Genomic DNA, 57,671 nt, shown 5'->3' with positions numbered 1-57,671 from the left:
TCGTGACCTTGAAAAGAACTACTACGGGCGTGTCGGTTTATTCAGAAATCAAATCGGTGACACTATTTTGAAGGAAAGTGACTTGATCATTGCTGTCGGTTACGATCCTATTGAATATGAAGCTCGTAATTGGAATGTTGGCCGCACTGGCGAAATCATCAACCTGGATAGTATTGCTCCAGAAATTACTAATGATTACCAACCAGACCTAATTGTCCAAGCTGATATTGCTAAGACTTTGGACGAAATCAGTGAACAATTGCCTGATGATATTGATTTAGGTGAAAAAATGCATCAACATTTAGCTAATCAACAAGAGAAATTTACTAAGAAAGATGCCATCCCTGAAAATCACTCTGATAAAAATGGTATTCACCCACTTGCTATTATTCATGCTCTGCAAAACCAAGTTAACGATGACACAACCGTAACAGTTGATGTTGGTAGTTTGTACATTTGGATGGCACGTCATTTCAGAAGCTACAAGCCAAGACACCTACTATTCAGTAATGGTATGCAAACATTAGGAGTCGCCCTTCCTTGGGCAATTGCTGCAGCCTTGGAGCGCCCTGAACAACCTATCGTTTCCGTTGCTGGAGATGGCGGATTCCTCTTTTCAGGACAAGAACTTGAAACAGCCGTCCGTTTACATCTCAACATCGTACAACTAGTTTGGGACGACGGATATTACGATATGGTCCGTTTCCAAGAAATTGCCAAATACGGTCATGACTCTGGTGTCAAATTAGGATCAGTTGATTTCGTCAAATACGCTGAAAGTTTCGGTGCTACTGGTATGCGAGTCGAAAGAACTGAAGATCTCGAACCAATGTTAGCCAAAGCTTTCGCTACTAAGGGTCCAGTTGTTTTACACATCCCTGTAGACTACTCTGACAACATCAAACTAGCTTCCAAGTTGGTTGACGACGTCTTGAATTAAAAATGCGAGGTACTATTATGTCAAAATCACATACACTTTATCAACACGGTACATTAGCCTTATTAGTTCCCGGCTTATTAGATGGTACGATTACGATGAAAGAACTACTCGAACACGGTGACACTGGTATCGGTACTGGAGAAGGACTTGATGGCGAGTTGATTATTTTGGACGGTGTTCCTTATCAAGTTGATCACAACGGCAATGTCAATGTTGTCAATGATGATTTCACTTTGCCATTTGCTAACAGCCACTTCGCCGAATACAAACGTTTGACTGATATTGAAGAATTATCACAAACCGAATTAGACAAAAAAATCGGTGCCATGACGAGTGCAAACACCTTTTATTCTATTAAGGTTCACGGTACTTTCACTAATATCAAAACTCGTGCCGTTAAGAAATCTCACAAACCTTACGCTACTTTGGGTAAAACAGCCGAGGATCAGAGTATTTTCCTACGTGAATCAGTTAAAGGAACACTCTTGAGTTACTACTCCCCTCAAATTTTTGACGGTGCAGCAGTTGGCGGCTTCCATCATCATTTCTTATCCGATGCACATGACTTTGGTGGTCACGTATTAGGATTCGGTGGCGCTACTGGTAGAGTTGAGATTCAACAGTTTGATACGTTAGAACAACATTTACCAATTCATAATAAGGATTATATGAACTATGATTTCTCTGATTGGGATATCTTAGGAGAAATTCATAACGCTGAATGATATTAAAAAGGCGGTCTCATAATTGAGATCGTCTTTTTGTTTTACATACTTTTTAATGTAGGATACGTAATTTGTTGGATATTGTAAGTCCTTATTTCTTTATCCAATTGCTTTACTTTCTTCCCATCGAATAAAACAATATCCACTGTTTCATCATCAACTGTACTTTTATAACGGATCCCATCTATATGTTGATCTTTGGTACCCATATATTTAATAAAATCACTAATAAATTCTGTTGGTATGTATTCCAACTCTAATCTATCTTTTCGACTTAATTTTCTCATGACTTCATCTATCTTATTAAGTATTTCAAAATTCATTAAATATATTTCTTTATTATCTAATGAAAATATACTTAAATTAGTAATTTTGGATAAATCAACAACATAGGCCGGTTCAGTCATTTCAAAGGTGGCGATTGTACATACATCATTTAAAGAAGCCTTTATTTCTGCAATTGCTACAGTCTCTTTTTCTGCCAAATAAAGATATCCTATTCCAGAAGCATTCAATCTGCCAGCAGAAGCCTTTCCTTTAGGTGCTGACCACATATTTCTTGGCAAAATAGGTTCTCCAGAATCACTAATTCTAGCTCGAAAAAATCTTTTTCCAGTTTCAAGAGTAGTAATGACTTCATTGAAAAATAATTTGAATATCTTTTCATTAGGCAATTCAGAGTGAAATCTACTGTTATATTTAATATCTTCTTCAAAATCAGCCCAACTTTTTCCTTTGAAAATACCGCTTTGTTTTTGTGTCTCATCATCCAGCAAATATTTGGGAATTACTGGTAAATCAAACAATGCTTTATCCACAGAATATTGTTTTTTTAACATATCTTTTAACAACCGAGAGATTTGGGGCTTCTCGATATTAAAAATATTAGTATTATCTGCCAACTGATCAGCCAATTTTTGACTATAATCCGAATACTGCTCCAGTTCAGGAGATAACACTACGTAAAGAGTCAATAATTCATTAAAATCAGCAACTATATTCTTGTCATAATCAGCAATAGACTTAGCTTTCTCATTATCAAATACGAATACATCCTTAGATTTACAAAAATCACATTCACCTATTTCATTTATAGATCTAATTCTGTCTTTTATATCTTGGTCTAAGAAACACTTTTCGCAACATTTGCCCATTTATCCAAATATCTCCCCAAAATTTCAAAATGATGTTTAATCGACAATTTCTTAATATAACCTAAACCGGAATACTTATCTTCATTAAATAATCTTTTAAATTCTTTCAACCCTGATGAATTGTTTCTATTGTCTTTAAAAACAAACTCATTAGAGTTAACGAATTCAACCAATTTTTCTAATGCTTCATGTGCCTTTTTGGCAGGATCATTGATATTTTCATTAGAATCCGAAACAAAATGATGTATCCGTAAATTAAAATCTTTATCAAAATAAACTAAATGAATTGCCACAGCTTTTGCTGCAAACCCAGATAATCTAAAGTCGCTACCAATTATAGAATAATCGCTAAAGCCAAAGTATCCATCCTCTTCATAAAATTTATGCTCTACGGAAAAAATTTCATCTTCTTTATCTAAATAATCAACATTTCGTTCTTGCTTATTAAACTGATCATGATATTCCACTAAATAATCGGCCGAGTTTTTGAACAGTCTCAAAGCTGTTCTGTTATTTGGTTCAACAACTACATAAGTGTCTTTTTCGATCTTGTTAGAATCATTAAATTCAGACTTTTCATCAACAATTATCATTCTATTAGCATTTAAAAATTTTGAAAAGTCACATTGCGCATTATTTTGTACAATCAGAGCCGAAATAAAATTACTTTTTTTCTTTAGACTAGTAACTTCCTTAGTATCAAATGATTCATATGGGACCTGTTCTGAATTTTGTATTACGGCTATTTTTCTATTTTGCTCACTAAATTGCATCAATAAATTTTTAAATGTCGATGAAGGACTAGTAGGTTCAATGATAGGTAAAATATTTTCACTTAAAACTTTTTCATTAAGTAATTCTTTTAGAGCTAATAGCTCGTTTTGCTTTCCTCTTAATATTGGCAAATACATAACAATCTCCCTAGAATTTAATATTTACTATTCAAGAAATTTTCCAATTGTACAAAATCTTTTTCGTTATACTTTGAAAAATATACCAATGATTTTATTTCATTTGGAACCATCTTAAAGTATCTCAAATTATCTTTATTTATGTTTGTCCGCTTCTTTAACTGATTCAAGACACATTTTTGCGCGTGAGTCGTTTCTAACTCATTAAAAATATTAAAACATTCGTCGTAATATTTTGACTGTGGAACGTTAGGTAATTTCCCAAAATTTTGTTGAATAATTTCTTCAAACTCGTACTTCCTTAACACATCAAACATCGATTTCTTGTTTAAATTATCTTTATATTCAACAGCTTTCCTTTCAACATGCAACGATCCACGTTTGTTTAAAACAATTAAGCCTGTTGGAGTATCTTTCAACTTTATTTTCAATTGATCCACATGGCTTTGTTCGGTTACTACATTACAATATGAGAAAACTCGATAATAAGAATCAAGCTGTTCATTAAGACGAGTCAGATTATCCAGGCCGGTTTTAATTTCATAAACTTGACCAACACCATTTATAACTACCAAATCCAAAATATTGTTATCAATTGGTAATTCTCTAATGGCTGTAGATGTATTTAGACTATGTCTTCCCAAAAGGATTTTATTTATTATCGTATTTTTAAAAAAGAATTCATTTCGATGGTTTCTAGACATGTATTTATACAATTCTTGTAAAATTTCTGAATTAGTTTTATTGTCAGAATCAACTGATGTTGCCTTGACAGCTTCTTTATACACTTTGATGTTTTTATCGTCTATTAATTTCTTTAATGAATTTACTGTAAAAATCTTATTCATTAATATTCCTGCAGTCATTAGCATCCCTTCACTCATCCAATCTTAATGAAAGTATAACATGAATAACTCATCAATCATTCCGCAAATCTAATCGACACAAAAACACTACCTAAAATCAAAACCGATCCAATAACAAAACCAATCGTAATACCCTCACCTAGCAATAACCAACCTAACAAAGTTCCAACAATTGGCTGCAACAAATAAAACAAGCCCGAAACACTGGTACTGACCATCGTTAGACCTTTATTCCACATTACAAAAGCTGCTGCAGTTGAGATTGCTCCCACGTAAAACAAGCAGAGCACAACTTTGGGATTGAAGAAATTGATTGAAGTGAAGTCGGCTACATCGTTAATAACGAACGGTGTCAGACACAACAAAGCTATTGTTGCTGAAATAATAGTAATTTGAAGTGCCGAATAATTAGGGAGCTTTTGGATCATGACCGACATCAACGACCAAGTCAAAGCCGATAAGATTAAGAAAAATACTCCAGTTAAAATGTGTTTACCACTCAAATGGATGCCAACAATCATAATTACACCTAGCGTCGCCATAATCAGTGACATGATCTTGACTTTAGTTAACTTTTCTTTTAATAGTAACCAAGCAAAAATCACCATGAATGTTGGTGTTGAAGAAGTCACGACTGCACCTGTTTGAGCGCTGGAAAACCAAGTTCCAGTCTCTTGTGCCACTAGAGAAACTGCATAGCCAGTCAGTCCGATAGGAATGAACCACTTCAAGTCCTTTACATGAAAATTCCACTTTTCTTTTTTGATGATTGAAAAACCAATCAAAAAGACTATTGCCACGGCATAGCGTAACCAAACTAATTGCAACGGATGAACTTGACTAACGATGACTTTGACCGCGACGAAAGTTCCACCCCAAATACAGGCTGCTACACTAAGTAGAGTTGAACCAACTAACTTATTATTCATAATGCTATTTTCCTTTTTTCACTGGATTTCTCTCACGAATCTCAGTGGGAATTTCTCTAAATATCCTCAAGGAAACCTTTACTAGAATCAGATTATAGCATTTTATTTTGGCAATAGTTCATTTTCAATATTACAGTTATAAGACATTTTGTAAGTTTAATTATTTATTTGATTTTTAAGTATTATTACTTCCCGCTTTTGTTTTAGTGCGTGTTCAATAGTGATATTCGTACCGCTATTTTCATTGGTCTCTAAGACGATAACTTTATCACTCAACCCACTCTGCCACTGGTCTCTTTCAGCTAAGCGAAATGGAGCAACTTTAGTCATTGGTGGATAAGTTGTTAATAATAATCCGCCACTTTCGATGATTTTCTGAGCTAACTCACTATTTTCTGGCGGATAAATTTTTTGAGCTAAGCCATGTGCCAAAACAGCAATCGTTTGACCATGATTTTGTATACAAGTTTTGTGAGCAACCGTGTCACATCCCAATGCCAAACCAGCTACGATAACATGATCTCTTGATACTAAATATTTGGTCAGTCTCTGACCTCGTTTGACAGTAGTTGATTCCGGTTCTCTAGTACCAATTACAGCCGTCAGTTTCGGTTGATTCAAAAGATTTTGATTACCTTTGGCGTAAATTATAGGAGGAAAATTACTCAAATTTAATAAGCGTTGTGGATAATCTATATCTTGGTAATTAATGATAGTTATTCCCAACTCTTGAGCTAAATTCCACTGTTCTTGAGCTTTTTTGGCATATTCATTCCACGATTGCTCAGAAATTTGCTTTGGAAAAGTTTTCCCCTTGTTATTAAGTACTATCATTGGATCGATTCCGGTTGCCAAAAAGTTCAACACTGTAATCGGCCCAACGTAAGATATTTGCAATAAAATTAAAATTAGCTTTGTTAGTGGTGGCATGAGTTTGTCCTTTCTTGATGCTTCTAAAAATAAATTACGCACTAAAAAAGACAAACCCAAATGGATTTGCCTAATATTTTATATTCAATTATTAAATGCTGTTCCCGGCACTGGCAAGTCGTGCTTCCTCATCAGAAGAACCATCGAACTTAACCGATATCCAGACACTAGCTAAAATCATTGCTGAACCGATAACGAAACCGACTGAAATTTGTTCACCGAGCAATAACCAACCTAAGAATGAACCAACGATTGGTTGAATCAAGTAGAACAAACCAGATGAACCGGCACTAACGATTTGTAATCCACGATTCCACATAACATAAGCCACAGCTGTTGAAACCGCACCGATGTAAAGTAGACTTAAGATTACTTTTGGATCAACAAAGTTAATACTTGTAAGTGATTGTAGGTCACTCAAAATAAATGGTGTCAGAGCAACTACCGCTACTACAGTTGACATAATAGTAATTTGTAAAGAACTGTACGTCTTTACTTTCTTGACCAAGACAGACATCAAGGCCCAAGCGATTGAGTCGAGAACTAGGAGCAAAACTCCTAAGATAACATTTGTTCCGGACATCTTTAATCCGACAATCATGACTACCCCTAGGATAGCGATGATAACGGAGAAAATCTTAACTTTGTCTAATTTTTCTTTCAGTATCAACCAACCGAAGATGATCATAAATGCTGGAATAGTTGATGTGATAACTGAACCGGTTTGGGCATTAGACAACCCGGTACCCATTTCCTGGGCAACTAGAGAAATCGTATTTCCGATTATCCCAATCCAAAAAATTAATTTTAAATCAGGCCAATTGATATGCCATTTCTCTCTTTTCATGACTGAATAACCAATCAAGAATACTAAGGCGATTAAGTACTCCAACCAAACTAGTTGAATTGGATGCACCTCATCGACAATAATTTTTACAACTACGAACATTGCTCCCCAAATAATTGAAGCAATGGTTAAAAAGACGGATCCGAGAATCCTTTTGGACTTCATGAGTAATATTTCCCTTCGCTTTGATTTCATTTGAATTCATTGCTACGCTATTCTCTCGAATAACCGAAATATTACTGCTGTCAATTAACGATAAATATTCACCTTCCTTATGGTTAACGACATCAGTATAACAATGAGAAATAATAAAACAACCGCTCTGACAGAGTAAACGTTTTCAATGTATGATTTACTCAAAAAGTCCATTATTATTTATGTAATAACAAAAATATTAGAAAGGAGTTATTAAATGACAACTATTTATGATCTAGCTAAAAAAACTGGTATTTCAAAATCGACTATCTCTCGCGTTGTCAGTGGCAATGGCTACGTCAGCGAAGAAAAAAGAAAAATTATTTTGAACGCCATGCACGAATTAAATTACATCCCTAATCAAGTTGCCAAAAACTTACGACAGAAACACACAAAGACGATTGGATTTTTAGTCAGTGATTACTTCCCCCTAGTCGGAGATTTTATCAATTCTTTTACCAAAATTGCAGCTAAGTATGGTTATAACGTTAACGTCTACTTCACCCAAAATGCTAAAAACGAATTGAAAACTTTAAGTCTTTTAACAACTAGAGCTTTAGATGCAGTCTTCATTTTGACGAGAATCAATTCTTGGGACACGATTAGTTCATACGCTGACTTCGGACCAATTTCAACATGGCAACGAGTCGAACATGATCATATTTATTCCAATTACATCGACCACTATCCTATCTATACCGCTGTTTTAAAACATTTAGATGATCTAGGATATAAAAACGTGGGACATGTTTTATCCAGCTTACGTAACGCCAATACGCGAGCTCGAGTCAAAGCTATCGACGACTTCAAATTAAAGCATCCTGATAGCAATCAAGACTATCAAATTTTTTATCATGGACAACACGGTGCTGGTATCGATGCCGCTAACAAGTGGTTGCACGCCAAAAAGCGTCCCGAAGCAATGGTTTTCTTCGCTGATTTTGTAGCTGCTGAATTCATAACGACGTTACGAAAGCACAATATTCGTGTTCCTGAAGATTGTTTAGTCGTTGGTAGTGACAATAGTGAAATTGCCAAATTAATGAACATGCCCACAATCGATTTGTGCTTTAGAAACCAGGCACACAACGCTTTTATTTATCTTTACAATGAATTAAACGACCAACAATTGTCCTTCGAAAAACAAACTCCTAAATTAATCGATGCTGACTAGAAAAAAGTGCTTGCTATGGGATTAATCCCACAATGTATGCTCTAATTGTAGAAAAATTCATAACAATTGGAGGAAGAAAACATGTCACGTAACGCACTCAAAATGGTCACTATCGGTGGAGGTTCTAGCTACACTCCCGAATTAATCGAGGGTTATATCAAACGTCAAGATCAATTACCTATCAAAGAAATTTGGTTAGTTGATATTCCTGAAGGCGAAAAGAAACTCAATATCGTGGGTAACATGGCTAAAAGAATGGTCAAAGCTGCTGGACTTGATTGGGAGGTTCATCTAACTTTGAACCGTCGGGAAGCTTTGAAAGATGCTGATTTTGTTTCGACCCAATTTAGAGTGGGACTACTAGAAGCCCGTGTCAAAGACGAAAGAATTCCTGGTAGCTACGGTCTATTAGGTCAAGAGACTAACGGTGCCGGTGGAATCTTCAAAGCCTTTCGAACTGTTCCAGTAATTTTAGATATCGTTAAAGATATGAAAGAACTTTGTCCTAACGCTTGGTTGATCAACTTCACCAACCCTAGTGGAATGATCACTGAAGCCATCCAACAATATGGCAAGTGGGACAAAGTCATCGGTCTTTGTAACGTTCCCGTAATGGCTATGATGAATGAGCCAGCTACAATTGGTAAGGAATTAAAAGACTTAACTTACAAATTTGCCGGAATTGATCACTTCCATTGGCACAGAGTCTGGGACAACTCCGGTAAAGAAGTAACGATGGATATTATCAACAAAATGTATGACGGTTCGGAAACTGGTCTACCTAAGAATATCTTCGATGTAAAATTTTTCCGTGAACAACTCAATCAAATGAAGATGATTCCATGTGGTTACCATCGCTATTACTATCGTCAAACAGAAATGCTCAATCACAGTCTCGAAGAATTCAACCAAAATAAGACTCGTGCTCAAGAAGTCATGCGTATCGAACACGAATTATTCACTCTCTATCAAGACCCAAATCTCGACCACAAGCCAAAGCAATTAGCTGAACGTGGTGGAGCTCATTATTCAGACGCTGCCTGTGAAGCTATCGCCTCAATTTATGGTGACAAGAAAACTCACATGGTCGTTTCCACTTTGAACCGCGGCGCCTTACCAGACTTGCCATCTGATCATACGGTTGAAGTTTCTTCGATTATCACCGCTTCTGGTGCTTTACCACTGACATTCGGTCATTTCCAACCTGCCGAACGTGGCTGGATCCAATTGATGAAAAACATGGAACTAGTTATCGATGAAGCAGCCGTAACTGGTGATTATGGTCTAGCTCTACAAGCCTTTATTATGAATCCATTGATTCCTAGTGGCCAAGCTGCTAAAGACTTGCTGGATGAAATGCTCGTCGCTAACAAGAAATATTTGCCACAATTTGCTGACAAGATCAAAGAACTTGAAGACCAAGGCGTAACCGTCCACGACCAAGTTGCTGCTACAATCGACGAACATATCGGACAAATTTAGAAAAGGGTCTTGACCTGGGACCCATCCCACATTCTATTATATAGTCGTACCAAAGAAGAGCCACTGAACCTTAGTTGAAAAGACGGGCTATCGTGGCTATAAGAAGATACCTCATTTATTTGTTTGTTACTAAGCAAAAATCCCAACTCTCATCAATTTGAGAATTGGGATTTTTTCATCTGAGTAACTTCATCATTTGAAGCCAATTTAGAGCTAATTCAATCCATTTAGAGGTCCAAGCATTTAAATACTTATCCTTACCCGGTTTTTGTGTGACATATGTACCAAAAACTAATCCATGAATACCGGAGCCAAACATGTGATACTCAGCTTCTAATCCTAGTTGAGTCATTCTTTCAACATAAGTCAAAGAGTTAATAACGTTAACTAGTTCATCAGTTCTCGTTTGCCAAACAAAGGCTGGTTTAGAATTTTTATTCAACAAGTCTTGAGCTTTCCAAAAGGTTGGATCAGTACTTATCTCATGCAAAATCTTATCATCATCTGGAAAGCTACCTTTGATAGTCAAATCAATTGCAGGATAACCTAAAATTATTCCAGCATGTTCGCCAGTCAAATGATCAATTTGATATTTTTGACGGAGCTTTGGATCAGTTCCAATTCCGTTATAAGTTGCTACTAAATTACCGCCTGCGGAAAATCCAGCTAAGATGATGCGCTTTTTATCAATATGTCGTGAAGCTGGTTGCTTGTTGATCCAATCAATCGTCTTAGCTAGTTCTTGTAACGCTGTTGGATAGACTGTTTCTTGGTCAATCAGTTTGTACTCTAAGACTACAGCGTGCATCCCAAAAAAATTGAAACGTAACGCTACTGGTTCTTCTTCACGTGCCGAATGAAAGGTAAATCCTCCACCCGGACAAATTACTACGATTGGATAATCGACTGTTTGGTTGAAATCTTCTACTTGATCAAGCCAATAACTCTTAACGATAAAATCATGATTGGAGACTTCAAGATTGTATTTCTTTGCTTCCATATCTTATAATCTCCCTTACTATGCCACTTCGACGTTTTCTACGTTCATTGGGTCATTTCTTTTTGCCAACATTTTATCAGTATAGCCAAATAGATAGACAAGTACAATGGAAATTAGCAATGTTGCGTAGTGTGAAATCAAATAACCATAGAAATTACTGCCGATACCAACTCCTGGTGTGATAAAGGCTGGGAATCCAATCAAAGCACCTGATAAAGCATAATTATCAACTCTCAAGAATCCGGTCAAAGCACCACCAATGGCACTGGCGATACTGGCAACAACGAAAACTCTCTTATATTTCAAGTTAACACCGTAAAGTGCTGGCTCTGTAACGCCACAAAAGGCTGAAACAGCTGCTGCTAAAGACATTTCCTTCAATTTCTTGTTCTTAGTCTTCAAGAAAACTGCTAGAACGGCACCACCTTGAGCAACCATCGTTATGGAAAGAATTGAATTGATGTAACTGTGGCCATTAGTAGCGATATCGTTGATAACAATTGGAATCAGACCCCAGTGAAGTCCGAAGATGACCATTGTTTGATAAAGTCCACCAAGAATCAAACCGGATAATGCTGGACTAAAGTTATAAATTGAAACTAAACCTGCAGACAAACCTTTACTGATAATAGTAACGATTGGTCCCACGCCGATAAAGATTATCAAGCTCAAAATCAAAGCTTCCAAAATTGGTACAAAGACACTTCTTAAATAGGTTGGAATTATTTTCTTTAAAAATTTTTCGACATATTTACCTAACCAAGCAGCTACAATAATTGGAAAGACCGAGGAAACATATGATACTAAGGTCGTTGGTATACCTAAGAAATTAGTGCTGGCAGTACTAGCTTTGCTTGCTAAAGTAACAATTTGTGGATAAATCAAAATTCCACCAACAATTCCTAACACAATTGGGTCGGAACCCAACTTTTTAGCTGCTGTAAATCCTAAAACGACTGGCAAGAAGTAAAATGTTGCGTCTCCAACCGCATTTAAAATTACGTAAGTACCACTAGTTGTTGATAAAATTTTAAAACCTGTCAGAGCTGCTAAAATCCCCTTCAAAATACCTGAACCTGCTAAGATACCAATAATTGGAATCATTGAGGCAGTCAAAACACCAATAAAATTATTTACACCTTGTTTTACATTTGGCCAAACCCCGTGTACCTTTTTAGCATCCTTAGTCGTCTGCGCCACAGCCTCAGCGGTAGCAGCATCGTTGGTAAAACCTGGTCCAATCTGCTTAATGACAGCATCATAAACGTCTGTGACTGCTTGCCCAATGACAACTTGATATTGTCCACCAGCTTTGGCAACCGTGATAACACCATCGAGATTTTCGATAACTGACGTGTTAGCCTTAGTGTCATCTTTCAAATAGAAGCGTAATCGAGTAATACAATGGATCAAACTATCAATATTCTCCACTCCACCAACGTTTTTAATGATTTCTGTGGCTAATTGATCATATTTGTTGCCTGATTTAGTGGCAGTTTGATTCTCGGTTTCTTTAACATTCATTACAGCAACAATTTGACCACCTTTTACTTCTGGTGTTTCTGTAATCATCAAATCATTTAAAATATCATTACTATTAGTTACTGCCAAAATCACTGTGGTACTTTTACCGGCATCTTGAATCATTTTCAGATTCATCTTTACGACTGGTTGACCACTAGTTACTGTATCACCTTGTTTGATTGAAACTTCAAAAGGTGCGCCTTTCAATTCCACGGTATCGATACCTAAATGTACTAAGACATCTACTCCATCATTGGTCTTGATACCAAAAGCATGTTTAGTGTCGGAAACCAAAGTTACTGTTCCTGATACTGGTGCGACAATATCTGAAGAATTAGGTTCAATCGCAAATCCTTGTCCCATTAATCCTTGTGAAAAGACTGGATCAGGTACTTCTGACAGCATTAGAAGTTTCCCACTGGCTGGTGCTGTGATAGAAATCAGTGCTTGCTTGTCCATAACGTTCATCCCTTTTTTGAAATAACTGCTTTGTTTACGCTTACATTATATGTTCAAACATGTTGCTCGTCAATATTTATTCGAATAAATTTATATTTAAATACTTTTTACGACAATGCTGATTGAATAATTGCCATTAAACATTTATTCCAATTAAAATACCAATCATTTTTTCACAATAAATGAATACGACTTTTATTATCATCATGGTTTATAATTAGATTTATAAAATTACATGCAGGTGTATATGATGAGTTTTTTTCAATTTGAATTAACCTTACTGTGGCTAGTTATCGCGACTATTATTGTCTTCGGTATAACGATAGCCATTTTTTATTGGCGGTCTCGAAAAACCAATAATAATTATCTAGAAAATAAGAATTTCCATTTACGCTACTTTATCCAACGTCAAGTCGACTATCATGACAAAACAGTCGGTTATGAGTGTCTATTGCGACAACAGCAACCAAATGACTCTTGGACTTTACCAAAAAAATTAGATTCTTTACCGTTACAACGTGTGGTTTTCTTATTAGAAGATACTTTCAAAGCTTTGCCAACTGAGCCTTACGTTCTTTCGATCAATTTAGAATACAATCAAATCATCAGCCGTGATTTTCAATACTTCGTTCGCTGGGCCATTTCAAAAATCGAACCGATGAAATTGTCAATTGAGTTTTCCCCGGGAAACATCAAAAAGTTTCACAAGAAACATCTTTTCGAAAAACGTATTCGTGAGGCTAGAAATTACAATATGCAATTCAGTATCGACAACGTTGGTTCAGAAATGGCTAATCTGAAAGCAATCGAGTGGATGCTACCTTTTGTCGACAATATCAAATGTTCAATGCGGCGTTTTCGCAAAGACGATCCTAGTATTTGGCTTGATCTCAATTTACAATCTTGGAATCGTATTTCCAAAGAACATAATATTAATCTGGTTTTGATGGGAATTGAAAACGAAAAAGATGAAGCTTTGGCCGAACAATTAAATATCCCTACTCGTCAAGGCTATCTCTTTGGTCATCCTGTAAATCCTATCAAATCTAAACAGGAAGAAGAAAATGAAAGAAGATAAACAGCAACTTTATACGGATAAATTTTTTGAATCAGGTCACTGGCTATTAAAGATTCGTCAAGTATTGATTGCCACCATTGGCTGGTTAGCAGTCATCATTCCAATCGTTATAACGGTGTTAGCCTTTTGGGCCAGCTTTGACTCACGCGTACCACATTTATGGTCTTATCACGAAGGAATTTACGAAATCAAGTTTATTGGCGTTATTTTGATTTTTGCCTGGGTCATGACCTTAATCTTTGCCATCAGTATGACTATCATTCAAAACCGCAAACGTGATCGAATCGTTGAACAATGGCCGACCTTTAATCCTATCAATCAAAAGGAACGCAAGAAAACCATTGATGATTTTATCGATAAACGTTTTGGTCCCAAAGAATTTCGTGAACATGTCAAAAATTACACCGTCAAACCAGAACAAAATTTAGAGACTCATCAAATCCAAAAACTTTATGCCAAAAAGAATCTCGATGACGTCGACTAAGGGGATTTTATGAAAAATATATTTATTGACCATATTGCTGGTTCTACTACATTGGGTACAGTCATCAATATTTGTCTGTTGATTCTTTGCTTATATCCTATCATTGGTTCATTTTTCTGGTTCAGTGGTGCGTTATGCTATCGTTTTCTAAAGAAGAACAAATATGACGATAACTGGGAAGAAATCCCACCTGATAAACAACCGATGATCACTATTATGATACCAGCTCACAACGAAGAAGTGGTCATAGAAGAAACCATTACTTACCTATTTAATAATTTAAATTACCAAAATTTCGAAGTCTTAGTTACTAACGATGGCTCAACCGACAAAACTCAAGAAATCCTTGAACGTTTGCAACTGACTTACCCTAGGTTGCGAGTAATCAATATTGTAAAAAATAAAGGTAAAGCTCACGCCTTCAATATTGGTATGCACTTTGCTAAAGGCGAATACATTTTAAGTAACGATGCTGATACGATTCCCGAACCCGATGCCTTGATGAAATACATGAATTTCTTTATCCACAATCGTGATATGAACACTTCCGCCGTCACTGCCAATATGGATGTACAAAATCGCAGTACAATGCTTGGTAAATCACAAACAGTCGAATTTTCCAGTATCGTTGGAACTATTAAGCGTAGTCAAACTTCTATCAATGATTCGATGTACGCCTACAGTGGTGCAAATACTTTGTATAAGAAAGATTTCTTGATCGACGTTGGCGGCTTTCGACAAGACCGAGCGACTGAAGATATCAGTATTGCTTGGGATCATCAAACGATTGGAGCGGTACCGAGATTTGCGCCCAATATCGTCTTTCACATGAATGTACCAGAATCAATTTCTCAACTATATAAGCAACGTAAACGTTGGGCTCAGGGTGGTACCGAGGTTTGGTTGACTAATTTAAAGAAATTCCTCTTTCATCCAATCAAACGTCGTTATCAAATGTCGATGTTTATTGATTCGACACTTTCAATCATTTGGTCATTCTTCTTCATTATTACATCCGTTATATTCATCATAACGATACTTTGGCTTTTACTTCATGGAGATTTCGAACGAGTCTTCCACGCTTTTGTAATTTCATTTATCTTTGTTACTTTTGAGTTGATTGCCGGTTGTTTCCAATTATTCACAGCTCTGTTACTTGACCATCGTGGTGCCAAACTCAAATATGCCTTCTTTGCTCCTTTATACATGTTATTTTACTGGATAATTAATCCAATTACTGTTGTAATGACTTTCATTCCCGCCGTTAAAACGATTCTAGGATTTGGTTCGGGTACTTGGACTAGTCCTAAACGTAGTTCTTTACAGGACAATAAGTAAGCTAATAGTGGACTTTTGATAGCTAAAAAACTATTATAAGAAGACACAGAACCAATTTTTAAGGAGAAACAATGAGGAAAAATTCATGGATCGCTTGGTTGGTTGTTTTAGCTGGCATATTTGCTGTCGTTCAAATCAAGCCCCAGATTGTTCCACAAGTCAAAAGTGAGCTTCAATCAGCGAACAATCAAATTCAACCATACGTTTATTTAATCAAAGCTAACATCAAGAAAAAATTATCTGGTCAAAGGGAAACCACTACTGAAAAACAAGTTGGCAAAGCTACCACTCCTACTGAAGAACCACTTCAAGGAATGACAACTTCTAAGACTTACTACTATCATTTCAAGGACAACGTTCCTCAGTCAGCACGACAAGTATTTGAATACGCTGTTGAACAATACAACAAAACTGGTATCGTCAACCTGATTCCTGGTAAAGCAGATTCAGACCAAAATAGCGTGACTTTCTTCATTTACCACAAGAAGATTGAAAACGTCATGTCTAGTTCAGTTGAATTAGGAAATGGTGGCCCTTCTGCCTTACAATTAAATGACTATGCTATTAATACTAGTCAAGCGGGGCTAAATATGACCTATCCAACTTTGTCGGTCAAAAAGTCAGTTGCTATGCATGAATTAGGTCATGCTCTAGGTTTAGCTCATAGTTCTTATACTAATTCAGTCATGTATCCAGTTGATCAGGGTGTTTATCAGTTATCCGAAGCTGATTTAAATGGACTCAAAAATATCTATAAATAGTAAAAAACCACCCGCTGGGGTGGTTTTTTTTAATAATTTTCTAACACAATATTCAGCATTTGATCAAAACTGTCCCGATGAGAAATCAATTTATTATTGAAACGACCATTGCCAACGTGAATAATTTCTCCATCAATTAAGTTGCGTAACATTCTGGCCAAGACTAATTGCTTCTTTTCATCTGACTCAATCGGATTCAACAATTTCAACATAATTCCGTGAACCATCAAAGAATTTTTATCCAATTCTTCGTTATTAATTTTCCCTGAGGGAATACTCAAAATTTGTTGAGTAACTGGATATTTGCTCAAAGCATATTGCACACTAACATTGCAAAAGGCCTTTACGGCTTGTTTACCAGATAATCCTAGTAAATCCACTTGTAGTCTTGTAGCTAAATCTTGATAAAACGCTATAGCAACTGCAACTTTTACGGCTAATACGTCAGGATAATAGTTATAAATTGCCTGTGATCTAGTTCCTAATCTTTTACTCAGATTGGTAAAAGTTAAATTTTCTTGATCATTGATCAAATCAATTGCTGTAGCGATTATTTTTTCTTTAGACAGAGTTCTTGATGTCAAAAATTGACCCTCCCACTTGAAAATTACATGTTGTAATTATATATTACTAGTTGTAATATTCTTTTACATATTGATTACTTAAATATAAGTTTAACTACAAATACATTTGTAAACAAGTAATACATTATTCAAAAGGAGGATTCTACTATATGTCTTTTATTCTCTTAATTATTTTGGGTATCGTCATTGGAACCATCGTTATAGCACTAGGTGGTGGTGGAGCTGCCTTTTATTTAGGCGTCTTAACAGCTTTTTTTAATTTAGCTCCTGCTTCTGCGGCCGCTACATCAATCGTTACTGCTCTACCATCGCTAGTAATTGGGACTATTATTTATATCAAACAAGGTCGGGTTAATTTTCATTATGGAAACCAAATGTTGATATCAGCTCTCCCTGCTGTCATCGTCGGAGCCCTAGTCGCACCGTTTATTCCACAAATAATTTATACTTGGTTGATTGCTATTATTTTGACTGTACTAGGAATTCAAATAATCGTTAAACAAAGAAGTACTTCCACTAACAAAAAAGCTCATGGTAAATTTGCAGCGGCAATGTACGGCGTTCTCAGCGGCTTAATGGTTGGAATCGCTGGCTTAAGTGGTGGTGGACCAATTCTAGCTGGCCTATTGATTTTAGGCTTAGATACTTTCAACGCTACTGCCACTTCTTCATACGTTTTAGTGGGAATGAGTTTCTTAGGTTCTATCATGCATATGACTAATGGAAGTATCTACTGGCAGGCCGGTATTCCTTTAATAATTGGTGCCATTATTGGAGCTTTCATTGCACCGTTGTTAGTCAATAAATTAGCCAAAAGTAAGCGAGCTTATTTGGTTCAATATTTTATTGCTGTTTTACTGATTTTCATGGGAATTAAAACTCTATTTTAAAAAAAGCCTGTAGATTTCTCTACAGACTTATGAATTACCAAATTACTGTTGCATCATCAGCAAAGTCATTTTGGCGTTTAACAATATTTTCTTTTGTCCACTTGCCTGAATTCAATACTTGAGCAAGTTTTTTATTTCCTAAAAGTTTTGACTTAGTTAACTTTTCAGCCAACTCAGCTTCATTTTTGAATTCATTTTTACTCAAACTCTTTTCAATCAAGACCCAATTACCAATGAATTCGCGATGGTCACCGAGTTCTGGATCTAAACTGATTTGAACCAGACGATAGTCATCATCATTGAAGACACTACTATAATAACCGTCTTCGAAATCCCCATATTCGGTTCCATATAGTTCTGATAAGAGGTAGACCAACGTCCACTTTTTTGCACCACGTTGACCCCCAGACTTTTTCAGTACTGTGAAACTAGCCTTAGTAGCTTCTGATGATGGCAAAAGCTTTTTGTTGAGTTCTAAATTAATATCTTCAATATTCTTTAATTCCAAATTCCAAATCTTACGAGCAATATCTGAGAAACCAGTTTCCAATTTATTTGTACCATCATTAATAATTGTACGATGACGAATGAATACTGAAGTTATCTTCGTAATTACTTTCAACATTCCATCTTGACTGTAATTGTTGTAATACATCGCCATAACAATTGGATAATACAATTTAACGTTCAAACGATTTAGAATATCGATGCCCTGAATCACTTGCTTATTTTCAAAGAAATCGTAGTGAGCCTTAGGACTAGTTGGTGATTCCAAAACGGTGTATAAATCAACTAACTTATCTAAATCATTCAAGAAAATTTGTGCTTCGTTGAGACTATTAACCTCTGCGCTAACTTCACGATAAAGCTTTGATTCAGGTACGATACGTTTTTTCGAAGCCCAGTAAGTTCTAATAAAACGAGTGATACGATTGCTGTTATTACCTAGTTTTTCAGTCAATTTATTCCATTTTTCGTTACCTTCTTGAATATCTTCACCCATCAATGACATCAGATGATTCTTGATAATATCAGATGCCATTAAATCTTTACCACGACTATTCAAAGTCTCAAAAATAGTGAAAGCATCTTTTCTACTAGGTGCAGAAATCATAACGATATAAAAATTACTGAAAAATGACTCAAAAATCAATTGCAACTTGGCAATTCTTTCATTCAATTGTTTGTACTGCTTCAAATAAGAATTGATCCATTGAGTAATGTCCTTATAAGCGTGTTGCATGTTTTTCTTAGGTTCGGAATTAGTCTTTTCGTCACGAACTTTGATATCAGAATGTGTCAAAGCAAAGAAAAATGTTTGGACATTTTGTTCTTGATCCTTAGAATTTTGTTGAACCATTAAGGATGATTCCTCACCGTTCGTACCACGAATAGTTTTGTTTACTTCACGTTTGATATCGCGTAAAGTATCACCAAGTTCTAAACTTGATTCATCTTGAGAACCCTTGAAATTATCATTGTACATTTTTTCAGCAATATCACGGATAGCTGCCATAAAAATCGTGCTAGTCGTCAAACGCTGTTGTCCATCGATTATTTCTTGACTACCAGATTCATTTTTATAAGTTACAATTTGACCAAAGAAGTGACTATTTCGTTTATCCTCAACCAAATCTAATAGATCTTCCCAAAAATCAACGATTTCACTATTTTGCCAAGCATAATTTCTTTGATAAAGTGGCACTACAAAATTATTATTTTGAAATAATTCCCCAATTCTAAATCTTGATGGTATTGGTATATCGACTAATGTACTCATGATAATTACTTTCCCCTTAGATATTTAATTTATAAAAAGTTACATATATTTACTATAACGATAAACAAATTAACGATCAATATTATTATTGAATAAAGGATTATTTCTGTAATTTATGATACCGAACCTATAAAAAAAGCAATCTCACCCAACAGTGAAATTGCTTTTAATTTACTTTAACTTGATGTTTCTTGACAGCTTCTCTTCTAAATAAGTAACCCAAAATGATAATAACTAAAATAATCAAAATAAGTGCTGTCAGCATAATATTATGAATTCCATGAAAGAAAATATTCTTCATTTCAGGAATATACGCTTTAGGCAATTCTTTAGCAACCGCAGCGTTACTCAATTTATTCATCATAGCCATCGTTATGTGACCGCTACTCTCTCTGACACCTTTGATTAAGGCAAGATTCAAGATAACTCCATAAATCGATGACATGAAAGTTTGACTCAAAATTCTAACTAAGTAAGCAAATGATGTCGAAATTGGAACATCTCGGCTTTCAACATCAAATTGTACGGCAATCAACAAAGCATTGAAACAAATTCCGACACCGAAGCCTTCGAATACACCCATGATCAATAAGAATGTATAACTGGCGGTTTGACTAGCCCAGTACAATCCAGCAAAAGAAATGAAAAATGAAGCTGTTCCGATGGCAATAATTGCGTAACGACTCATCTTTCTTTGAATCAATGGTTCTAATTCTGAACCGACAAAATTAGCAATTGCTCCGGGAATCTGTGTCATTCCTCCAATCAAAGCACTAAGACCCATAATTCCTTGTGCCCACATTGGAATATAAATATTGAAGGCCACAAATGATCCCCACAATAAGGCAAACAAAATCAAATCAATTACTAACTTTTCATTTTTAAACAAACGATTAGGAACAATTGGATCCTCGACTTTATTCTCAACTCGTGACATCCAATAAATCAATAACGCTCCAATAACGATGAATGCTAACACAGCATAAATGGAAGAGACTCCTAACAATTGAATTCCTATCAAAAATGATGTTAAACCGAGTACCATCAAAATAGCACCACGGTAATCGACTTTAGCTTGATTCAATTGTTCTTTGATCTTGAAGAAGATAGATACGATTGTGATTGATAACAAAGCCAAAGGCAAATTAATATAAAAGACCCAGTGCCAACTGAATGTATCTACGATCCAACCACCAATCAAAGGTCCGACAATTGAGGTACCACTGAATCCGGCTGAAGCAATTCCGATAACTTGTGAACGGCGTTTGATATTCTTAAATATTTGCGAATAAATAATGAAGGGAATCGTGTTCATTCCGCCAGCACCAATTCCCATGACACATCTAGCAGTAATGAACCAAATAATATTGGGAGCTAATCCTTGAAACAAAGCCCCAATCATGAAAACAATCGTTGCAGTAATATAGGCAACTTTATTACCCTTCTTTTCGCCAAACTTACTCCATAACGGTGTTGAAACGGCCATCCCTAATAGAAAAATAGCAACGATCCACCCCATATATTGAATCCCATGCAAATCACTAATAATGGCTGGCAAAGCGGTATTAATAATCGTTGCATCTAGTCCCGCCATCATATTGGATAAAACTAATGCAAAAGTAACTAAGATTTTGCGATTCCTACTCATACCCCTACTTCTTTCCTATAATAATTTCAAAAAATAAAAAATAAGACCTACACAATGTGCAATGTCTTACTCTTTAGTAACTTTCATTTACTGAAAAAGCTTCTCTGCTTTTCAATTATAGGCTTCTCGCCCTGATCAGACAAACATCAATTACAATTCATCAACATTATTCAAAATATCTTGTAATTTGATAAAGAATTGTGAAACATGATAGCCATCACAAACGGCATGATGAATCTGGAAAGTAACTGGTAATTTAATCTCGCTACCAGTTCTCTCGAATCTTCCCGCCGTTACAGTTGGTAGTAAATAATTATCATTATTATTGTTGTTAAGATTAAATCCAGTGTAATTAACCCAAGGAATCATTGAAATATTGACTACATTTTTTGGAACAGGTTGCTTAGGAAATAGTTTACCAGTACCACGATATTTCTTAACATCGCTTAAATAGTCACGATCAAATTCCGCAAATGTATAAGCATCCGGTGTATCGATATGAGAAGACAATTCTGTCCGGCTATCAAAAATTGAATAAAATGGCACGCTACTATCGTAATAACCTAGTTCGCCTTGTTCATTGAAATCCATACGATAAAGATAGTTTGAATTAATTACTCTGACAATTGAATAAATAAATAGTGGATAAAAGTCATAGTTATTATCTTTAGCAAATTTAGCTGCTTTAGTAATAGAAACATTGCTAGTCATATTATAAGTAGTTTTTTGTTCAATAAAGTGGTTGAACACTTCTTTACGAGTCCAAGTATCTAAATCAATTTTCGTGAATTCCATAAGTTCTTCCTCCAAACGTATTCTTACCTTTATGATACAACTTTTAAGTATTTTTATTGGATTGGTATGATTGGATTTTTATTTCTGAAAATAGAAAACTATCAATTTATAACTCAATAATTCCTTAATTTCTTATAGTTATTTCCTAATTACCAAATATCGATAGAAATACATATATTTTTTGAAAATATTTTGATATATAACCCGATATAATATTACTTATATAGCAAATATTTGAGGGAGGAGCTTTTATTATGAAACTGAATCAAATTTTCAAAAGTTTAATCATTGCCACGGTCTTTTTTACAATCATACCAGCAACAAATGTCAAGGCAGCTTTGACTGACGATACTGATTTAGCAGTTTTAAAAAACGCTCCCAACGGTATCGGCATTGGTAATTATATGTCGAATGCCAAACCTAATGTCTACGATTCAAAGGATATTTATGATACTAACTCCGCTCAAATCGTTGACCATTCTGGTAATAACTCCACCAACGGAAATGTTATCGCCCTAGCAAGTGGTAAAAATACTTATGGCTCAATGTGGTCGACTGATAAATCTTTCGACATCAATAAGGAACAAACCATTTCTGCTTGGCTTTATTTTGGTAGCGGCGACGGATCTTCTGATGTTAATAGTGAAGGAATTACCTTCGTTCTCCAAAATGATTCTAACGGAATTGCTGCTTTAGGTGCGGGCCTAGAAGGTATTGGTGTTTATGGTTATGACGCTTCTAGAGTTGACATTATTAGCGGTACTGATGCTAAACAATCTTACATTAAAAATACCGCCATTCAAAACAGTGTCGCCTTGGAATTCGATACTGATAAAAATAATTTCTATAATTCTAGTAATAAACCACTAAATAATAATGGTGTAAGTTTTCCATCTACTTATCGTTATTTCACGCTAAATGGTTTTGATACGCAATTTGGTAGTTCAACTTCTAATTTGACAGCTCTTGGTTTCCCAGACACTGCCCGTTACGGTTCTGGCGGTACATACGGACATATTGCTTTAACTTATCCTGGATTAGCTGACAGTTATCAATCAGGTGATATTTCCAGTTACAGCAATTTTCTACCTTTCAAAACAGGTTTTGGATTAGTCCATATTAGTCCTCAAGCCAATTATTTAATTGATGCTTACGATGAACAAAACAATCCTATTTACTGGCACCACGTAACGATCAAATGGACCCCTGCTGCTGAAGGTAGCGATGAAGCCACATTAACTTATTATTTCAACGATAAAAATTTGGATTATTCTGATAATACCGTGACTAAAGGTGATTACAAACCTACTACTGATACCATCAAAGTCGACACGACTAAGTTAAATACGACTGATGGCAAAGTTCGTTGGGGATTCACTGCTGCGAACGGACCATCCGATTCGGTCGCTAGTAAGTTAGTGGCTCTTGATTCAATTCCCGATTTACTTTACGCTGACGCAGATGCTTCAATAACTGATACAACTTTGAACAAAACTATCAATACTGATTCCACTGACAAAACTGTCGCTAACGGTGATAAATTGGCTCTTAATTATCAATTAAACTATCTTGAAGGTAATGTCAATTGGGAAGATATTGCCGCAAAAATTAAAATTCCTGATCACGTAACTTTGACTCCCGATAGTGCTGGCAATGTTGCCTACATTACGTACAGTGACGGCACTAAGGAAGCTATTAGTCAAAGTGAACTAACCGACCAAACCCTACAACACACTTTAGCTAAGACGCTAGGTAATAAAACTGGTTCTGCTGGAACAACTGCCAACATCACTATTTCAGCTACAGCCAACAATGATACAACTAGTGATATAAATGTCGCCAAAGCAGTCGCTACATTCACTGGTTCTAATCAAATTTCTTCCACTAATAGCCCTGAATTTACTATCTTAGCTCCTAAGCAATATACACTTAATTTATCAAATGATAATTCCGATATTGACTTACTCTATAAATCCGATAACGCCACATTAAATTTAGAGAATACACTTAATTATAGTGATAATCATAGCTTTGGTGATGATGACGCTACTACTAATATCATTTATCAAATCACTGTTGGAAACAAAACCTATAACGTTGGTGCAACGGCCTCTGGAAACAGCTTTAAACAAACGCTTGATCTCAAATCTTTAATGAACGATGATGACTTCTGGAATATCTTTACCCTCAATTCCACGCAAAAGGTTACCGTTAAGGCCATTGATCAAACCAACGGATTAATTTCCAATACCGTTACGTATAATGTAACAACTAAACCTAATAAAATGCTTAGTCTTGAAGTTTCCAAATCACTGCAATTTCAGAATGTTAATTATGGTGACACGACCGAATACTTATCCAGAAAAAACGACTTTGATTTAAGTGTCACTAGTCTAAGATCTCCTTGGCAATTGACCGTTACAACCAATGGTCTATATTCAAACGGTGAAACATTAAATAACAATTTAGCTTTGGTATATCGGCAGTATAACGATGATAATTTCACTACATTAAGTGATGAGCCAACCGTTATCGATCAAGAAGACACTTCTCATGATACTAATGTTACTGAAAACATCGCTGATGAATGGACAAAAAACACTGGGCTACTATTAAAGCAACTCAATGTTTCCCCAGCTGGTCAATACACTGGAACCTTGACTTGGAACGTTGCTGAATCAATTCCCAATGAATAAAAGAAGTTCACTTGCATAATCTTGCAGGTGAATTTTTTTGTGCTATCATATAAAATTAATTACCTTAAAGAAGGTGCTTATTATGAATATTCGTCCAATTCAAGCCAATGACAATCAAGCTATTAAGCATATTTTACAAACTGATCTAAAAGTCGCCCATCTAGACATTCCCGGCACGGCCTACTTTGACAAAAATCTCGATACTCTTAGTCAATTTTATGAAAAAGCTCGGCGTGGGTATTTCGTTGTCGTCAATGATTTTCAAGAAGTCGTTGGTGGTGCTGGATTTGCTGAGTTTGATCTCGAGAAAAATATTGCTGAATTGCAAAAACTCTACCTATCTAAAGCTGCTCAAGGTCACCACCTGAGTTATCAATTAATTTCTTTAGTCGAACAAGCTGCTAAAAAAGCTGGTTACGATAAATTATATCTAGAAACTCATCATAATTTAAAGGCAGCCATACACGTCTATCACAAAGCCGGCTTTACCAAACTAGCTGGACCAATCGAAGAAAGTTTGCATAGCGGCGCTATGGATGGTTTCTTTATTAAGTCGCTACACTAAAACAGACCACGCATCAATTTGTGTGATCTGTTTTTTCATTTATAATATCAAAACCATAACCTTTAATATGTTCTTTCAACATCTCTAAATAATTCTTAGCAATCGGACTAAGTTCTAATTGACTATGCTTCAACCAACCTAACGTCATTGAATCATCAACATCTAAGGGAATTGCCACAATTTTGTCATCATTTAATTTATTACTGATGATTCCGGAACTAATCGTATAACCGTTCAATCCGACCATCAAATTAAAAATCGTAGCCCGATCACTGACTTTGATATTTTTCTTACGGTCCAAAGTACTCAAGATTTCTTCTGAAAAATAAAACGAATTATTATCGCCCTGTTCGTAAGACAAATAAGGATAATCCGCTAAATCAGCTAAAGTTACTCGTTTCTTTTCCGTCAAAGGATTCTGACGACCAACGAAAACGTGTGGTGAAGCTTTGAATAATGGTGTGAATTCTAGGTCATATTCTTTGAATAGCTTTTCTAACACACGTTTATTGAAGTTATTTAAATATAAGATTCCAATTTCACTTTTAAAACTCGATAAGTCAGTTAAAATATTTTCCGTTTCAGTTTCGCGCAAAGTAAATTGATACTCATCCGCTGAAACAGTTTTGATCAGCTCCACAAAGGCATGGACAACGAAGGCGTAATGCTGCGCTGACACCGAAAAAGCTTGCTTACGAACAGGACTCTTTTCATAACGGCTTTTTAATAGTTGCACTTGATCCAAAACTTGTCGGGCATAGATCATAAATTCTCGCCCCTCATCGGTCAAAGTCACCCCTAATTTACTACGCAATAAAATTTGAATTCCCATTTCTGATTCCAATTCCTTAATAGCATTGGAAAGACTAGGCTGGGTCAAATAAAGCTGTTTGGCCGCTTCATTAAAAGAGCCTGTTTTGACAATTGTTTCTAGATATTCCAGTTGTTGAATTCTCATTGGCTTACTCCAATTTTTTCTTTATTATAGTCCATCTTATAGTTTTAAACTATAACCTATCATTATTATTATCAGTTATTCAATATCTCTTTTCGATAGTAGATTAGTAGTCAATAACTTACTACCACAAAGGGGACTTATTTATGACAACATCAATTATTGGTTTTCCACGTATTGGTGAAAACCGTGAATTAAAATTCAACACTGAAAAATACTGGCGCAACGAAATTTCTGAAACAGAGCTATTAAACTTTGCCAAAGATTTACGTCTCAAGCACTGGCAACTGATTAAACAAGCTGGTATCGACGAAATTCCTAGTAACGACTTTTCATTTTTTGACACAACTTTAGACACCGCCTACCTATTTAATATCATCCCAGACGCTGCTAAAAAATTGGATTTGTCAAATCTCGACCGCTACTTTGCCTTAGCCCGTGGCTACCAAGGAGAAAAAGGCGACTTGAAGGCATTACCAATGAAGAAATGGTACAACACTAACTACCACTATTTAGTACCACAATTTACCAAAACGACCGAAATCAAACTAAATGACGATAAAATCTTCAATGAATATCAAGAAGCTAAAGATAATGGCATTCAAACACGTCCTGTTATTGTTGGTCCCTTCACACTTTTGAGTTTGAGTGAATTTCATGACGTAACACCTACAGATTTTATCGATCAACTAGTTAACGCTTATCAAAAAGTCTTTGAAAAATTATCTAACCAAGGTGCCGAATGGATTCAACTGGACGAACCAGAATTAGTCAAAGATGTCACGGGCGATAAGAAAATTTTATTCGAGAATATTTACCAAAAGCTCTTGCAAAATAAAGCTAACCTCAAAGTCCTAGTTCAAACTTACTTCGGTGACGTGCGCGATGTCTATCAGGATTTGATCAACTTAGATATCGAGGGTATCGGTTTAGACTTCCATGAAGGAAGAAAAACTGCTCAACTAGTTCAAAGTGGTTTCCCTGATGACAAAATTCTTTTTGCCGGCGTAGTTAATGGTAAAAATATCTGGCGTAATCACTATCAAAAGACTATCGACTTAATCAAGAGTTTACCTGTTAAAAACCTAGTTATCTCAACATCTTGTTCATTACTCCACGTACCTTTCACAATTGAAAATGAAACTTTTGATCCAGAAGTTAAGCAACATTTCGCTTTTGCTAAAGAAAAATTATCTGAGTTAGCCGACTTGCAAGCAATCCTCAATGGCAATACAGAATTAATTACCAACAACCAACAATTATTTGACCAACAACGTGTTCAACCTAACGAATCAGTTAGAAAACGTGTTGATAGCTTGACTGCCGATTCATTTGTCAGACATCCCAATCTTAAAGAGCGAGCTGCCATTCAGAAGCAGGAATTCCAACTGCCATTATTACCAACAACGACAATTGGATCTTTTCCCCAAACTAAAGCTGTCAAAAAGATTCGTGCTCAATTCAGACATCAGGAGATTTCTCAAGCGGAATATGATGAATTCATCGCTAATCACATCAAAGAATGGTTAGACTGGCAAGAAGAAATCGGTATCGACGTCCTAGTTCATGGTGAATTTGAACGTAACGACATGGTGGAATACTTCGGACAAAACCTCGATGGCTACTTGTTCAGCAAAAACGGTTGGGTACAATCATATGGAACTCGTGGCGTTAAACCACCAATTATCTGGGGTGACGTGGCTAGAAATAAACCTATCACCGTTAAATGGTCTAAATTTGCTCAAAGCCAGACTGACAAGATTGTTAAAGGCATGTTGACTGGACCTGTTACAATTTTAAACTGGTCTTTCCCTCGTGAAGATATCTCCGTTAAAGAATCAACCATCCAAATTGCTTTGGCCATCCAAGATGAAGTACTAGATCTTGAGAAAAATGGTATCAAGATTATTCAAATTGACGAAGCCGCTCTAAGAGAAAAATTACCACTTCGTAAAACTGACTGGTATTCTGAATATCTCGACTGGGCCATTCCTGCTTTCCGACTAGTTCACAGCAAAGTTCAACCAACGACACAAATTCACACTCACATGTGCTATTCCGAATTTACTGATATAATTCCTGCAATTCAAAACATGGACGCTGACGTTATTTCATTTGAAGCTTCTCGTTCCAATCTGGAAATCCTCGACGCACTTCAAAAAGAAAACTTCCAACTTCAAGTCGGACCTGGAGTTTACGATATCCATTCACCACGTATTCCTTCAGTTGAAGAAATCAAGACTACCATTCACAAGATTTTACAAAAGGTCCCTCAAGAAAAAGTCTGGATCAATCCCGACTGTGGACTAAAAACTCGTGGTATCAAAGAAGCTAAAGCTAGTGTCGAAAACCTCACGACTGCTGCTAAGGAAATTAGAGAGGAGTTGTTGATACATGACAGAAACTAATCCCACCTTATCATTTGAAGTCTTTCCTCCTAATTCTCAAGTTGGTGTGGACAATCTGACCGACACTTTGGATCAATTGAAGGGATTGAATCCTAGTTTTATCAGTGTTACTGCTAGCAATCACAAATTAAATTATGAAGAAACGACTATCAATCTCGCCAAATATGTCAAAGATAATTTACATTGCCACACAATGGTCCACATGCCTGCCGCCTATGTCACTAAAGCTGAAGTTAGATCGATTCTGAATCGTCTGGAAAAAATGGGCATCCATCAAGTTTTAGCTTTGCGTGGCGATATCGTCGATGGTTACGTTCCTGAAAAAGATTTCAAATATGCCAGTGATTTAACTCAATTTATCAAACAAGAAAAACCAGCTTTCACTATTTCTGGAGCTTGCTATCCCGAAGTTCATCCCGATTCAAAAAATAGAGTTGATGATATTAGACATCTCAAAGACAAAGTTGATTCCGGCTGTGACCAATTAATCACCCAATTATTTTATGACAATGAGCAATTCTACCGTTTCCAAGAAGAGTGTGCCATTGCTGATATCAACATTCCTATCTTGGCAGGAATCATGCCCATCGTTAATCGTAAGCAGGCCCTCCACGTCATTGAAAATTGTGCTGCCAGATTACCGAAGAAATTCATCAATATTTTAGATAAATACAAAGATAACCCTGTTTCTTTAAAAGAAGCTGGTATCGCTTATGCAGTTGACCAGATTGTTGACTTAGTAACAAACGACGTCTCCGGTGTTCACTTATATACGATGAATAAAGCTGACACTGCCAAACATATTTTTAACAACACGGCATCCTTATTCCATCTCGACGGTGTTGCCGAATAAAAAAGTTTCCCACTTAATTGTGAGAAACTTTTTTTGCATAATTAGATAGCTAGAAAATATTGTATCATGCTATACTTTTGCCGTTGCCTTACCAATCTGGCACAGATTGGAGGTGTTGGTCATGTGGACTACCTTTCTAGGGCCCCTTGCGGTCGGCTTGATAACCGCTTGGTTTGCTGAATGGCTACGAAACAAACACCGCAAGTAAAAGAAAAAGGCAATCTTAGCCCACTAAAAAACCCGAAACGAGTGCGATCGTTTCGGGTTTTGGTGTTTTATATGTGCCTACCTTTATGGGCAAGCAAAGTATAACATGGAATAATTTCTAAAACAATCGATTTACTGCAAAGCTGAAACGATTGTTTCTTCCATTTTTTCTGGCTTGGTTACTGGTGCATATCTCTCAATCAACTGACCATTTTTATCAATCAAAAACTTCGTAAAGTTCCATTTGATGCGACCATGTCCAGATTCATTTTTCAAATAAGTAAACAATGGATCCTCATCACTACCATTGACCATAATTTTCTTAGTCATCGGAAAAGTTACACCATAATGCATCTGACAATAATCGCTCGTAGCCTTGTCATCATCTAGTTCTTGATGAAATTGATTACTTGGCAAGCCCAAAACTTCAAAACCTTGATCATGATACTTTTGATAAAGTTCTTCAATACCCTTTAGTTGAGGTGCTAGACCACATTTACTAGCAGTATTAACTATCAATAAAACCTTACCTTGATAATCATTAAAATCAATTGTAAAACCATTCATTTCTGTTTCTTTAAACTTATAAATTGGTGCCATTTATTTCACCCTCTTTTATACATTATGTCGTAATCTGGAAGCGGAAACAATGATTTTGTTTATGCCTTTTGCTTTATTTTCCATAGTAGATTGTGGATAATAGACAATTAGATTATAAAAAGAAGGTATATTTTTTGAGTAAAGAAGAATTTGACGTTTCTAAATTGAGTCCCAAAGCTCAAGCCAAACTAGAGGAAGTTAGAAAGCAACAAAATTTTAAGACACTTGAGGAAGCTGCTAACTACATGTTAGATTTCACAAAACGAAAATAAGCCCAGTCGATTGCGTACAAAGTTATCATTCCTATCAAAATCAGCCAACCATTAATATCTTTGGGCATAATTTGGAAGGTCACTAAAGCAAAGTACAATACTCCCAAAATTGCTAACTCGTAGGCAAATAAAAGATTAAGTTTCTTCATTTTTAACTCCTAAATTTTAAATCAATATATTATACTAAAAAAGAACTATGTAATAAACAATCTGTCATCAGCAAAATGCTTATTACATAATCCTTTTTAGATATCGGTAACTTTGATACCTGCTTGTTTTAATATTTTACTTTCAATTCCATGTTCTAATTCTTTATCATGATGAATTGGAACTGGCAAAGTCACATTCGTTTCCGGATTATACATCTTCAAGTGTGATCCGTTCTGCGACTTCTTAACAAAACCATGTTGTCGTAATATTTTAACGATTTTTTGGGGTTTCATTGCCATAAAATATACCCCCTCTCGGTATCTATTGTACACAAGATTGAACTTATTCCAAAATAAGTACATCTTTATATAAAAAGGAACTATAATGAAGGTGAGAATTAATATATTTATATTCTATAAAAAGGAGGACCAGTTATGAAAAGATTCATCATTATTTTAATGAGTGCCTTATGTTTTTTTGCTAGTTTTGGAACAGTTGCCCAAGCTGCATCCGATAATTTAACACCCAATAATAATGAAAGTGGTGATTTGGGGATTACTATCGATGGAAACTTTGACGACTGGGCCGACAAGACTAAACAACCAATGAAATTCCCTTGGGATAACGATAATATCAAGTATGCTTCTATGTTGGCTGATAATGATAATATTTATCTATACATCATGATGCATCCTGTTCTATCTGGTGGTTATACTAACTTCCAACCATCTGGATATACTCTAAATGTTGGTGGAAAAACATTTAGTATTGATTTTAATGGCAATCAAACCGTTAAATTAGATGTTGGTGACAAAAAAGCTGTTGCTTTGGGAATTTACGATAGTTCTACCGGATCATACGAAACCGTTAACAATTGTGTTTATGTTGCTAACCAATATATCAATCAAAAAATGGGCGATGGTAAAACTGTAAAAGGTACCGGCTATGTTTTTGAAGCTAAAATCCCCTTCAAAGACCTCAAAGGAATCTCCAACACTTCAGGACAAAATATCAGCTTAGAAAATACCAATCTTTGGTCAGGAAAACTCCATGTAACTGGTGGTAGTACTGGACCTGTAGTTCTAGCAAGTACCGGTTTCGTCATCGCTATAGCTGCTGTTTTGAAATACTCGGGATTCAGTTTTAAGAAACGGAGAACAGTATGAGTATTTATTTAGTAATTGGCATCGTTGTTTGGATATACTTACTATCCGTTTTAAAAAGAGCTCACGTTCCAGCATTCTTCTTTCTTATCGGAACTGGCGGGCTCTTTTTTATTCTAATTGGCTTCAGTGATCCCTATTGGGTTTGGTTTTTCACTCATTCAGTTATCAATGGTGTCAAATGGTTCGGAAATCTTACGAATATGAGTGAAGTTATGAATCGTTACGGTCTGATCAGCATCAATAATCCTACTCAACCGCTGACGATGACGATTGACTATGAATGTTCTGGGATTATCGAAACGATGGCTTATATCAGTATTGTCGTTTTTTTCCCCATCTTTAATCGTTATGAAAAAACCTTCTTCGGAATCTTTGGTATTCTTTGGATTTATTTAGCAAACGTGCTTCGATTAGCATTAATTATTGTCATCGTACACTTTGCCGGTGGTGGTGCCTTCTTTATCGGACACTCCATTATTGGAAGAATGGTTTTCTACATCTTAGTCATTGCTTTATACTACAACGTCTTTACTTATTCGCAAATTTCTCACAGTCTCTATCAAAATTTTCAGAAACTCGTTACAGGAATTAAAAAACGTTTTAGCAAGGAGGGATAAAAATGAGTTATTGGTTAGACCTAACCTTGTTTAAAATGGGATTCTGGTTGACTTGGGCCTTGATTCCAATCCTAGTTGAAATCATTCCTTCCATCATTTCCAGTGTGCGCATTATGATCAGCAATCGCCATCCTAAAAAGATGGTTATGCCTGCAAAAATGCCAATGATCTCCGTTTTAGTCCCCGTTCACAACTCTGAGGATACTTTATTTGCCTGTATCCAATCAATCCACGATTCAACTTATCCAACTAAATTGATTCAAGTTATTTTGGCTGATAACAACAGTACTGATAACAGTTTCCAAGTTTTTGCCCATGCTCAAAATACCTTTTCTGATATGAATTTACGTTTGATCCACACCGCTCCGGGTAAAGCTCAAGCTCTAAATGCGGCGTTATATGGAGCTATCGGAACTTATATTATCAACATCGATAGTGATGGTGTGCTTGAAAAGAATGCCTTAATGAACATGGTTTTACGTTTTGAAAATGATTATGAAGTCTCTGCTTTGACTGGCAGTATTTTACCCAGCCGTTTAATGTTAAAGAAAAATGGTTCGTTATTGCGTTATAACGAATACTTCGAATACGCCCAAGCCTTTCTTTCTGGCCGGGTGATGGAGTCTCATAAAAATCAATTATTCACGATGTCCGGGGCTTTTTCAGCTTTTCGCAAGGAAGCTGTGATGAAAAGTTTCCTATATGATATCAATACAATTGGTGAAGATACTGATATGACTTTCCAAATTAGACAACGGATGAAACGAAAAGTTGGACTCTGCGCCAATGCTTTCTTTTATATCGAACCTATCAAAGATCTATCAGAGCTTTATATGCAAAGACAACGTTGGCAACGTGGTGAAGTCGAAGTCATCCAAGAATATGCTAATAATTTGGAAGTAAAAGATTTTTTCAAAAACTTCATGGTCAGACGGCTATTGATTGACCACACTTTCTTATTTCCTCGGTTGATCATTTTGATTTCTGAATAAATAAGCATTCAGTAAAGAATCACTTTTGATTTTTTTATCTATCTTGGAGATAGCCGATCCAATCCTTTTTTGATCTTTAGCACTTAATTTGGATTTGTTTTGATGAAATAAACTCACAAAAAAACTACTATCGTCTTTTATTTTTCGTAATAAATTATTAATGCTTTCAGAAGGCAAAACACCTTTTTCATATCTAGCAATCGTGGCTGATCCTACATCCAGTAGCTTAGCTAAAGAACGTTGAGATAATTGATATTTCTTTCTAAAAGCAACCATCTCAGCAGGTGAAATAAGATTTTTCTTTTGACGATATATATTAAAAGCTAAGTCAATAGCTTGATTATCTAAATCCAAATCAAACAAAATCTCATTAGTATCGTCGTCAATCAAAGCATCGGCTTCCACCATAATGTTTTCATCGCGTACTTTAAAAGTTTGTTTACGTTTCTCAATGTGAGTTGTCATGACTTCACCCCTTTAATCGTTAAAATAAGGTAAATAGTACGGTTTAATGCTTCTATGGAAAGATAATATCTTGCATTCATTACCTTGAAATTTTATTTTTATATAAATCGGCATCCCATCTAATTCATAAATAAATTCCCAGACTCGTGTACCATCACCATTAAAATCCGGACTAGGTCCACGATAATAATTATTAGGTGTCAGTGCTTGAATTATTTCTAAAGCATCTTGTAAATCAATTCCTAACCGAGTAATACCATCAAAAGTCCTCGGTACCCATTCTATTTCACGATTAGAAATTGCCATCTTAACTTCTATCAGGAACAAAACTATTGTATTTCTAGTTGTAGAAGACATAGATTTTACCATCGCTATTTCAAAATTATTTTAACGAATATAATTCACTTTTGCAATCAATTGATATCAAAAGTTCAATATTCACTATAATTTTAAATTACGTTGAATAATCTTATTTACAACAAAAAACACATCCATAAAAGATGTGTTTTTACATTTCCAATTTATTTTTCAAAGCCTCGGTCAAAACAGCAGAAAAGTTGATGTTCTTCTTTTTACCTAAAACTACTAAATACTCTGGTACAGTTACATTTTTACGAACTGTCTTAGGATTATTGCGATGGTACTCTTCCATATCAATATAAACGACTGTCTTAATATCATTAGCCTTAATTTCAATGTCTTCCAAGTCAGTAGGTTCAGGGTATTCCATTTTATCATCAAGCATAATACCAATTGCATCTTGAGCCATTAACAGAGCATCTTTCATATTATCACCTTGCGTCCAAGTGCCGTTATCAATATCAGGTATTTCTACACTATAGCCTTGATCTTCTGGATGCAAAATTACTGGATAAACTAAAATATTTTTCTTTGCTGGCATTTCGTAACCTCCTACAATTGATATTATCTAAGCCCCGTTTTAAAAGTCTTACCATTTCTTTGGATTTCATAGTCATAAGAAACTTTCTCTTCACAAATTATTATACACATCAATACTTATAATTCAATTACGATGCTTATCAATAAAATACGAAAATTCTAAAAATAACTTCTCATAGTCTCTATTTTTATATAAAAAAAGACCGCACACACTGTGCAGTCTTAATTTCAAACTAATTCAAAAATTAGTTAAGCTTTGTCTTGTTAACAACGTTCAACTTGTCATCCAAGTCATAAACAACTGGTTCACCAGTAGTCATTTCAACGTCCATGATGTCAGCATCAGAGATGTTTTCGATGTACTTAGTCAAAGCACGTAGTGAGTTACCATGGGCAGCAATGATTACGTTCTTGCCGTCTAATAGCTTAGGAGCGATTTCATCTTCCCAGAATGGAATTACACGTTCCAAAGTAACTTTAAGGTTTTCGCCACCAGGAATAATTCTTGGGTCAAGGTTTGCGTAACGACGATCGTTAGCTGCTGAACCTTCATCAGTAGACTTCAATAGTGGAGGTAATGTATCGTATGAACGTCTCCAGATGTGAACTTGTTCATCACCGTATTTTTCAGCTGTTTCTTTCTTGTTAAGACCTTGAAGTGCGCCATAGTGACGTTCGTTAAGTCTCCATGTCTTTGTTTCAGGAATCCATAGTTGGTCACAGCCTTCAAGAGCATAGTGCAATGTCTTGATAGCACGTGTCAATACTGATGTGTAAGCTTGGTCAAATTGGATGCCAGATTCCTTAAGAAGTTTACCAGCATTTTGAGCTTGCTTTACACCTTCTTCACTAAGGTCAACATCAACCCAACCAGTAAATTGGTTTGATAAATTCCATTCACTTTGTCCGTGACGAATGAAAACTAATTTTGCCATTTATATGATCCTCTTTTCATTTCTTTAACAAAGTACATTTTACACGAATTTGGCAATAAAAAAAAGTTTCTTTATTAAGTTTGACTAAATTGCAAAATAAATGGTTATATTCCGTCCTCCATAGCAGAGAAAATTTGGCTGGAACAATGTGGGCACGACTTGAAGCCTTTGCTAAGCCCAAGTTCGGGCAAAGTCTTCAAGCTCGACCTTTCACTAGGCAATAAATTGCCAAGAGAAATTTCACATTTGAGCCAATTTTCTCTGCTATTCCGGACTAGATCCTAATCTTAATATTAAAAAACACCTATTCAGACGATAGTAGGAATTCTGAATAGATGTTATCTAATCGATAATGATAATTTTATTCTTTATAAATAGGTGTATCTAATTCTTTTAAAGTAGTAATATCCAATTTATTCTTCGAATTCTTGTTCAAATAAGTATTAACTTGATCAGATCCAGCCAAGACAGCGTTAATCTTGTCTTTACCTTCAATCAAATCTGACACTTCTTGAGCATTTTCACTTTGTTTCATAACGATTGGAACCACTTCAAATCCGTAATCTCTGAGTTCCAACAATTTCTTATAATATTCAGAATTAATTGAAACAAAAATCGTTGAAGCGTTCTGTTTCAAAGCTTGATTCTTCAACCACCAAAAAATCAAATCTTCATCATTATCAAAAGTACTGATCAAGACATTGCCTTCACTGAATAGTTGAATATAAGGTTCCTCAGCCGTATAACTCTTAATCAAGACCAATGTTCCATCTTGACGATAAAAGTTCTCACGAACGACTTTATTGGCATTTCTGTGGTCGTAAAATTGGGTAGCTGAGATTACTCCGTTGACATCGAAAATATCACGACTCAACAATTGAGTCCCATCTTTGTAATGGCGAATAATCTGTAATTGATGATTGGCATTTCGAGAAACTTCCATAACTAATTTATCATCAGCATCCAAAATTTTATCAACTTTATCACTGACGTGTTGAACGCGATAATCAGCATCGAAAGGAATTTCAGCAGGCGTAACAGGAGTATTCATATTACGTCCTTGCAAATCATTGTACATATTCAATAGATAGGCATTGCCATCTACGAAACCAGCATTTTGATAATTCATCCAAGCTTCATCAATTTGGTCATTATAAGTGACTGAGATTGCATTAGCGATTAGACCCTTCTCGGCCATAGTCATTGTCAATTGTTGCCACATATTTGTCGTGTCGCTATCTGGATTAGCAGCTAAATCATCAGTGAAAATGTAATAGTCACTATTGACGTCTAAGTAAATCTCATTAGCCATTTCATCCGTTCCGAACCATTCTTTCAATGAAGCGTTGATTTGATCAATTCTATCAGTAGCTTGCTTTCTTTCATCTACTTGATCACTGCCAACATTTCTCAAAATATGGTTGCAATAACTACGGTCAGCTAATAGTTGACTACGTAATTGTGACTTCAAATCAGCACTTTGATCCAAAGTATTTTGCAAATTTTGTTCAGTATATTGCCACTCTTCACCGCTATCCATCCCCGGTTGTGGATTTTGGTTGGGGTCCATTTGTTGTTGCTGCATTTGTGGTTGATTTTGACCAAAGAAATAATCATTACTACCAGATTGTGCTGCTTGACTTGGTTGGTTAAAATCGTTGCCGCCAAATTGCGTACCATTGTTCATTTGAGCATCATTATATTGATTTTGTGCTTGATCAAAATTATTTTGATCCGGTTGGGGATTTTGATATGAAGGATTGTTTAGATCAGAATAATTATCATCGTTTTCTTTCTTTTTTCTATCGAAAAATGACATAATTTAATCTCCCATCTACGTCAGTTGACTACATTTATCTCCATTATATATGACAAAACTAGCTTAATCTTAATTATAACGTTTTCTTTAACTTTATTCTGCGCTTTTTGGGACCACCGATTGAGTGAACCCCCAAAATATCGAGGAAGAAGACGAAAATTGGAATACCAACGATCAATCCCCAAGTACCAAGTAATTCCTCGGAAACAATCAAGACGATAAAAGTAAAGAAAATTGGCAAATGCGTCATGCTGGACATAAATTGCGGATTCAAGAAGTACGTTTCTATCAAATGGATGACGATAATCATAATGACGATGTAAATAACGTAACGGATACCACCAACTGAATAAGCTACAAAACTTAGTGGAACCAACGAAATAATCACTCCGGCCACTGGAATCAACGACAAGATAAAGACCATGGCGGCCAAAGCAATAATTCCTGGCATCTTCATGAATAATAAGGTAATCGTTGTTAAAGCAGTATTTACGACCGCAATCATCAATTGAGCTTCTAGGACAACTCCAAAAGTATTGACGAATTTTTGACCATAATATTTTAGATCTGCGAAGACCCAACCGTATTTACTGTCTAAGAATTGACGACCAAAAGCATTCATTTGTTCAACTTGACTCGTATAGAAGAAACTGAGTAAGAACGATATTACGATGTTAAAACCGACTGCTCCAACGCTACTAATGTAATTGACGACGGAGGTAACAGCCACTTTGATTTGATTATCCAAATTTATCTGTTGCAAATAGTTATAAATAATATTCAAATAAGGATTCGAACGAACATCTTCACTCTCATAAAATGACTGCAACGAAGTAAACATCTTGACCGTCTGACTAACTAACTGTGGCACATAATTAGCAATCACAAACACCAACAAAGCAATAATAATCAAATAAGTTGGCGCAATTATCCAAACCGGTTTTATTTTTGGAGCTTTTTTTTGAATCGTCCGAACTAATTGAACTGATAAAAAAGTAAAGATGAAAGTTAACAAAAACATACTCATCATACTTTTGAATAAATAAAATAAACCAATAACAGCAACTAACAATATAAATCGTCGCAAACGTTTATTTTCAACAAACTTATCGTACAAACTCATATAACACACCTCAAATATACAAACTCAACGAATACAGCACATCTATTCCCACAACTATTGCAATTACATATCGGTCATACCACAACAAGGCTGTAAATTCACGAAACATCGCTGGCCACTTCAACATGCTCATCGTCTTAGCGGATGCATACTGAACCTTGAATTCCAATCTCTTAGCCTGCAATTTTGTTCGAGGAAGATGGTAGTCGCTTGTAACTATGGTAACTTTTGGATGAGTCTCTTTAGACCAAAAGCGATGAATCTCAATAGAAGAAAATTCTAGATTTTGAATCGTATTCATAGCTTTCTCTTCTGGAATAATGTAATCCTCTGGAATACCAGCATCCAACAAATATTCTTTCATCATCTCAGCTTCAGTCTTATTCGAGAGACTATAGGGATTTTTGCCCCCGCTGACAATTATTTGCGGTTTATTCCTCGATTCCTTAAAAATCTCAATCGTTTTATTTAAACGACTTGCCAAAATCGGTGGAATCCGCTCAGTCATGCACTTATTACCCATGACTAATAAAAAGTCGGCTTCTTGTTTCATATTAACCTTTTTCTGATCTCGATGCATTAACCACATGTAAACCAGCATAATAAATAAAAAGAACAAATTTAAAGATGCAAGTCCGAATGTATAAGCGCCTAAAAATTTGTTCAACGAAATATTAGAAATTAAATAGAATACAAATATAACAGCAATCACGATGCCAATCCCCCAAATCGGCTGGCGACTGTAGACATACCTTATTTTGTAAATAATCATCGCTTCCACAATGGTTACAGCAAGTAGTATTAAAAAAATCATTTTCCCTCCGCAGCTTAATTTAAGCTGAATTTCAATTTAGGCACGGTAAGTGAAAAATCTTTAACCATCGTCCAAGTAACAGTTGTTGAATCCTTGTCTGGTTGTTTTAACAAGAATAATTTATTATCTAATGAACCATAAATCAAAAATTTACCCTTAGTAGTTGTCACAGCTGGTCCATTTTCTGAATAAGCTGAAGGTGAAACTAAAAACATATATTGCATAAAGGGCTGCTTACTACCACTGATGCTAATCCCCTGATAATCGCTTGGTTGTAAATTGGTACCATATTGGTCGCCAAAATTGACCCCGAGATTACCGATTTTTTGTCATTATTATCCGAGATAGCCGCTGCCAACTGCATTAAATCAGCGTTTGACGAAATCGGATTGGCCACATATTGATCATAATAATCTTTTGTTTGCGTAATGGAATCTTCCAAACTAGTTTGTGTTGCATCAGATTTCGTTAACAAATTAGCCTTAGTATTGGCCTGATTGTCACGCGTTCTGACAGTGAAGTCACTCGAATACAAATACAATTGATTATTGTCATTTTCAATCCGAATCTTCGCTCGATCAATCTGATTGCCAGTTGCTTTAGAGTTAACCTTCAGATTAACTTCTTTTGGCAACAAACGACTTTGATTTTGGCCGTGATAGTAATAGTCGATCGTCACGAGATTTTTGGGTGTTAAATACATCTTGCCGTAGAGACTTTGAACATTACCGGATTCAACCGTCGTCATCATAACGACCTTACTGTCAGTCGTATCGGATAATTTCTGAGCTGAATGCTGGGTCAAAGTCATCTGATAAGTTCCATTTTGGTTAATAGTCAAATTACCGTCAGTTCGGCGATAATCGATAATAGTTGAAAAATAGAAATTACCTATCAAATTGTTGTCCGTACTCAAAGGCTTAGTGTTTTGATTGACATCGATAATGTGGTTAGCCATTTGCTTGTAAGAAATCGACTGGGATTTATGTTTGGTAGATTTACTGATATTGGCTTTATCTCGCTTGGTAATATAAGCAAATTTATAATTCTCATTGCCCACTTGGACATAGTAACCCTTCATATGCTTACCGTAGACATTTTCATGATAAGTCTTCACCAGTTTTATAACTAGATCCTGTTTAGCAGTCTTAAAAGTCATTGTCTTGCCATCACGTCCTAAAACGTATTGTGGATTGTTGAAATGCGTATTGAACCGATTGATTCCAACTTTGCCATCAATATTCGTGATATCTTTGATTTCAGCTCGCTGATTTTTTAAGAACTTGATTGAAACTGTGTCATTTTCACCTTGGTCTTGGAACAAATACCAAGTTTTATTGGACGAAACGATTTTACTAGTTTCCTTTTTTTGGCACCCAGTTAAAATTACGCAAAAAAGAAACATCATACTCAAAACAATATAAAATTTTTTTCCCATATCGATTAAGCCTTTCTCATACGACAATTATACAACATCAAACACCTTCTATTATTAAGTATGATATCAAAAAAAGACCCGCATTTCAGCGCGCCTTTTCGAATAGTTTTTTATAAAATTATTTTGTAACGTAACCTTGGTCGACCCATTCGTTAGTAGCAACACGACGATAAGTCAAGCCTTGATAAGTCTTAGTTTGGTCTGTGTACCATGGAGTATTGTTAGCTAGAGCACGGTTAGTGATTTTCTTAGTACTACCGTCACTTTGGAAAGCTACCAATGGAACATATGAACCTTGAGAATTATTTACAGTAATAACGTTTGATGAAGCAGTTCCACCATTGTTGACATTGCTGTTGTTATTGTTAGAACTACCACTGTTAGTACTACCCTTCAATTGGTTGTAATACTTGCCAACTAGATCATAGAATTGATCCATGCTGTAACCCCATTTAGCAAAGTAGCCAACAGGATCAGTGTGAGTTGTTTCGCCCCACTTCTTAGATACATCGTTGTGTGACATAACTGTAACACCTGGTGTAAATGGCAAGTTATATTGAACTAACTTGTAAGCTGTGTAATAAGCTTGGTTAGCAACTGACTTAGCGAATGAATAAGTAGTATTTACTTCACACAATTCAACTTGAACGAATTTGGCATTAGCTGTTGGACCAGCACCCCAAACGGCATAATCAGTATTCTTAATGTTTAAAATTTCGTTAGCGTCAACGAAAGCATGAACATAACTGTACATATTTGGCCATTCACGGTTGAAATATGTTGCTTCATTTCTAGCAGTTGCTCCAGGAGTAGCTGTTTCATGAATAACAACACCTTCCGGCTTACCAACACCATTTTCATAAGGTGTCCAGTAACTGAATGTACCTTCTTCGTTAGTAATTGAAACTGGAGTAATGTTGTTATTTGTAATAAAGTCATTGATTGCTGAAGTTGCAGCTTGCGCTGTTTGAACTTGCGCCCCTAATTGTGGAACTACCTGTCCAACTGTTGTAAAACTGATACTTGCTAGTGCAACTGAAGTCGCAAGAGTAGTCATAAATTTCTTCTTTGATACCATAATAAATATTCCTTCCCACCGTTAATTTCCTTAACGTTATAAATTATAACAACTTTTTTCACAAATTTGATAAAAGTAATAAACCTGTAATCAGATAGTAAAATTCAATATACGCTCATATGTCGTAATTTTTTCAAAAGACTGTCGCGTCGGTATCTTAAGGCTCTCGTAGTATGGTTATAACGTTTCGCCAATGTTACTAACGGCACTCCTTCAATGAAATGTTTTTGCAATATATCATGGTCAATCTCTGTCAATTTAGAAAAGTCTATGAAATCTAATTTATTAGCGGTCAAATCTTCAGGAACCCTTTGAAAATCAAACTCTTCTAGACTATGGAAATCAAAATATCGTTTCTCCTGACGTAACATATCAATCAAGCGCCAAGTTAATTTCTGGAAAACAAATTTATGAAACTTCGTCATATCGCCGTTATCCTGCACATATTTTTGATAGGTCTGAGCATAATTGATCATGGCTTCTTGAAAATAATCTTCATAGTCGACCCTAGTCGTATAAATGTGGGCTCTTTTCAAAGCACCGTGGATCAAACGTTGATTCTGTAATGCATCTTCAAATCCTAATTCCAATTCATTCATTTGTGAGTTCTCCTATTTTTACTCACAAGGCCTTGTGTGGAATTAATATAACGAATCTGGATAAAGATTATTAGTTGCCAAAATAAAATTGAAATGTTGGTATATCAACGTTTGAAAATTTAGTGCAAAATAAAAACGCCTATTTAGACGTTTTTTCAATTCATTTTAGTAATGTTTTTTTAATCGTGATAAAAATCTTCGATAGTGCTTTTTCTCTTCTTCAGGATTAACTGACTCAATTCCTAAATGATCAATAATAAAATTAATGAACATTAATCCAATAATTTTGGGGTCATTGTCATATTTGATCTTATCGTGTAGAGGACAGTGACAATTTCCAAACTTAACTACTAATCCCGTAAAAGAGCAACCCTGCACATCAACTCCACCAGCAATAATTGGCGGCAAAAAAATTGCTACACATTTCTCACATAATACACAAGCATCATGAACACGCCTATCTAAATCACCTTTAGGGAAAGTAACTTTGATAATGAAACCCTGGGTAGTAATAAAATAAGCTTCTTTTTTGTTTTGGCGACAACTGTTCATCAAATGTAAACCAATCCAATCAGTATTTTTGCGAGTACCACCAGATATTGGCATATAAACAACATACAAAAACACAAATGGTACATAATGTTTCAAAGAAAAAAAGTTGGCCAACACTTTAGACAAAGCGAAGCCAACTATATTATTCTTATAAAATTTATTAACTAATTCTTTCTTTGTTTCTTCCACTAAAAACGCACCATGTTTTTCATGTACAATTAAAGAATTGCCACTGAAACGCTTATCATCAGACACATCTAATAAAGCATCACAGTCAAAATCAATTTCAAAATCTGTGGGACCTTTTAAAAGTTCAAATTCATATTTCAAAATGTTCTCTTTAGTAATTTCTTTGTTGTTAAAAGCAAGTAAATGTACCATTCTAAACACCTCAATTATATTTTTTTGAACCTAGTAATAGGAACAAAATCAATATAACAAAAGCTAAAAAAACTAGTGTGCTAATTTGTAGAATTTACAAACTTTTTACAATGTAAAATTATTTTTAATCAGCATTATAAATACAATATTTACCATTTACCCAACCGGCATTGACTTTGTACCAAGTTTGTCCATCAACGATTTGTTTGGATGTAACTCGCCAAGTCGTACCGTCAGCTAAACGTGTTCCCGTAAACTTGTTGTTCGATGCGGGACTGTTGTAGACGTTGACGCCATATCCTGGAATATAGTTGATTTTTACCATACCAGAAACTGAAGTTACGTAATTGGAACCTTTAACTTCTACATCATCAGCGCTGACCCATTGATCAGTGGCTACTCGATACCAGACTGAACCATCTGAATGGACTGACTTTTGGTCAATCTTCCAATCAGTCCCATTAGCTAAGCTAACTGCCAAAGCATTGTGTTTATCATCATAAGCTCTAGCACTTGGTGTAGCCGTTACATGGACGATATCAGGATAAGATGTTATCTGGTCGTCTTTGTAGTCTTCATTTGGTTGTTGTGACTTCAAAGTTGCATCAGTTGCCAAAATATAGGCATTAGTTCCCACAAAATAGAAAGTATTGCCGTCATCGTCAACTACATAAGCAGTTGTGATCCAACTAGATTGATATGGCAAAACTCGATCCGTGGCAGCCTTTTTATTAGCAGCACTATAAACAGTCGCTCCACTATTATTTACCACGATGGCAGTATCCGAAATCTTCACTTGTGGGTTAGATTTCTCAGAATCCAATTGTACATCATTAGCATTGACGTATTCATTGGAAGCCACTTGATAGTAAACAGTTCCATCAGCCGCAACGACCTTAGCAGAAACGTGCCATTTCGTATCATAGCCTAAAGCACGGTTAGCCGCAATCTGATTGGGATTAGCATTGATATAAATTGTTGCAGATTTTTGATTTGTTACAGTAGCGGTATCGTCGATCGTAGTCTTGGTACCACTAACTGAATTATCATTAGTACCACCGGTACTAGCTTCGTTATCGTATTGTGTCAAATTATAAGTCTCGATTATATTATTCAAAGTTGATGCATAAATTGGACTCGTTGCATAACGTCCTTGCAGCCAAGCCGTCGCATCTTTGTAAGAGGAAGTATTTTCCTTCCAAGTACCCTTGTAGAAATCACTTGCTCCACTGATACCATACCTCAATAAAGCACCATTATCAGCAAAAGATTCCGTTGCACTAGGGTATTTTCTAAAATTGGCATAAATCGTGTAATAGCCCTTGTCAGCACTCCATTCTGAAGTTGGAAAACTGACGTATGAGCCGTTGTAATCACCTTTAATACCAAAGTAATTGTTATATTGACTAGACAAAGTCGACGTTCCCCAAGCACTCTCAACAATCGCTTGTGCCATCATAACTGATGCATAGACATTGTATTGAGATCCTACTGCTTGAGCAACGGGACCAATTTTATCTAAAAAGGCCTGTTGTTGAGCCTTGGTTACTCCAGCACTGGTTGAGGCTTGAGTAACAGCAGCTACTGCACTGGCTGGCAAAACACTATTAAAACCAGAATTTTCATTGGCTTCAATGGCGTCTGCTGCGTCTTCATTGATTGGAGCCCCTTGCTGATCCAAAACACTGGCTACAGTAGGGTCTTTTTTATCAGTCGTTGACTTGTGGTCTAAGTCATCCTGATTCCCATCATCATTAGAAAGTGCTGCTTTCACTGGAGAAGCATTCGATGATACGCCAACTGCCGCTAGAACACTAGCCAAAGCAGTAGAGGCAACCCATTTTTTATTCATAGTGTCTCCCTCCACTCTAAAAATATACTAACAGTAGACTACTATTTAAACAGGTTGTCTTCAATAAAACCTTAAGAAATCAGGCAAATTTTAAACTTTTTCGTGCAAATTTAATTCTTTTGTAACATTATTCGTCGGTATCAACGTAAGTAACGTATTCGGCTTCGATCCATTCGCCATCCTCAGCGATACGATAGAATACTTTGCCATCATCGCCGGTACCTTTAGCATCTGTGTACCAAGCTGATTCACCTTTGACATATTTGTCTTGGAGCATTTTACGGTTCACTTCATAAGTATCAAACAAGAAAACCACGTAACGTGCGTCTTGGTTGACCTTAACAATACCATGTACGTTTTCAAGCATTGCAAATTACCACCTTTTAAGTTAATACTGCTTTTATTATACATTAAATGGATGATTTGTTGGGATGGTTATTGTGAAATATACCGTCGTCCGTAAAAGCTCTGTGATTGACTGGATTCTGTATTCTAACCAAAAAAGGTATTACTGGAAATGTGATAATATAACACGATTCCAATAATACCCTTTGTTATTTAAGTACATCGATTATTTGTTTGATTGGCAAATGATAATTGCCCTCTTTAACGTAGTGCTTCCAATAAGTCGTATTTTGTTGATTCAACAAGTCATTAGTTCCCACAAATTGGCGGTAAGGCACGTGCTTAGTCAAACTAGCTTTGCCATTATAAAATTGTGGATCAGAGACACGTTCTAGATTGACCTGGTAATTCGTATAGATTATCGATTGGAAACTTATACCCATGAATAACACGGCTACTAGCAACACCCAATTAACAAATTTAATCTTGCTAAAGGCATCAATCACGAATCTTGTTGCAATCAAATACATGAAGACGTAGGCGGCAAAGTAGCCACGACTGTTGACTGGTGATGCAACGAACAACAATTGTCCAGAAACAATCCCCGTCATCAAGAAATACAGCCACATCTTAGCATCAGTTTTATAAAATAGAAAAATACAATAACCGATGAAGACCATCAACAACAAACTCATGACTGAATCTATTACGGCAACTTTATTTGGAAAAATTGCTGAATTGAAACTGAACATGTCATCCTTAGGATACTTTCTGAAATAGACCGTGATGGCAGCGTAATATAGCAAGAATAATGCTGAAATTCCAGCTGTTATCGCCTTTTGAAGTTTTGAGAAATCAGACTTCAATGTCAAAGTGATAATTGCCAATAAAATAGCCACTAACAGCACAATATTGAAACTGATCAACCAATAGTGAGTCATTATTTTATACAAACGCCAAATTTCGGCGGGATCAAAGGTCGTCAAACGATAAGTACTCTTTTCATGGTAACTAGGATGCAAGAACATTATCGCTGCAGAAATCAAAGTCCCAATAAAATAAGTTACGTGATAAAGCTTCGTTTTCTTGCGGAAGTATAAAATTATTAGAACAGCTAAACAAACTTGTCCCAAATTCAAAGTTTCCGTAAACAGTCCGGCAATCGAACCAATAAATAACGTCAGTACTGCAAAAATCCAATGTAAATCTTTTTTCTGACCGTACTCAACAATTACTAAATACGTCAAAATCAAAGCAATCGGTGGCACGTAATTGACGAAACCAGCGTTCCAAGCAAGAACATTATTGATGTATGCTCCTTGCAAAGTAAAGATGAACGCTAGTGACAATAATAATGACGAAATACTTTTTCCAGCTAAGCGCCACATTGCCCACAACAAGAGTGTAAAGAATACCCCATAACTTATTGTGGCAATCGTGATACTGTGCATAGACAAAATCTCCATAGTATTACCCAAAAATCGACCATTACTGCTTCCTCCATAAGTAGCTTGTGGTCCGTAAAAACCGTGAAGAATCAAATACTTCCCCTGTGCTCCTCCCCAAAAATAATCATCCCCGGCAGGAATCATAAAATAGCGAAAGGCGACAAAATAGATAAATGATACCAAAAAAACTAATGGTGCAAATAATCTTTCCTTAAAAACCAATTTTATTTTATTCCACATAATTACTAGTATAAGACAACCTTAGAAATCGTGAAATAGAAATTTGGCGAAATATATTGTTGAAACTACCTCTTTAAATAATTCTTCCAATAAGTTGGATTCTGTTGATTTAACAAATCATTCGACCAAACGAACTGGCGATAAGGAACGTGCTTTGTCAGAGCTTTCTTGCCATTGTAAAACTGCGGATCAGATACTCGTTCTAAGTTGACTTGACGATTCTGATATAACATCGATTGGTAGCTTACCCCCATCACAATTACAGCAATAATCATCACCCAATTGATAAATTTGACTTTTGAGAAAGCATCAACCACAAAGCGAATCGCAATCAAATACATGAAGACATATGTCAAGAAGTAACCACGGCAATTAACTGGCGCTGACACGAACAACAATTGTCCGGCAATAACTCCAGTCATCAAGAAATACAGCCACATTTTGGCATCAGTCTTGTAAAAAGTGAAGATACTGTAGCCGATAAAAATTACTAGCAACAAACTAACTAGAGTATCAGTTACCGAAATTGGCAAACTGATTGAATTATAGCCGTACATATCATTTTTCGGAATCGTACTTAGAACCGCATTAGCAATTGCATAGTAAAACAAGAATGCTGTCGAAATAATCGACATACTTATTTTCTTAATTCTTGAGAAATCCGATTTCAAAACTAAGGTCAAAATCGCCAACAAAATTGCAGCTAACAAGACAATATTAAAAGTAATCAACCAAAAATGCGTTACATTGGAGAACCAACTCCAAATAACTTTCGGGTCAAAAGTAGTCCCTCGATAAGTACTCTTTCCGTGATAGCCGGGATGAGAGAACATAACGATTGCTGAGACGATTGTCCCTAATAAATAAGTGATGTGATACAACTTGGTTTGCTTGTTAAAGTACAAAATCACCAACACAGCCAAACAAATTTGTCCTAACGTCAGAGCTTCAGTGAATAATCCTGCTGAATAACCTAAAACTAAGGTCAACAAAGCAAACAACCACGGCAAAATTTTCTTTTGTCCATAGTCGACGATAACTAAATAGCTCAATACTAATGCCATTGGTGGCACGTAATTAACGAAACCGGCGTTCCAAGCTAAGACGTTATTGATAAAAGCACCCTGCAAGGTAAAGACGAAAGCTAACGATAACAACAGAGCTGTAATACTCTTGCCAGCTAATCTCCACATCGTCCACAACAACAATGTCCAAAATAATCCGTAACTAAAAGCTGCTAGTGGCAAACTGTGCATTGTAAAAATTTCCAAAGTATTCCCAAAATAACGACCGTTGCTACTTCCTCCATAAATAGCCTGTGGTCCGTAAAACATGTGACGAATCAAGTAAGCTCCTTGTTCCCCACCCCAGAAATAATCATCCCCGGAAGGAATCATCAGAATTCGAAATAATCCAAAATACAAAAATGATACTAAAAACATGATTGGTGCAAAAAACTTCCCTCTAAAAAATCCCTTTATTTTCTTCAACATAGTTACAAGTATAAGACAACCTTATAATTCACGAAACAACAAAAAAACGCCTATTCCGGATATAAGCGTTTTACAATAATATTTTCCTAATTAGAGGAATCTTACTCAAAATAAAGATTACAATTAAAGAAATCAGCGATGCCAACAAGAAATTAGTGAAGTAGACCTTAGTTCCAAACCACTGTTCAACTAGATTGATCACTAATCCATGAATCAAATACACGCCATACGTCAATGGTGCCAAGATCTCAATCAATTTACTAAACCAGTGATGATACTTATTTTCAAATGAACGCAAGACGACAAATATCAGACCAGCAATGAATGGTACTGAACCGATAGAGAAAATATTCAAAATCTTCCACAGACTTCGATTATCAATCAAACCAATTTCAATATTTATCGTGAATAAAATCAAAATTAGTAAAATTCCCACAAGCCAATTAGTTTTGCGATGCTTTTCTTGAGAGAGCTTATAGCCTAATAAAAAGTAACCTAGATAACTGGAAAAGACAATTTTACTCATACTATAAGCTTTAAAATAAAACCTTATATCAGCTGGCAGAGCCTGAATAATTGGCGGCATGACCATCATAAAAATAAACCATAAAATCAATAAATAATTCAGTCCATTACTGCTCAAGTTGTTCACCATAGCTTTCAATAATGGAGAAAGTAAATACATTGATATCAACGGATAAATAAACCAATAAGCAATAATTACCGGTTGATGATACATCGATAAAACTGATTGTATAAAACTGTGATAAGTATAAGTTCCATCAATTTGCCGAGCAAAGTAAGCCGTGATAATCGACCAAATTATAAACGGTACTAGGATCTTCGGTAAACGATGCTTGAACAAATAACGAATACTTCGAGTCTTGGGACTGTTCAGAATTGTCGAACCACTAATCATAAAGAACAAGGGTACCGCTACTTCTGTGATAATTACTAATGAATGAGCAACGTTCCAATCGACTGAACCAACGTTATGCTCTAGCCTAGATGCACAAGCGTGAGCCAAAACAACTAGAAACATTGCCAGTACACGAATAACATCTATGTAAACGATTCTTTTTCCTTTCACTTTCTTTCCCCCTTCAATAAAAAATTGACAATTTGTATTTTTATTTGTGATTTCTTATATCATCAAAATAACAATCCTTAGTATAATTAACCTAATAACAATCAGAAAGGTTTAAACATGCAGTCTATCTTAAAGAATAAATACTTCAAAATAACCATTATTACTATCATTACTTTAGGCATTTTTGCCATTGCTAGTTTTCTTTCTATCTATCAAACTGAATTTTATCATAATTCAATCTGGTCGTTTTTAGGACCGAGCGATAATAGATTCCACATGATGCGAATTGAAGGATTATATCAGTCGATTCTTAGACACGATTACTTCCCAGTCATCAACATGTCATTCATGGACGGATTCGGATATATTTCAAATATTTTCTATTCGGATTTTTTACTCTATCCAGTTGCTTTGATGAAACTACTAGGATATTCCACCGCTCAAGCAATCGCCCGTTATTATGTTATTTTAAATTTTTTAACCTTCGGTGTATCTTTCTTGTGTTTCTACAAAGTTCAAAAAAAATACTGGAACAGTTTAGTTTTCAGTTTCGTCTATACGCTTTCTAGTTATCGACTTCATGATTTATTGTTCCGTCACGATCTCGGTGAAGTCGGAGCATTCTTGTTCTTACCAATCGCAATGCTAGGAATCTATGAAATTTTCTACGGCGAGCGCAAACGAAACTGGCTTTTCTTAACTTTTGGGATGACGGGGATCATTTATTCCCATGCCCTCTCGCCAGTCTTAGTCGCTATTTTAATCGTCATCGTTGCTCTTTGCCAAATCCCTGAATTAAAACTGCATCCTAAACGCCTGTTGTCATTACTCTGGGCAGCAATTTGTTCGGGATTGTTGAGTGTGGGCTATTTCTTGCCAATGTTGGAACAACTCAAACACACGACTTTCCAATTGACGAAAACTAAAAGTATTTTGGTCAAAGGTTCAAGCAGCTTGCAAGATAGTTTCAACTGGAGTTTAAGTAACATCATCGACAAGCCCAATATCGGATTAATCTTGTTAATAGCTTCAGTGATTATTATCATCTCAGCTCACAAAATTCAAAACAAAGCTATCAGACACTTTTCAATTATCGGTGTAGCGACTTTCATCTGTTCAACTTCAGTCTTTCCTTGGATTTTATTAAATAAAACACCTTTCAAAATGATTCAATACACTTGGCGTTTTGATATGATAACAACGCTTCTCTTGGCAATTTTCGTTGCTAGTGATCCATTAAATATCTTCAAAATTAACACTATCAAAGGACTATTGATTACCTTCGTCCTATTACTATCGATTTCTGCTGGCTACCGTCTTATTCAGAGCTACTCAGCCGCCCTAATTCCTTACTCAGAATATAATAAGATGTCTCCCTACAGTATTGGTGGTGGTCAAGAATATTTGCCTGTAGGGACTAATACTGCCACTTTAGAACATACTAAACATCAACCTAAGGTCACGTCTGGAAAAGCTAAAATCGCTGATTTCAAACAAACTGGCACTAAATTAACCTTTAATTTCAAAAATGCCAGAAATGCCGAAGTAAATCTACCAATTATCGGTTATTATGGTTTCCAGTCAAAAGATTCTACTGGACAAGTTTCTAAATTAACCATGGACAAACAACACAATAATCTAGCTAAAATTACCATCAATGGCAAAGGAAAAGTCGTTGTCGATTACTACGAAACCAAGATTCAAAAATCCGCTCGTCATTTCTCTGCTATTTCGTTAATTATAATGATATTAATCATGATTGCTTATCCGTTCAGAAGTAAAATCAAACCATTATTACTCAAATTAAAGCCTAAAAATGAAGAAAAGCCTATCTAGTTAGATAGACTTTTTTTACTTGAGATGATAACCATAGACCTTACCGATATCAAAGTACTTAGCTACCCAGAGATTCATCAATTGATCTGAAGGTTCATCCAAAGTAAACGTCTGATAAGTCGCATTATAAGTACTCTTCGCTACCGGCAAAATTGGCACATGAGCACTATCCTTACCCGCTTTTTTAGCAGTTAATATCTTTTGGTACTGCATTTTATTTACTTGATAACTCTGATTGATATCTTGGTAAGCTGGCACATAACTTCTGACAAACAGTACTAAAGCCAGAACCGATAAAATTGGTAAAACTAATTTAACCTCGCTGAATAATGCATAAACAGGAATAAATAAAGCAATTCCTAAGAAGATGATTCCACCAAAGAAGGTTCTCTGGGGAGCTTCTGGAGACAGTGACATCGCATAAATGGCCGCAAAATGTCCAATCATGAAAAAGACTATCGACCAACAACTATTTATAGATAATCTCTTCAACACTATTCCGGCAATTGTCGAAATAACCACCAATAAATAGAGCCACTTCAAATTATCAAAAGTTAAATTATAAATGTTTTGAAGATTCTTGTGGATAACTGGCCAAGTCCGACTCATCATGCCACGTTTTTGAGAACCTGGGGATAAGACCATGATCAAGAAACCTATTCCACCGAAAAAGACACTAGTTAACGTCACTAAACTGATTTTTCGAGTCTCCACAAAGCGTTTAATCATGAATAACAAGACAATTAAAATTGCGGCTGGACCTGAATTCTCGTTACTAGCTCCAGCTAAGAAACCAATAATCGCTGCACCAATGAATGACTGTAAATTGGGCTCTCGAATTTTTAGATTGTACATGATAAAACCAAGATAAATAATACTCATCCACAAGTAGTTGCCCGCTCCCGAGACCCAAAGAACAGATTGTCCAAAGAATGGTAAATAAAACCAAGCAAAGGCAAAAATCAATGGCAAAACAAAAGCTTGAGCTTTCTTATTAGACAATTTACTAGCAAACTTATCCATCATCATAATTAAAGCTACAAAAATCAAGCTGTTACAAATATCAAATGGAATCTTCGTATCAAATTGCATGAAAAATTGCACGATTGAGTGCGCCACGAAACGACCATTCCAAAGAAAATAATGATTCCACATCGAAGCTGGTATCAACAACGTAGAAATTTTTTGTTGATGAGCAATTTCGGTTGGCGATGACGTCTGATAGAAAAAGTGATAGACGTAATCATCAGCGATATATAAAGTCTTCAAATTCAAAATCAATACAAAAATGAAAATGGCCACGAGAATTATCAGTGACCACTTGTTACGTTTAAGTTTCAAATATAAGCTGTTCACTAAATTTCTGATAATAAAATACCACCTATAAAATATCTTCTTTAAATTATAATTCATCAATCTTTAAAAATGAAGATACTAAAAAACTAGATTCAACTAATCTAGTCTCTTTATTTATATACACTGTTTTAAAAATAATCCTGCCATTTAAAATTCAAACGATCGCGCCAATATCTTGGAGATTGCATGAATTTCATATTGTTTACCATCACAAACATAATTTCTCTGTAGCTAATTAGAACACACCATGATAAAAATTCCGTCAATTTCTTAAAAACATAACAAATAAAAAAATGTTTCTATTCAAATATTCCCTCAAAAAGATATAAAAACATTGTTTGTCTGTGACTTTAATTTTTTAAACCAACGAATAACATACTTAGAACCAAATAAATAAATCCAAGTTAAGATACTCAAAATTTCAGCACACATGAACAAATTATAATTGCTATAACTCAGATTAATAGTGGCACTTTTAATATCTTTAGGAGCAATGAGTTCTACGAATCCACGTTTACTCGTCGTAATTGGAACCTTCTGACCATTAATTTGTGCTTTAGTATATTTATATTTAACGAATGGTAAATCAATTTTGTCATTCTTTTTGATGTTACCAACATAAAATTCATCGCTGTGATTCTTAATAGTTGGAACTTGAACTGATAATTTATTATTAATAAAAATTTGGTGAGCTAGTGCCAATTCCAAATTAGATTGCCCCACATCAGGAATGTATTGTGGCAAATTGGTCGACGGAACTTTGTTTTCATTGACCATTTTTTGAGTAATATCTAGTTTGGGTGAAGACAACAAAACGCCTCTACTACCATTAATTATGGAACTTTCCCACATAACACTATTAAATATTATTAAAATTAACAAAATAATCGGAAAACTCGTATTAAGTTGATTTTTAAAAAGTATTCCAATACTCTGAGTCAAAATAATCGCTCCAAAGAGTGTTGCAAACATTAAAAATCTATATGGAAATTGAATAACTTCAATAGGCGTATTTTGTAATAAATGCCATGGAAACAAATTTGTCGTAAATAAGAAACTAGCTACAAATATGCAATATAGCGATTTATACAAAAAACTAAATCTTCTAAAAACTAAAATACCAATTATTAAAGCCAAAATAATCGTAAGACCAACGTTATAAATATTGCCTTCAACTGATCTACGACTATTGTTAATGATACTTTCGTATATTAATTGTTTAAAATTTAAACCTACTAACTTTTGTTTATCTGGTACCCCATATTTTTGAAATAATTCTTCAGTCATAAATGGAACCGTAAATATTAAAGTAGAACCAATCGTAGCAATAGCTGCTTTTCCAAAATTCATAATTCTATTTTTGTTTAATTTAAGCTTCGGAATAAATAATATTGACACTAGTGTAAAAAAATAATAGACATAAAAGTCGTTAAAACATGCGTATAAATTATTAAAATCATACCAGTGGCTAATGTTTTCCATTGCTTTTCATCACCAAAAAAAACTTCATAGAAACCTAAGAAACATAATGGCAAGAATATTGTAGCAATGTACTCTGCCACTGCACCACGAGTAAATATATCGATTAGCCTATAGATACTAAAATTATAAATGATAGAAAATATTACAGCATTTTTAGTACTACTTGAAAACCTTTTCATTGAATAATGACTGATTAAAAATGAAACAAAAAAATAAAATAAAATGCCAAAATAATAGGCACTAATCCAGTTTCTAGTAAATTGAAAGAATATTCTAAAAGGTATCAGAGTTAACCAAGGATAAAAAATATTGACTCCATTTCCGATGACACCAAAATTAGAGATAGATATATTAGATGCCAATAAACCATTGTTAAAATTATCTGATAATCCTAAAATCCTTTGAAAATGATAATAAATATCGTCCCCATTCCAAATAAAATCACGTTTATACAGCTGATACATAATTACCGAAATAAGTAAATAGAAAAACACAATTGACAACAATCGATAATTACGTAATTTTTTTATTTTTTTCATATAAATATTGCCCCTAAATATTAATATACACTTAAGTATGATACCAAATATCCTTTTCTTATTTTAGTAGTCTATGCAAATAAAAAAAGATACCGAACTTAATCGATATCTTTTGGTATTACTTAACACCTTTAACTTTCAAAATGTATCTATTATAACTGATCTTACCTTTAAAGAGCTTTTGTGACTTAGCATACTTGAAAGCTTTCTTGAAGTCAGATTTCTTAACTTTATGAATCTTCTTGAAAGTAATACTCATATCAGTAATATACTTAGCACCTTTATCACTAATACCGAAGTCTCTTAAAGCAGCTTGAGCAGAACCGTAACCACCCATTTTATCAATTTTTTTGATTTCACTATTAAGGACACTAACTAAAATTTGTGTTGAAGAAGCATTCTTCTTAGTAAAGTCCTTATTAGCAATCAAAATTTGACCATTGTCTTTACCAGTCTTTTGACGGTTCAAAATTTTAGCACCATTACCTTTGGCATTGCTGATAGAAGGATCTTCCAAAACGGCAGCATCAATATCGCCGGACTTCAAAGAATCAACACGAGTACTGTCAGCATCGATTTGCTTAACCTTAACACTTGAGTACTTAACTTTGTTCTTCTTCAAAATACTCTTGAGATATTGTTTTGAACCAGACTTCTTGTCGATAGCAATCGTCTTACCCTTAAGATTCTTAATCTTCTTGTACTTCTTGTTGGCAACTAAACCGTAGTAACCAGGCAAAGTACCAACAATCTTCCAAGTAGAATTCTTCTTAGCAAGGGATGCATAACTAACTAAATCAGTTGCAGCAACATTAACATCACCATTAGCGATGGCATCGTTTAACTCCTTGTTAGAATCAAATGACTTCACATCAACATTGATATTGTTACGACTAAAATCAGTAGCATCCTTAGCCATGACAGCAGGCATTGCGGCAGTATTCTTGATTGTTCCAATAGTAATCTTATCATTACCAGCTGTAGCAGCTTGAGCAGTTAAACTCATGAATGGTAATGATCCAACAATCAAAAAGACAGTCGCAATCATGATAGCAATTTTCTTCAAATTACGTGACATAATAAACTCCCTTTTCTTATAAAAGTACACTAGTTCAGTGTAAACTTTTTTGTTTATTAAAGCCATTCTTTATTTTGAATTAGGTTCATTAAGGTTTTTTAAATAAATTTCCAAGAAATGCAATTCTTTCTTTGCATTTATATACTTAAAAGATTTTTTTGTTAAAATTAATTCCCAAGTATCTAGATCTCTCACGATAATAAGAATCATAATAAAGGAAAATATAACAACCATTATAAAAATCAAGAGCAAATCTGATAATTGCATCTTATCGAAAATCTTTAAAAGTAATGGGATTACAAATGCACTTGAAAATGCGGCAAAATATTTTAAACTTTTTTTTAATGTCGAAACATTCTCAATAATTTTGCTATCAATCATTCTAATTAACGTTGCTAGAATTGTAAGGTCATCTGAAATACTTTTACTCTCACTATTCTTCCAAATAATTGATTTTAAGTCTTTTGCTTGCTTTTGAGTTAATCTAACATCATTTTTTATCAATGGTTTCAATGACAAATATGTCATAAGAATCAAAACGCAATATACGGAAAAGGTAATTGTAAATGAATAGTGATAGTGATTTTGTAATATTGGAGCTATTGGAAAAACATACAATAAATCAGCAATTAAGTAAATTTTATTTTGTAATGTAATCGTTCGCTTATTTTTCTGTGAAAATTTATAGATATCGTATAATAAATCATCCATACTTCTACTGATTTTTTAAAAACGGGTCTACACTTTATCGTGTTGGTAGATTAATTCTACTGGCGCGATTTTTTTATACCAATTAAAAAAGGACATATATAATATCCTTTATAACCACGATT

General features: G+C 35.2%; 56 protein-coding genes and 1 pseudogene (1 of these 57 running past the window's edge). 19 read left to right on the top strand and 38 right to left on the bottom strand.

All coding sequences use genetic code 11. From position 1 onward, the window contains the following. Nucleotides 1-940, top strand: partial view of an acetolactate synthase AlsS gene (alsS, locus tag FFM65_RS05660; RefSeq protein ID WP_119318048.1) — the 3' portion only. The gene continues 740 nt to the left of window position 1, outside the view; 940 of the gene's 1,680 nt are visible here — the last part of the coding sequence; its start codon lies beyond the left edge, outside the window; the stop codon is at nt 938-940. Nucleotides 941-957: 17 nt separating this feature from the next. Next, a complete protein-coding gene (budA, locus tag FFM65_RS05655; protein ID WP_119318047.1) occupies nt 958-1,665 on the top strand; it encodes an acetolactate decarboxylase in 708 nt (235 codons plus the stop codon). A gap of 41 nt (nt 1,666-1,706) precedes the next feature. Here budA and FFM65_RS05650 read toward each other — a convergent pair whose 3' ends face one another. The 6 genes from FFM65_RS05650 to FFM65_RS05625 all read right to left on the bottom strand — a co-directional run bounded on the left by FFM65_RS05650 (nt 1,707) and on the right by FFM65_RS05625 (nt 7,467). After that, nucleotides 1,707-2,819, bottom strand: a complete 1,113-nt coding sequence (locus tag FFM65_RS05650; protein ID WP_119318046.1) for an RES family NAD+ phosphorylase — start codon at nt 2,817-2,819, stop codon at nt 1,707-1,709. Beyond that, on the bottom strand, nt 2,789-3,730 hold the full coding sequence (locus tag FFM65_RS05645) for a sce7725 family protein (protein WP_119318045.1): 942 nt from the start codon (nt 3,728-3,730) through the stop codon (nt 2,789-2,791). The genes FFM65_RS05650 and FFM65_RS05645 overlap by 31 nt, the downstream gene beginning before the upstream one ends. Nucleotides 3,731-3,747: 17 nt before the next feature. Continuing rightward, entirely contained in the window at nt 3,748-4,596 is an 849-nt protein-coding gene (locus tag FFM65_RS05640) for a sce7726 family protein (protein WP_119318044.1), read from the bottom strand. A 56-nt stretch (nt 4,597-4,652) separates the two neighbouring features. Continuing rightward, nucleotides 4,653-5,525 carry a DMT family transporter gene (locus FFM65_RS05635; RefSeq protein ID WP_119318043.1) on the bottom strand — a complete coding sequence of 291 codons (873 nt, stop codon included), beginning with the start codon at nt 5,523-5,525 and terminating at the stop codon, nt 4,653-4,655. A 156-nt stretch (nt 5,526-5,681) separates the two neighbouring features. Continuing rightward, on the bottom strand, nt 5,682-6,455 hold the full coding sequence (locus tag FFM65_RS05630) for a DNA-processing protein DprA (RefSeq protein ID WP_119318042.1): 774 nt from the start codon (nt 6,453-6,455) through the stop codon (nt 5,682-5,684). A gap of 91 nt (nt 6,456-6,546) precedes the next feature. Further along, a complete protein-coding gene (locus FFM65_RS05625) occupies nt 6,547-7,467 on the bottom strand; it encodes a DMT family transporter (RefSeq protein ID WP_119318041.1) in 921 nt (306 codons plus the stop codon). Nucleotides 7,468-7,714: 247 nt separating this feature from the next. Between FFM65_RS05625 and FFM65_RS05620 the strand changes: the two genes are divergently transcribed. Further along, nucleotides 7,715-8,671, top strand: coding sequence for a LacI family DNA-binding transcriptional regulator (locus FFM65_RS05620; protein WP_119318040.1), 957 nt, complete (start codon nt 7,715-7,717; stop codon nt 8,669-8,671). Between the two features lie 81 nt (nt 8,672-8,752). After that, on the top strand, nt 8,753-10,153 hold the full coding sequence (locus tag FFM65_RS05615) for a 6-phospho-beta-glucosidase (protein WP_119318039.1): 1,401 nt from the start codon (nt 8,753-8,755) through the stop codon (nt 10,151-10,153). A 175-nt stretch (nt 10,154-10,328) separates the two neighbouring features. Here the strand turns inward: FFM65_RS05615 and FFM65_RS05610 are convergent, their stop codons facing one another. Both FFM65_RS05610 and FFM65_RS05605 read right to left on the bottom strand, forming a co-directional pair. After that, a complete protein-coding gene (locus tag FFM65_RS05610; RefSeq protein ID WP_119318038.1) occupies nt 10,329-11,153 on the bottom strand; it encodes an alpha/beta hydrolase in 825 nt (274 codons plus the stop codon). 18 nt (nt 11,154-11,171) lie between these two features. After that, nucleotides 11,172-13,136, bottom strand: coding sequence for a PTS sugar transporter subunit IIABC (locus FFM65_RS05605; protein WP_119318037.1), 1,965 nt, complete (start codon nt 13,134-13,136; stop codon nt 11,172-11,174). A gap of 250 nt (nt 13,137-13,386) precedes the next feature. Here FFM65_RS05605 and FFM65_RS05600 point away from each other — a divergent pair, with 250 nt between their 5' ends. The 4 genes from FFM65_RS05600 (at nt 13,387) to FFM65_RS05585 (ending at nt 16,797) form a co-directional block, all read left to right on the top strand. After that, nucleotides 13,387-14,214, top strand: a complete 828-nt coding sequence (locus FFM65_RS05600; RefSeq protein ID WP_119318036.1) for an EAL domain-containing protein — start codon at nt 13,387-13,389, stop codon at nt 14,212-14,214. Further along, entirely contained in the window at nt 14,201-14,698 is a 498-nt protein-coding gene (locus FFM65_RS05595; RefSeq protein ID WP_119318035.1) for a hypothetical protein, read from the top strand. The genes FFM65_RS05600 and FFM65_RS05595 overlap by 14 nt, the downstream gene beginning before the upstream one ends. 9 nt (nt 14,699-14,707) lie before the next feature. Further along, the gene (locus FFM65_RS05590) at nt 14,708-16,036 is read left to right on the top strand and encodes a glycosyltransferase family 2 protein (RefSeq protein ID WP_119318034.1); all 1,329 of its coding nucleotides are present in this window, start codon (nt 14,708-14,710) and stop codon (nt 16,034-16,036) included. A 71-nt stretch (nt 16,037-16,107) separates the two neighbouring features. Then, a complete protein-coding gene (locus tag FFM65_RS05585; protein ID WP_119318033.1) occupies nt 16,108-16,797 on the top strand; it encodes a M57 family metalloprotease in 690 nt (229 codons plus the stop codon). 29 nt (nt 16,798-16,826) lie between these two features. Here the strand turns inward: FFM65_RS05585 and FFM65_RS05580 are convergent, their stop codons facing one another. Then, a complete protein-coding gene (locus tag FFM65_RS05580; RefSeq protein ID WP_119318032.1) occupies nt 16,827-17,381 on the bottom strand; it encodes a TetR/AcrR family transcriptional regulator in 555 nt (184 codons plus the stop codon). A 149-nt stretch (nt 17,382-17,530) separates the two neighbouring features. On the opposite strand from FFM65_RS05580, the gene FFM65_RS05575 reads away from it, so the two are divergent. Then, complete coding sequence (locus FFM65_RS05575; RefSeq protein WP_119318031.1) at nt 17,531-18,271, top strand: sulfite exporter TauE/SafE family protein; 741 nt, start codon at nt 17,531-17,533, stop codon at nt 18,269-18,271. 34 nt (nt 18,272-18,305) lie between these two features. Here FFM65_RS05575 and FFM65_RS05570 read toward each other — a convergent pair whose 3' ends face one another. The 3 genes from FFM65_RS05570 to FFM65_RS05560 all read right to left on the bottom strand — a co-directional run bounded on the left by FFM65_RS05570 (nt 18,306) and on the right by FFM65_RS05560 (nt 22,494). Then, a complete protein-coding gene (locus tag FFM65_RS05570) occupies nt 18,306-20,051 on the bottom strand; it encodes a DUF262 domain-containing protein (RefSeq protein WP_119318030.1) in 1,746 nt (581 codons plus the stop codon). Between the two features lie 166 nt (nt 20,052-20,217). Then, the gene (locus tag FFM65_RS05565) at nt 20,218-21,699 is read right to left on the bottom strand and encodes an MFS transporter (protein WP_119318029.1); all 1,482 of its coding nucleotides are present in this window, start codon (nt 21,697-21,699) and stop codon (nt 20,218-20,220) included. A 150-nt stretch (nt 21,700-21,849) separates the two neighbouring features. Beyond that, nucleotides 21,850-22,494, bottom strand: a complete 645-nt coding sequence (locus tag FFM65_RS05560) for a CatA-like O-acetyltransferase (RefSeq protein WP_119318028.1) — start codon at nt 22,492-22,494, stop codon at nt 21,850-21,852. Nucleotides 22,495-22,748: 254 nt separating this feature from the next. Here FFM65_RS05560 and FFM65_RS05555 point away from each other — a divergent pair, with 254 nt between their 5' ends. Further along, the gene (locus tag FFM65_RS05555; RefSeq protein ID WP_119318027.1) at nt 22,749-25,190 is read left to right on the top strand and encodes an L-type lectin family protein; all 2,442 of its coding nucleotides are present in this window, start codon (nt 22,749-22,751) and stop codon (nt 25,188-25,190) included. A gap of 82 nt (nt 25,191-25,272) precedes the next feature. Continuing rightward, a complete protein-coding gene (locus FFM65_RS05550; RefSeq protein WP_119318026.1) occupies nt 25,273-25,755 on the top strand; it encodes a GNAT family N-acetyltransferase in 483 nt (160 codons plus the stop codon). 13 nt (nt 25,756-25,768) lie between these two features. Here FFM65_RS05550 and FFM65_RS05545 read toward each other — a convergent pair whose 3' ends face one another. Then, on the bottom strand, nt 25,769-26,713 hold the full coding sequence (locus FFM65_RS05545) for a LysR family transcriptional regulator (protein ID WP_119318025.1): 945 nt from the start codon (nt 26,711-26,713) through the stop codon (nt 25,769-25,771). A gap of 143 nt (nt 26,714-26,856) precedes the next feature. Here FFM65_RS05545 and metE point away from each other — a divergent pair, with 143 nt between their 5' ends. The 3 genes from metE to FFM65_RS12455 all read left to right on the top strand — a co-directional run bounded on the left by metE (nt 26,857) and on the right by FFM65_RS12455 (nt 30,179). After that, entirely contained in the window at nt 26,857-29,118 is a 2,262-nt protein-coding gene (gene metE, locus FFM65_RS05540) for a 5-methyltetrahydropteroyltriglutamate--homocysteine S-methyltransferase (RefSeq protein ID WP_119318024.1), read from the top strand. After that, nucleotides 29,105-29,971, top strand: coding sequence for a methylenetetrahydrofolate reductase [NAD(P)H] (gene metF, locus FFM65_RS05535; RefSeq protein ID WP_119318023.1), 867 nt, complete (start codon nt 29,105-29,107; stop codon nt 29,969-29,971). The genes metE and metF overlap by 14 nt, the downstream gene beginning before the upstream one ends. Before the next feature lie 121 nt (nt 29,972-30,092). Next, nucleotides 30,093-30,179 (top strand): type I toxin-antitoxin system Fst family toxin, encoded by an 87-nt coding sequence (locus FFM65_RS12455; RefSeq protein WP_119318022.1) that lies wholly within the window; start codon nt 30,093-30,095, stop codon nt 30,177-30,179. Nucleotides 30,180-30,310: 131 nt separating this feature from the next. Here the strand turns inward: FFM65_RS12455 and FFM65_RS05525 are convergent, their stop codons facing one another. Further along, nucleotides 30,311-30,778, bottom strand: a complete 468-nt coding sequence (locus FFM65_RS05525) for a glutathione peroxidase (protein ID WP_119318021.1) — start codon at nt 30,776-30,778, stop codon at nt 30,311-30,313. A 134-nt stretch (nt 30,779-30,912) separates the two neighbouring features. Here FFM65_RS05525 and FFM65_RS12130 point away from each other — a divergent pair, with 134 nt between their 5' ends. Beyond that, entirely contained in the window at nt 30,913-31,050 is a 138-nt protein-coding gene (locus FFM65_RS12130) for a hypothetical protein (protein ID WP_162897937.1), read from the top strand. On the opposite strand, the gene FFM65_RS05520 is transcribed toward FFM65_RS12130, so the two are convergent. Both FFM65_RS05520 and FFM65_RS05515 read right to left on the bottom strand, forming a co-directional pair. Next, nucleotides 31,020-31,199, bottom strand: coding sequence for a hypothetical protein (locus FFM65_RS05520; protein WP_119318020.1), 180 nt, complete (start codon nt 31,197-31,199; stop codon nt 31,020-31,022). The two genes, FFM65_RS12130 and FFM65_RS05520, sit on opposite strands and share 31 nt — an antisense overlap. Nucleotides 31,200-31,295: 96 nt before the next feature. After that, nucleotides 31,296-31,499, bottom strand: a complete 204-nt coding sequence (locus FFM65_RS05515; protein WP_010020946.1) for a type II toxin-antitoxin system HicA family toxin — start codon at nt 31,497-31,499, stop codon at nt 31,296-31,298. 135 nt (nt 31,500-31,634) lie between these two features. On the opposite strand from FFM65_RS05515, the gene FFM65_RS05510 reads away from it, so the two are divergent. The 3 genes and pseudogenes from FFM65_RS05510 to FFM65_RS05500 form a co-directional block, all read left to right on the top strand. Further along, complete coding sequence (locus FFM65_RS05510) at nt 31,635-32,366, top strand: Firmicu-CTERM sorting domain-containing protein (RefSeq protein ID WP_119318019.1); 732 nt, start codon at nt 31,635-31,637, stop codon at nt 32,364-32,366. Beyond that, on the top strand, nt 32,363-32,983 hold the full coding sequence (gene xrtG / locus FFM65_RS05505; RefSeq protein WP_119318018.1) for an exosortase XrtG: 621 nt from the start codon (nt 32,363-32,365) through the stop codon (nt 32,981-32,983). Before FFM65_RS05510 ends, xrtG begins: the two co-directional genes overlap by 4 nt. 2 nt (nt 32,984-32,985) lie before the next feature. After that, nucleotides 32,986-33,957 (top strand): annotated as a pseudogene (locus FFM65_RS05500) (TIGR03111 family XrtG-associated glycosyltransferase); the annotation flags it as partial. On the opposite strand, the gene FFM65_RS05495 reads toward FFM65_RS05500, so the two are convergent. From FFM65_RS05495 to FFM65_RS05415, 17 genes are all read right to left on the bottom strand, one after another. Continuing rightward, nucleotides 33,940-34,440: a type II TA system antitoxin MqsA family protein gene (locus tag FFM65_RS05495; protein ID WP_119318017.1), complete on the bottom strand. Its 501-nt coding sequence runs from the start codon at nt 34,438-34,440 to the stop codon at nt 33,940-33,942. The pseudogene FFM65_RS05500 and the gene FFM65_RS05495 overlap by 18 nt on opposite strands. Before the next feature lie 12 nt (nt 34,441-34,452). Further along, nucleotides 34,453-34,797, bottom strand: a complete 345-nt coding sequence (locus FFM65_RS05490; protein WP_162897936.1) for a type II toxin-antitoxin system MqsR family toxin — start codon at nt 34,795-34,797, stop codon at nt 34,453-34,455. A 151-nt stretch (nt 34,798-34,948) separates the two neighbouring features. Further along, on the bottom strand, nt 34,949-35,341 hold the full coding sequence (locus FFM65_RS05485) for a type II toxin-antitoxin system HicB family antitoxin (RefSeq protein WP_119318015.1): 393 nt from the start codon (nt 35,339-35,341) through the stop codon (nt 34,949-34,951). A gap of 244 nt (nt 35,342-35,585) precedes the next feature. After that, a complete protein-coding gene (locus FFM65_RS05480) occupies nt 35,586-36,275 on the bottom strand; it encodes a 2,3-diphosphoglycerate-dependent phosphoglycerate mutase (protein ID WP_059074891.1) in 690 nt (229 codons plus the stop codon). Between the two features lie 361 nt (nt 36,276-36,636). Then, nucleotides 36,637-38,094 (bottom strand): hypothetical protein, encoded by a 1,458-nt coding sequence (locus FFM65_RS05475; RefSeq protein WP_119318014.1) that lies wholly within the window; start codon nt 38,092-38,094, stop codon nt 36,637-36,639. 73 nt (nt 38,095-38,167) lie between these two features. Further along, nucleotides 38,168-39,217: an AI-2E family transporter gene (locus FFM65_RS05470; RefSeq protein ID WP_119318013.1), complete on the bottom strand. Its 1,050-nt coding sequence runs from the start codon at nt 39,215-39,217 to the stop codon at nt 38,168-38,170. 10 nt (nt 39,218-39,227) lie between these two features. Next, nucleotides 39,228-39,929 carry a YdcF family protein gene (locus FFM65_RS05465; RefSeq protein ID WP_162897935.1) on the bottom strand — a complete coding sequence of 234 codons (702 nt, stop codon included), beginning with the start codon at nt 39,927-39,929 and terminating at the stop codon, nt 39,228-39,230. A 116-nt stretch (nt 39,930-40,045) separates the two neighbouring features. Continuing rightward, nucleotides 40,046-40,246: a hypothetical protein gene (locus FFM65_RS05460; protein WP_211321971.1), complete on the bottom strand. Its 201-nt coding sequence runs from the start codon at nt 40,244-40,246 to the stop codon at nt 40,046-40,048. Beyond that, nucleotides 40,237-41,469 (bottom strand): hypothetical protein, encoded by a 1,233-nt coding sequence (locus FFM65_RS05455; RefSeq protein ID WP_119318010.1) that lies wholly within the window; start codon nt 41,467-41,469, stop codon nt 40,237-40,239. The genes FFM65_RS05460 and FFM65_RS05455 overlap by 10 nt, the downstream gene beginning before the upstream one ends. A gap of 118 nt (nt 41,470-41,587) precedes the next feature. Continuing rightward, nucleotides 41,588-42,526, bottom strand: coding sequence for a peptidoglycan recognition protein family protein (locus tag FFM65_RS05450; protein ID WP_245954235.1), 939 nt, complete (start codon nt 42,524-42,526; stop codon nt 41,588-41,590). A 125-nt stretch (nt 42,527-42,651) separates the two neighbouring features. Then, nucleotides 42,652-43,146 (bottom strand): sigma-70 family RNA polymerase sigma factor, encoded by a 495-nt coding sequence (locus FFM65_RS05445; RefSeq protein ID WP_119318008.1) that lies wholly within the window; start codon nt 43,144-43,146, stop codon nt 42,652-42,654. 165 nt (nt 43,147-43,311) lie between these two features. Next, complete coding sequence (locus FFM65_RS12125) at nt 43,312-44,079, bottom strand: hypothetical protein (protein ID WP_162897934.1); 768 nt, start codon at nt 44,077-44,079, stop codon at nt 43,312-43,314. A gap of 124 nt (nt 44,080-44,203) precedes the next feature. Then, nucleotides 44,204-45,931, bottom strand: a complete 1,728-nt coding sequence (locus tag FFM65_RS05435) for a glycoside hydrolase family 73 protein (RefSeq protein WP_119318007.1) — start codon at nt 45,929-45,931, stop codon at nt 44,204-44,206. A gap of 127 nt (nt 45,932-46,058) precedes the next feature. Beyond that, the gene (locus tag FFM65_RS05430; protein ID WP_010020969.1) at nt 46,059-46,298 is read right to left on the bottom strand and encodes a hypothetical protein; all 240 of its coding nucleotides are present in this window, start codon (nt 46,296-46,298) and stop codon (nt 46,059-46,061) included. 187 nt (nt 46,299-46,485) lie between these two features. Beyond that, complete coding sequence (locus FFM65_RS05425) at nt 46,486-47,964, bottom strand: DUF6056 family protein (protein WP_255311485.1); 1,479 nt, start codon at nt 47,962-47,964, stop codon at nt 46,486-46,488. A gap of 65 nt (nt 47,965-48,029) precedes the next feature. Then, nucleotides 48,030-49,406 carry a DUF6056 family protein gene (locus FFM65_RS05420; protein WP_119318005.1) on the bottom strand — a complete coding sequence of 459 codons (1,377 nt, stop codon included), beginning with the start codon at nt 49,404-49,406 and terminating at the stop codon, nt 48,030-48,032. 121 nt (nt 49,407-49,527) lie between these two features. Then, nucleotides 49,528-50,547, bottom strand: coding sequence for an acyltransferase (locus FFM65_RS05415; RefSeq protein WP_119318004.1), 1,020 nt, complete (start codon nt 50,545-50,547; stop codon nt 49,528-49,530). A gap of 117 nt (nt 50,548-50,664) precedes the next feature. On the opposite strand from FFM65_RS05415, the gene FFM65_RS05410 reads away from it, so the two are divergent. Beyond that, a complete protein-coding gene (locus FFM65_RS05410; RefSeq protein ID WP_119318003.1) occupies nt 50,665-52,383 on the top strand; it encodes a putative glycosyltransferase family protein in 1,719 nt (572 codons plus the stop codon). A gap of 15 nt (nt 52,384-52,398) precedes the next feature. Here FFM65_RS05410 and FFM65_RS05405 read toward each other — a convergent pair whose 3' ends face one another. The 5 genes from FFM65_RS05405 to FFM65_RS05385 all read right to left on the bottom strand — a co-directional run bounded on the left by FFM65_RS05405 (nt 52,399) and on the right by FFM65_RS05385 (nt 57,549). Further along, nucleotides 52,399-53,739, bottom strand: coding sequence for a DUF3329 domain-containing protein (locus FFM65_RS05405; protein WP_245954234.1), 1,341 nt, complete (start codon nt 53,737-53,739; stop codon nt 52,399-52,401). A 315-nt stretch (nt 53,740-54,054) separates the two neighbouring features. After that, complete coding sequence (locus FFM65_RS05400) at nt 54,055-55,089, bottom strand: hypothetical protein (protein WP_119318001.1); 1,035 nt, start codon at nt 55,087-55,089, stop codon at nt 54,055-54,057. 47 nt (nt 55,090-55,136) lie between these two features. Beyond that, nucleotides 55,137-55,760 carry a putative glycosyltransferase family protein gene (locus tag FFM65_RS05395; protein WP_119318000.1) on the bottom strand — a complete coding sequence of 208 codons (624 nt, stop codon included), beginning with the start codon at nt 55,758-55,760 and terminating at the stop codon, nt 55,137-55,139. Nucleotides 55,761-55,878: 118 nt separating this feature from the next. Further along, nucleotides 55,879-56,838 carry an ABC transporter substrate-binding protein gene (locus tag FFM65_RS05390; RefSeq protein WP_162897933.1) on the bottom strand — a complete coding sequence of 320 codons (960 nt, stop codon included), beginning with the start codon at nt 56,836-56,838 and terminating at the stop codon, nt 55,879-55,881. A 69-nt stretch (nt 56,839-56,907) separates the two neighbouring features. Continuing rightward, a complete protein-coding gene (locus FFM65_RS05385; RefSeq protein ID WP_119317998.1) occupies nt 56,908-57,549 on the bottom strand; it encodes a hypothetical protein in 642 nt (213 codons plus the stop codon). Between the last annotated feature and the right edge of the window lie 122 nt (nt 57,550-57,671).

The sequence above is a fragment of the Companilactobacillus formosensis genome (assembly GCF_005405305.1).
Classification (GTDB): Bacteria; Bacillota; Bacilli; order Lactobacillales; family Lactobacillaceae; genus Companilactobacillus; species Companilactobacillus formosensis.
This window is presented reverse-complemented; position numbering and strand designations above follow the sequence as displayed.

Bases quoted from the DNA above. Each gene is read 5' to 3' on its own strand.
- FFM65_RS05485 (WP_119318015.1), bottom strand. From the start codon at position 35,341: ATGCCAGCAAAGAAAAATATTTTAGTTTATCCAGTAATTTTGCATCCA.
- FFM65_RS05430 (WP_010020969.1), bottom strand. From the start codon at position 46,298: ATGCTTGAAAACGTACATGGTATTGTTAAGGTCAACCAAGACGCACGT.
- FFM65_RS05575 (WP_119318031.1), top strand. From the start codon at position 17,531: ATGTCTTTTATTCTCTTAATTATTTTGGGTATCGTCATTGGAACCATC.
- FFM65_RS05645 (WP_119318045.1), bottom strand. From the start codon at position 3,730: ATGTATTTGCCAATATTAAGAGGAAAGCAAAACGAGCTATTAGCTCTA.
- FFM65_RS05510 (WP_119318019.1), top strand. From the start codon at position 31,635: ATGAAAAGATTCATCATTATTTTAATGAGTGCCTTATGTTTTTTTGCT.
- FFM65_RS05515 (WP_010020946.1), bottom strand. From the start codon at position 31,499: ATGGCAATGAAACCCCAAAAAATCGTTAAAATATTACGACAACATGGT.
- FFM65_RS05385 (WP_119317998.1), bottom strand. From the start codon at position 57,549: ATGGATGATTTATTATACGATATCTATAAATTTTCACAGAAAAATAAG.
- FFM65_RS05630 (WP_119318042.1), bottom strand. From the start codon at position 6,455: ATGCCACCACTAACAAAGCTAATTTTAATTTTATTGCAAATATCTTAC.
- FFM65_RS05480 (WP_059074891.1), bottom strand. From the start codon at position 36,275: ATGGCAAAATTAGTTTTCATTCGTCACGGACAAAGTGAATGGAATTTA.
- FFM65_RS05570 (WP_119318030.1), bottom strand. From the start codon at position 20,051: ATGAGTACATTAGTCGATATACCAATACCATCAAGATTTAGAATTGGG.
- FFM65_RS05435 (WP_119318007.1), bottom strand. From the start codon at position 45,931: ATGAATAAAAAATGGGTTGCCTCTACTGCTTTGGCTAGTGTTCTAGCG.
- FFM65_RS05470 (WP_119318013.1), bottom strand. From the start codon at position 39,217: ATGAGTTTGTACGATAAGTTTGTTGAAAATAAACGTTTGCGACGATTT.
- FFM65_RS05550 (WP_119318026.1), top strand. From the start codon at position 25,273: ATGAATATTCGTCCAATTCAAGCCAATGACAATCAAGCTATTAAGCAT.
- FFM65_RS05525 (WP_119318021.1), bottom strand. From the start codon at position 30,778: ATGGCACCAATTTATAAGTTTAAAGAAACAGAAATGAATGGTTTTACA.
- FFM65_RS05590 (WP_119318034.1), top strand. From the start codon at position 14,708: ATGAAAAATATATTTATTGACCATATTGCTGGTTCTACTACATTGGGT.
- FFM65_RS05560 (WP_119318028.1), bottom strand. From the start codon at position 22,494: ATGGAATTCACGAAAATTGATTTAGATACTTGGACTCGTAAAGAAGTG.
- xrtG (WP_119318018.1), top strand. From the start codon at position 32,363: ATGAGTATTTATTTAGTAATTGGCATCGTTGTTTGGATATACTTACTA.
- FFM65_RS05425 (WP_255311485.1), bottom strand. From the start codon at position 47,964: ATGTGGAATAAAATAAAATTGGTTTTTAAGGAAAGATTATTTGCACCA.
- FFM65_RS05635 (WP_119318043.1), bottom strand. From the start codon at position 5,525: ATGAATAATAAGTTAGTTGGTTCAACTCTACTTAGTGTAGCAGCCTGT.
- FFM65_RS05410 (WP_119318003.1), top strand. From the start codon at position 50,665: ATGCAGTCTATCTTAAAGAATAAATACTTCAAAATAACCATTATTACT.
- FFM65_RS05610 (WP_119318038.1), bottom strand. From the start codon at position 11,153: ATGGAAGCAAAGAAATACAATCTTGAAGTCTCCAATCATGATTTTATC.
- metE (WP_119318024.1), top strand. From the start codon at position 26,857: ATGACAACATCAATTATTGGTTTTCCACGTATTGGTGAAAACCGTGAA.
- FFM65_RS05420 (WP_119318005.1), bottom strand. From the start codon at position 49,406: ATGTTTTTAGTATCATTTTTGTATTTTGGATTATTTCGAATTCTGATG.
- FFM65_RS05595 (WP_119318035.1), top strand. From the start codon at position 14,201: ATGAAAGAAGATAAACAGCAACTTTATACGGATAAATTTTTTGAATCA.
- metF (WP_119318023.1), top strand. From the start codon at position 29,105: ATGACAGAAACTAATCCCACCTTATCATTTGAAGTCTTTCCTCCTAAT.
- FFM65_RS05450 (WP_245954235.1), bottom strand. From the start codon at position 42,526: ATGACTACTCTTGCGACTTCAGTTGCACTAGCAAGTATCAGTTTTACA.
- FFM65_RS05565 (WP_119318029.1), bottom strand. From the start codon at position 21,699: ATGAGTAGGAATCGCAAAATCTTAGTTACTTTTGCATTAGTTTTATCC.
- FFM65_RS05600 (WP_119318036.1), top strand. From the start codon at position 13,387: ATGAGTTTTTTTCAATTTGAATTAACCTTACTGTGGCTAGTTATCGCG.
- FFM65_RS05445 (WP_119318008.1), bottom strand. From the start codon at position 43,146: ATGAATGAATTGGAATTAGGATTTGAAGATGCATTACAGAATCAACGT.
- FFM65_RS05620 (WP_119318040.1), top strand. From the start codon at position 7,715: ATGACAACTATTTATGATCTAGCTAAAAAAACTGGTATTTCAAAATCG.
- FFM65_RS05650 (WP_119318046.1), bottom strand. From the start codon at position 2,819: ATGGGCAAATGTTGCGAAAAGTGTTTCTTAGACCAAGATATAAAAGAC.
- FFM65_RS05495 (WP_119318017.1), bottom strand. From the start codon at position 34,440: ATGACAACTCACATTGAGAAACGTAAACAAACTTTTAAAGTACGCGAT.
- FFM65_RS05395 (WP_119318000.1), bottom strand. From the start codon at position 55,760: ATGAAAAAAATAAAAAAATTACGTAATTATCGATTGTTGTCAATTGTG.
- FFM65_RS05400 (WP_119318001.1), bottom strand. From the start codon at position 55,089: ATGAATTTTGGAAAAGCAGCTATTGCTACGATTGGTTCTACTTTAATA.
- FFM65_RS05555 (WP_119318027.1), top strand. From the start codon at position 22,749: ATGAAACTGAATCAAATTTTCAAAAGTTTAATCATTGCCACGGTCTTT.
- FFM65_RS05520 (WP_119318020.1), bottom strand. From the start codon at position 31,199: ATGAAGAAACTTAATCTTTTATTTGCCTACGAGTTAGCAATTTTGGGA.
- FFM65_RS05625 (WP_119318041.1), bottom strand. From the start codon at position 7,467: ATGAAGTCCAAAAGGATTCTCGGATCCGTCTTTTTAACCATTGCTTCA.
- FFM65_RS05455 (WP_119318010.1), bottom strand. From the start codon at position 41,469: ATGGGAAAAAAATTTTATATTGTTTTGAGTATGATGTTTCTTTTTTGC.
- FFM65_RS05585 (WP_119318033.1), top strand. From the start codon at position 16,108: ATGAGGAAAAATTCATGGATCGCTTGGTTGGTTGTTTTAGCTGGCATA.
- FFM65_RS05475 (WP_119318014.1), bottom strand. From the start codon at position 38,094: ATGTCATTTTTCGATAGAAAAAAGAAAGAAAACGATGATAATTATTCT.
- FFM65_RS05490 (WP_162897936.1), bottom strand. From the start codon at position 34,797: ATGTCTTCTACAACTAGAAATACAATAGTTTTGTTCCTGATAGAAGTT.
- FFM65_RS05605 (WP_119318037.1), bottom strand. From the start codon at position 13,136: ATGGACAAGCAAGCACTGATTTCTATCACAGCACCAGCCAGTGGGAAA.
- FFM65_RS05390 (WP_162897933.1), bottom strand. From the start codon at position 56,838: ATGTCACGTAATTTGAAGAAAATTGCTATCATGATTGCGACTGTCTTT.
- FFM65_RS05460 (WP_211321971.1), bottom strand. From the start codon at position 40,246: ATGTTTTTAGTTTCACCTTCAGCTTATTCAGAAAATGGACCAGCTGTG.
- FFM65_RS05640 (WP_119318044.1), bottom strand. From the start codon at position 4,596: ATGACTGCAGGAATATTAATGAATAAGATTTTTACAGTAAATTCATTA.
- FFM65_RS05545 (WP_119318025.1), bottom strand. From the start codon at position 26,713: ATGAGAATTCAACAACTGGAATATCTAGAAACAATTGTCAAAACAGGC.
- FFM65_RS12125 (WP_162897934.1), bottom strand. From the start codon at position 44,079: ATGGTACATTTACTTGCTTTTAACAACAAAGAAATTACTAAAGAGAAC.
- budA (WP_119318047.1), top strand. From the start codon at position 958: ATGTCAAAATCACATACACTTTATCAACACGGTACATTAGCCTTATTA.
- FFM65_RS12455 (WP_119318022.1), top strand. From the start codon at position 30,093: ATGTGGACTACCTTTCTAGGGCCCCTTGCGGTCGGCTTGATAACCGCT.
- FFM65_RS05615 (WP_119318039.1), top strand. From the start codon at position 8,753: ATGTCACGTAACGCACTCAAAATGGTCACTATCGGTGGAGGTTCTAGC.